60 protein-coding genes (2 of these 60 only partly in view) are annotated in these 54,577 nt (G+C 67.4%); 26 read left to right on the forward strand and 34 right to left on the reverse strand.

Annotation, left to right across the window (positions count from 1 at the left end):
* The 3 genes from AB0M15_RS10630 to AB0M15_RS10640 all read right to left on the reverse strand — a co-directional run.
* Nucleotides 1–693 carry the 5' portion of a GNAT family N-acetyltransferase gene (locus AB0M15_RS10630; protein ID WP_363816140.1) on the reverse strand. It extends 24 nt beyond the left edge of the window, so the window shows 693 of its 717 coding nt (coding positions 1–693); its start codon is at nt 691–693; its stop codon lies beyond the left edge, outside the window.
* A gap of 21 nt (nt 694–714) precedes the next feature.
* Nucleotides 715–1,671 (reverse strand): adenylate/guanylate cyclase domain-containing protein, encoded by a 957-nt coding sequence (locus AB0M15_RS10635; RefSeq protein ID WP_363816142.1) that lies wholly within the window; start codon nt 1,669–1,671, stop codon nt 715–717.
* Nucleotides 1,672–1,837: 166 nt separating this feature from the next.
* Entirely contained in the window at nt 1,838–2,242 is a 405-nt protein-coding gene (locus tag AB0M15_RS10640) for a cyclic nucleotide-binding domain-containing protein (protein WP_363816144.1), read from the reverse strand.
* A gap of 202 nt (nt 2,243–2,444) precedes the next feature.
* Between AB0M15_RS10640 and AB0M15_RS10645 the strand changes: the two genes are divergently transcribed.
* The gene (locus AB0M15_RS10645; RefSeq protein ID WP_363816146.1) at nt 2,445–3,692 is read left to right on the forward strand and encodes a glycosyltransferase; all 1,248 of its coding nucleotides are present in this window, start codon (nt 2,445–2,447) and stop codon (nt 3,690–3,692) included.
* Here AB0M15_RS10645 and AB0M15_RS10650 read toward each other — a convergent pair.
* From AB0M15_RS10650 to AB0M15_RS10665, 4 genes are read right to left on the reverse strand one after another with little or no spacing between them, the layout of a single operon-like run.
* Nucleotides 3,602–5,023 (reverse strand): FAD-dependent monooxygenase, encoded by a 1,422-nt coding sequence (locus tag AB0M15_RS10650; RefSeq protein WP_363816147.1) that lies wholly within the window; start codon nt 5,021–5,023, stop codon nt 3,602–3,604. The two genes, AB0M15_RS10645 and AB0M15_RS10650, sit on opposite strands and share 91 nt — an antisense overlap.
* Nucleotides 5,020–5,652, reverse strand: a complete 633-nt coding sequence (locus AB0M15_RS10655; RefSeq protein WP_363816149.1) for a VC0807 family protein — start codon at nt 5,650–5,652, stop codon at nt 5,020–5,022. The genes AB0M15_RS10650 and AB0M15_RS10655 overlap by 4 nt, the downstream gene beginning before the upstream one ends.
* 5 nt (nt 5,653–5,657) lie before the next feature.
* The gene (locus tag AB0M15_RS10660; RefSeq protein ID WP_363816151.1) at nt 5,658–6,245 is read right to left on the reverse strand and encodes a TetR/AcrR family transcriptional regulator; all 588 of its coding nucleotides are present in this window, start codon (nt 6,243–6,245) and stop codon (nt 5,658–5,660) included.
* Nucleotides 6,246–6,276: 31 nt separating this feature from the next.
* On the reverse strand, nt 6,277–6,792 hold the full coding sequence (locus AB0M15_RS10665) for a helix-turn-helix transcriptional regulator (RefSeq protein WP_363816153.1): 516 nt from the start codon (nt 6,790–6,792) through the stop codon (nt 6,277–6,279).
* Nucleotides 6,793–7,125: 333 nt separating this feature from the next.
* Between AB0M15_RS10665 and AB0M15_RS10670 the strand changes: the two genes are divergently transcribed.
* The gene (locus AB0M15_RS10670) at nt 7,126–8,091 is read left to right on the forward strand and encodes a zinc-binding dehydrogenase (RefSeq protein WP_363816155.1); all 966 of its coding nucleotides are present in this window, start codon (nt 7,126–7,128) and stop codon (nt 8,089–8,091) included.
* Here AB0M15_RS10670 and AB0M15_RS10675 read toward each other — a convergent pair.
* Complete coding sequence (locus tag AB0M15_RS10675; protein WP_363816157.1) at nt 8,088–9,713, reverse strand: threonine/serine exporter family protein; 1,626 nt, start codon at nt 9,711–9,713, stop codon at nt 8,088–8,090. The two genes, AB0M15_RS10670 and AB0M15_RS10675, sit on opposite strands and share 4 nt — an antisense overlap.
* A gap of 215 nt (nt 9,714–9,928) precedes the next feature.
* Between AB0M15_RS10675 and AB0M15_RS10680 the strand changes: the two genes are divergently transcribed.
* The 6 genes from AB0M15_RS10680 (at nt 9,929) to AB0M15_RS10705 (ending at nt 16,504) form a co-directional block, all read left to right on the forward strand.
* A complete protein-coding gene (locus AB0M15_RS10680) occupies nt 9,929–10,663 on the forward strand; it encodes a cupin domain-containing protein (RefSeq protein ID WP_363816159.1) in 735 nt (244 codons plus the stop codon).
* Nucleotides 10,664–10,774: 111 nt separating this feature from the next.
* Nucleotides 10,775–11,938, forward strand: a complete 1,164-nt coding sequence (locus AB0M15_RS10685; protein ID WP_363816161.1) for a Gfo/Idh/MocA family oxidoreductase — start codon at nt 10,775–10,777, stop codon at nt 11,936–11,938.
* Complete coding sequence (locus AB0M15_RS10690; protein WP_363816163.1) at nt 11,935–13,248, forward strand: dihydrodipicolinate synthase family protein; 1,314 nt, start codon at nt 11,935–11,937, stop codon at nt 13,246–13,248. The genes AB0M15_RS10685 and AB0M15_RS10690 overlap by 4 nt, the downstream gene beginning before the upstream one ends.
* A complete protein-coding gene (locus tag AB0M15_RS10695; protein WP_363816165.1) occupies nt 13,245–14,060 on the forward strand; it encodes a sugar phosphate isomerase/epimerase family protein in 816 nt (271 codons plus the stop codon). The genes AB0M15_RS10690 and AB0M15_RS10695 overlap by 4 nt, the downstream gene beginning before the upstream one ends.
* A gap of 27 nt (nt 14,061–14,087) precedes the next feature.
* Nucleotides 14,088–14,846: a sugar phosphate isomerase/epimerase gene (locus AB0M15_RS10700; RefSeq protein ID WP_363816167.1), complete on the forward strand. Its 759-nt coding sequence runs from the start codon at nt 14,088–14,090 to the stop codon at nt 14,844–14,846.
* A gap of 200 nt (nt 14,847–15,046) precedes the next feature.
* The gene (locus tag AB0M15_RS10705) at nt 15,047–16,504 is read left to right on the forward strand and encodes a diguanylate cyclase (protein ID WP_363816170.1); all 1,458 of its coding nucleotides are present in this window, start codon (nt 15,047–15,049) and stop codon (nt 16,502–16,504) included.
* 677 nt (nt 16,505–17,181) lie between these two features.
* On the opposite strand, the gene AB0M15_RS10710 is transcribed toward AB0M15_RS10705, so the two are convergent.
* Together AB0M15_RS10710 and AB0M15_RS10715 are read right to left on the reverse strand one after the other, a co-directional pair.
* The gene (locus tag AB0M15_RS10710) at nt 17,182–17,655 is read right to left on the reverse strand and encodes a PH domain-containing protein (RefSeq protein WP_363816172.1); all 474 of its coding nucleotides are present in this window, start codon (nt 17,653–17,655) and stop codon (nt 17,182–17,184) included.
* Between the two features lie 35 nt (nt 17,656–17,690).
* Nucleotides 17,691–18,179, reverse strand: a complete 489-nt coding sequence (locus AB0M15_RS10715; RefSeq protein WP_363816174.1) for a GNAT family N-acetyltransferase — start codon at nt 18,177–18,179, stop codon at nt 17,691–17,693.
* A 124-nt stretch (nt 18,180–18,303) separates the two neighbouring features.
* On the opposite strand from AB0M15_RS10715, the gene AB0M15_RS10720 reads away from it, so the two are divergent.
* From AB0M15_RS10720 to AB0M15_RS10730, 3 genes are all read left to right on the forward strand, one after another.
* Complete coding sequence (locus AB0M15_RS10720) at nt 18,304–19,887, forward strand: alkaline phosphatase D family protein (RefSeq protein WP_363816176.1); 1,584 nt, start codon at nt 18,304–18,306, stop codon at nt 19,885–19,887.
* Nucleotides 19,888–19,971: 84 nt separating this feature from the next.
* Complete coding sequence (locus AB0M15_RS10725; protein WP_363816178.1) at nt 19,972–20,841, forward strand: aldo/keto reductase; 870 nt, start codon at nt 19,972–19,974, stop codon at nt 20,839–20,841.
* A gap of 148 nt (nt 20,842–20,989) precedes the next feature.
* The gene (locus AB0M15_RS10730) at nt 20,990–21,346 is read left to right on the forward strand and encodes a tetratricopeptide repeat protein (protein WP_363816180.1); all 357 of its coding nucleotides are present in this window, start codon (nt 20,990–20,992) and stop codon (nt 21,344–21,346) included.
* Here AB0M15_RS10730 and AB0M15_RS10735 read toward each other — a convergent pair.
* The 6 genes from AB0M15_RS10735 to AB0M15_RS10760 form a co-directional block, all read right to left on the reverse strand.
* On the reverse strand, nt 21,343–23,019 hold the full coding sequence (locus AB0M15_RS10735) for a glycosyl hydrolase family 28-related protein (RefSeq protein WP_363816182.1): 1,677 nt from the start codon (nt 23,017–23,019) through the stop codon (nt 21,343–21,345). The genes AB0M15_RS10730 and AB0M15_RS10735 overlap by 4 nt on opposite strands.
* 96 nt (nt 23,020–23,115) lie before the next feature.
* Nucleotides 23,116–23,955: a carbohydrate ABC transporter permease gene (locus AB0M15_RS10740; RefSeq protein ID WP_363816184.1), complete on the reverse strand. Its 840-nt coding sequence runs from the start codon at nt 23,953–23,955 to the stop codon at nt 23,116–23,118.
* A complete protein-coding gene (locus AB0M15_RS10745; protein ID WP_363816186.1) occupies nt 23,945–24,835 on the reverse strand; it encodes a sugar ABC transporter permease in 891 nt (296 codons plus the stop codon). The genes AB0M15_RS10740 and AB0M15_RS10745 overlap by 11 nt, the downstream gene beginning before the upstream one ends.
* A complete protein-coding gene (locus AB0M15_RS10750; RefSeq protein ID WP_363816188.1) occupies nt 24,832–26,097 on the reverse strand; it encodes a sugar ABC transporter substrate-binding protein in 1,266 nt (421 codons plus the stop codon). Before AB0M15_RS10750 ends, AB0M15_RS10745 begins: the two co-directional genes overlap by 4 nt.
* A gap of 17 nt (nt 26,098–26,114) precedes the next feature.
* On the reverse strand, nt 26,115–27,698 hold the full coding sequence (locus AB0M15_RS10755; RefSeq protein WP_363816190.1) for an FAD-dependent oxidoreductase: 1,584 nt from the start codon (nt 27,696–27,698) through the stop codon (nt 26,115–26,117).
* Between the two features lie 26 nt (nt 27,699–27,724).
* A complete protein-coding gene (locus AB0M15_RS10760) occupies nt 27,725–28,768 on the reverse strand; it encodes a LacI family DNA-binding transcriptional regulator (protein ID WP_363816192.1) in 1,044 nt (347 codons plus the stop codon).
* A 167-nt stretch (nt 28,769–28,935) separates the two neighbouring features.
* On the opposite strand from AB0M15_RS10760, the gene AB0M15_RS10765 reads away from it, so the two are divergent.
* The 3 genes from AB0M15_RS10765 to AB0M15_RS10775 all read left to right on the forward strand — a co-directional run bounded on the left by AB0M15_RS10765 (nt 28,936) and on the right by AB0M15_RS10775 (nt 33,081).
* A complete protein-coding gene (locus AB0M15_RS10765; RefSeq protein WP_363816194.1) occupies nt 28,936–31,278 on the forward strand; it encodes a hypothetical protein in 2,343 nt (780 codons plus the stop codon).
* A gap of 79 nt (nt 31,279–31,357) precedes the next feature.
* Nucleotides 31,358–32,488 carry an LLM class flavin-dependent oxidoreductase gene (locus tag AB0M15_RS10770; protein WP_363816196.1) on the forward strand — a complete coding sequence of 377 codons (1,131 nt, stop codon included), beginning with the start codon at nt 31,358–31,360 and terminating at the stop codon, nt 32,486–32,488.
* Nucleotides 32,485–33,081, forward strand: coding sequence for an FMN reductase (locus AB0M15_RS10775; RefSeq protein ID WP_363816198.1), 597 nt, complete (start codon nt 32,485–32,487; stop codon nt 33,079–33,081). The genes AB0M15_RS10770 and AB0M15_RS10775 overlap by 4 nt, the downstream gene beginning before the upstream one ends.
* A gap of 392 nt (nt 33,082–33,473) precedes the next feature.
* Here AB0M15_RS10775 and AB0M15_RS10780 read toward each other — a convergent pair whose 3' ends face one another.
* Nucleotides 33,474–34,136, reverse strand: a complete 663-nt coding sequence (locus tag AB0M15_RS10780) for a hypothetical protein (protein ID WP_363816200.1) — start codon at nt 34,134–34,136, stop codon at nt 33,474–33,476.
* Nucleotides 34,137–34,333: 197 nt separating this feature from the next.
* Here AB0M15_RS10780 and AB0M15_RS10785 point away from each other — a divergent pair, with 197 nt between their 5' ends.
* Together AB0M15_RS10785 and AB0M15_RS10790 are read left to right on the forward strand one after the other, a co-directional pair.
* Entirely contained in the window at nt 34,334–34,858 is a 525-nt protein-coding gene (locus tag AB0M15_RS10785) for a DUF6879 family protein (protein WP_363816202.1), read from the forward strand.
* Between the two features lie 21 nt (nt 34,859–34,879).
* Complete coding sequence (locus tag AB0M15_RS10790; RefSeq protein ID WP_363816204.1) at nt 34,880–35,431, forward strand: DinB family protein; 552 nt, start codon at nt 34,880–34,882, stop codon at nt 35,429–35,431.
* A 248-nt stretch (nt 35,432–35,679) separates the two neighbouring features.
* Here AB0M15_RS10790 and AB0M15_RS10795 read toward each other — a convergent pair whose 3' ends face one another.
* Nucleotides 35,680–36,450, reverse strand: coding sequence for a TetR/AcrR family transcriptional regulator (locus AB0M15_RS10795; protein ID WP_363816206.1), 771 nt, complete (start codon nt 36,448–36,450; stop codon nt 35,680–35,682).
* Between the two features lie 99 nt (nt 36,451–36,549).
* On the opposite strand from AB0M15_RS10795, the gene AB0M15_RS10800 reads away from it, so the two are divergent.
* The 3 genes from AB0M15_RS10800 to AB0M15_RS10810 all read left to right on the forward strand — a co-directional run bounded on the left by AB0M15_RS10800 (nt 36,550) and on the right by AB0M15_RS10810 (nt 39,322).
* A complete protein-coding gene (locus AB0M15_RS10800; RefSeq protein ID WP_363816209.1) occupies nt 36,550–37,503 on the forward strand; it encodes an ATP-binding cassette domain-containing protein in 954 nt (317 codons plus the stop codon).
* The gene (locus AB0M15_RS10805; protein ID WP_363816211.1) at nt 37,500–38,294 is read left to right on the forward strand and encodes an ABC transporter permease; all 795 of its coding nucleotides are present in this window, start codon (nt 37,500–37,502) and stop codon (nt 38,292–38,294) included. Before AB0M15_RS10800 ends, AB0M15_RS10805 begins: the two co-directional genes overlap by 4 nt.
* Nucleotides 38,295–38,380: 86 nt before the next feature.
* Nucleotides 38,381–39,322, forward strand: a complete 942-nt coding sequence (locus tag AB0M15_RS10810) for an FkbM family methyltransferase (RefSeq protein WP_363816214.1) — start codon at nt 38,381–38,383, stop codon at nt 39,320–39,322.
* On the opposite strand, the gene AB0M15_RS10815 is transcribed toward AB0M15_RS10810, so the two are convergent.
* Nucleotides 39,323–40,090 carry an SDR family oxidoreductase gene (locus AB0M15_RS10815; RefSeq protein ID WP_363816216.1) on the reverse strand — a complete coding sequence of 256 codons (768 nt, stop codon included), beginning with the start codon at nt 40,088–40,090 and terminating at the stop codon, nt 39,323–39,325.
* 134 nt (nt 40,091–40,224) lie between these two features.
* On the opposite strand from AB0M15_RS10815, the gene AB0M15_RS10820 reads away from it, so the two are divergent.
* A complete protein-coding gene (locus AB0M15_RS10820; RefSeq protein ID WP_363816218.1) occupies nt 40,225–40,764 on the forward strand; it encodes a GNAT family protein in 540 nt (179 codons plus the stop codon).
* Here AB0M15_RS10820 and AB0M15_RS10825 read toward each other — a convergent pair.
* A complete protein-coding gene (locus AB0M15_RS10825; RefSeq protein ID WP_363816220.1) occupies nt 40,754–41,152 on the reverse strand; it encodes a VOC family protein in 399 nt (132 codons plus the stop codon). The genes AB0M15_RS10820 and AB0M15_RS10825 overlap by 11 nt on opposite strands.
* 72 nt (nt 41,153–41,224) lie before the next feature.
* On the opposite strand from AB0M15_RS10825, the gene AB0M15_RS10830 reads away from it, so the two are divergent.
* A complete protein-coding gene (locus AB0M15_RS10830) occupies nt 41,225–41,602 on the forward strand; it encodes a hypothetical protein (RefSeq protein ID WP_363816223.1) in 378 nt (125 codons plus the stop codon).
* Here AB0M15_RS10830 and AB0M15_RS10835 read toward each other — a convergent pair.
* From AB0M15_RS10835 to AB0M15_RS10850, 4 genes are all read right to left on the reverse strand, one after another.
* Nucleotides 41,599–42,198: a GNAT family N-acetyltransferase gene (locus AB0M15_RS10835; RefSeq protein WP_363816226.1), complete on the reverse strand. Its 600-nt coding sequence runs from the start codon at nt 42,196–42,198 to the stop codon at nt 41,599–41,601. The genes AB0M15_RS10830 and AB0M15_RS10835 overlap by 4 nt on opposite strands.
* Nucleotides 42,195–43,019 carry a DUF72 domain-containing protein gene (locus AB0M15_RS10840; RefSeq protein WP_363816228.1) on the reverse strand — a complete coding sequence of 275 codons (825 nt, stop codon included), beginning with the start codon at nt 43,017–43,019 and terminating at the stop codon, nt 42,195–42,197. Before AB0M15_RS10840 ends, AB0M15_RS10835 begins: the two co-directional genes overlap by 4 nt.
* 6 nt (nt 43,020–43,025) lie before the next feature.
* Nucleotides 43,026–44,030, reverse strand: a complete 1,005-nt coding sequence (gene fgd / locus AB0M15_RS10845) for a glucose-6-phosphate dehydrogenase (coenzyme-F420) (protein ID WP_363816595.1) — start codon at nt 44,028–44,030, stop codon at nt 43,026–43,028.
* A gap of 190 nt (nt 44,031–44,220) precedes the next feature.
* Nucleotides 44,221–44,820 carry a response regulator transcription factor gene (locus AB0M15_RS10850; protein ID WP_363816230.1) on the reverse strand — a complete coding sequence of 200 codons (600 nt, stop codon included), beginning with the start codon at nt 44,818–44,820 and terminating at the stop codon, nt 44,221–44,223.
* Nucleotides 44,821–44,954: 134 nt separating this feature from the next.
* Between AB0M15_RS10850 and AB0M15_RS10855 the strand changes: the two genes are divergently transcribed.
* A complete protein-coding gene (locus tag AB0M15_RS10855; RefSeq protein WP_363816232.1) occupies nt 44,955–45,791 on the forward strand; it encodes an alpha/beta hydrolase in 837 nt (278 codons plus the stop codon).
* Complete coding sequence (locus tag AB0M15_RS10860; protein ID WP_363816234.1) at nt 45,788–46,300, forward strand: GNAT family protein; 513 nt, start codon at nt 45,788–45,790, stop codon at nt 46,298–46,300. Before AB0M15_RS10855 ends, AB0M15_RS10860 begins: the two co-directional genes overlap by 4 nt.
* Here AB0M15_RS10860 and AB0M15_RS10865 read toward each other — a convergent pair.
* The 3 genes from AB0M15_RS10865 to AB0M15_RS10875 all read right to left on the reverse strand — a co-directional run bounded on the left by AB0M15_RS10865 (nt 46,297) and on the right by AB0M15_RS10875 (nt 47,372).
* A complete protein-coding gene (locus AB0M15_RS10865) occupies nt 46,297–46,779 on the reverse strand; it encodes a GNAT family N-acetyltransferase (RefSeq protein ID WP_363816237.1) in 483 nt (160 codons plus the stop codon). The genes AB0M15_RS10860 and AB0M15_RS10865 overlap by 4 nt on opposite strands.
* A 13-nt stretch (nt 46,780–46,792) precedes the next feature.
* The gene (locus tag AB0M15_RS10870) at nt 46,793–46,960 is read right to left on the reverse strand and encodes a hypothetical protein (protein WP_363816239.1); all 168 of its coding nucleotides are present in this window, start codon (nt 46,958–46,960) and stop codon (nt 46,793–46,795) included.
* A gap of 121 nt (nt 46,961–47,081) precedes the next feature.
* On the reverse strand, nt 47,082–47,372 hold the full coding sequence (locus AB0M15_RS10875) for a helix-turn-helix transcriptional regulator (protein WP_363816241.1): 291 nt from the start codon (nt 47,370–47,372) through the stop codon (nt 47,082–47,084).
* A 66-nt stretch (nt 47,373–47,438) separates the two neighbouring features.
* Here AB0M15_RS10875 and map point away from each other — a divergent pair, with 66 nt between their 5' ends.
* Entirely contained in the window at nt 47,439–48,209 is a 771-nt protein-coding gene (map, locus tag AB0M15_RS10880) for a type I methionyl aminopeptidase (RefSeq protein ID WP_363816243.1), read from the forward strand.
* A gap of 9 nt (nt 48,210–48,218) precedes the next feature.
* Here map and folK read toward each other — a convergent pair whose 3' ends face one another.
* Together folK and AB0M15_RS10890 are read right to left on the reverse strand one after the other, a co-directional pair.
* Complete coding sequence (folK, locus tag AB0M15_RS10885) at nt 48,219–48,725, reverse strand: 2-amino-4-hydroxy-6-hydroxymethyldihydropteridine diphosphokinase (RefSeq protein WP_363816245.1); 507 nt, start codon at nt 48,723–48,725, stop codon at nt 48,219–48,221.
* A gap of 41 nt (nt 48,726–48,766) precedes the next feature.
* The gene (locus AB0M15_RS10890; protein WP_363816247.1) at nt 48,767–49,669 is read right to left on the reverse strand and encodes an NADP-dependent oxidoreductase; all 903 of its coding nucleotides are present in this window, start codon (nt 49,667–49,669) and stop codon (nt 48,767–48,769) included.
* A gap of 177 nt (nt 49,670–49,846) precedes the next feature.
* Between AB0M15_RS10890 and AB0M15_RS10895 the strand changes: the two genes are divergently transcribed.
* Nucleotides 49,847–50,446: an HD domain-containing protein gene (locus AB0M15_RS10895; RefSeq protein WP_363816250.1), complete on the forward strand. Its 600-nt coding sequence runs from the start codon at nt 49,847–49,849 to the stop codon at nt 50,444–50,446.
* Between the two features lie 333 nt (nt 50,447–50,779).
* Here the strand turns inward: AB0M15_RS10895 and AB0M15_RS10900 are convergent, their stop codons facing one another.
* Both AB0M15_RS10900 and AB0M15_RS10905 read right to left on the reverse strand, forming a co-directional pair.
* On the reverse strand, nt 50,780–51,319 hold the full coding sequence (locus AB0M15_RS10900; protein WP_363816252.1) for a hypothetical protein: 540 nt from the start codon (nt 51,317–51,319) through the stop codon (nt 50,780–50,782).
* 307 nt (nt 51,320–51,626) lie between these two features.
* Nucleotides 51,627–52,028, reverse strand: coding sequence for a DUF4375 domain-containing protein (locus tag AB0M15_RS10905; RefSeq protein ID WP_363816254.1), 402 nt, complete (start codon nt 52,026–52,028; stop codon nt 51,627–51,629).
* A 49-nt stretch (nt 52,029–52,077) separates the two neighbouring features.
* Between AB0M15_RS10905 and AB0M15_RS10910 the strand changes: the two genes are divergently transcribed.
* On the forward strand, nt 52,078–52,476 hold the full coding sequence (locus AB0M15_RS10910) for a cytidine deaminase (protein WP_363816256.1): 399 nt from the start codon (nt 52,078–52,080) through the stop codon (nt 52,474–52,476).
* Between the two features lie 271 nt (nt 52,477–52,747).
* Here the strand turns inward: AB0M15_RS10910 and AB0M15_RS10915 are convergent, their stop codons facing one another.
* The 3 genes in view from AB0M15_RS10915 to AB0M15_RS10925 are tightly spaced (each overlapping or abutting the next) and all read right to left on the reverse strand, a layout consistent with a single transcriptional unit that may run on beyond the window.
* Nucleotides 52,748–53,149: an arsenate reductase ArsC gene (locus tag AB0M15_RS10915; RefSeq protein WP_363816258.1), complete on the reverse strand. Its 402-nt coding sequence runs from the start codon at nt 53,147–53,149 to the stop codon at nt 52,748–52,750.
* Nucleotides 53,146–53,895: an MIP/aquaporin family protein gene (locus AB0M15_RS10920; protein WP_363816260.1), complete on the reverse strand. Its 750-nt coding sequence runs from the start codon at nt 53,893–53,895 to the stop codon at nt 53,146–53,148. Before AB0M15_RS10920 ends, AB0M15_RS10915 begins: the two co-directional genes overlap by 4 nt.
* A protein-coding gene (locus AB0M15_RS10925; RefSeq protein WP_363816262.1) for a helix-turn-helix domain-containing protein crosses the window boundary here: on the reverse strand, nt 53,892–54,577 show its 3' portion. Its footprint extends 4 nt past the window's final position; the window shows 686 of its 690 coding nt (coding positions 5–690); its start codon lies beyond the right edge, outside the window; the stop codon is at nt 53,892–53,894. The genes AB0M15_RS10920 and AB0M15_RS10925 overlap by 4 nt, the downstream gene beginning before the upstream one ends.

Consider the following 54,577-nt stretch of genomic DNA (forward strand, 5'->3'; position numbering starts at 1 on the left):
GCGATACGTGTAGCCCAGTTTGCGATACACGGCGATCGCCGCCTCATTGTCCCCATGGACCATCAACCCGGTCCGCCCATGCCGCTTCACCAACTCAGCGGTCACGAACGCACAAACCTCCCGCGACAACCCCCGCCCCCGAGCATCCGGCCGAGTCGCCACGCCGGCCATGAACCCAACCCCCGGCGCACTCCACCCATCCGCCGCGATGCTCAACAACTCCCCAGCCTCATCCACGACACCAGCCCACCGCAGTACGCCGGCAGCCCCCGGCCACGCATAGGACTCCGGCGACGCCTCACTCAACAACGCCTCAACACCCTCGTCACCGTCCAGCCAGGCGGCCGTGGTCGGCTGGGACGGTGCGACCGCCGTCTCCATCCACCCGAAAGTCGCCCGCAGCGACAACACCGGCACCCGCGCGACCAACTCGCGAATCAGCGCTTCCTCACCAAACGGCCGATAAACCGTCCCGAGCTCGCCAAGCAGCGAGTCGACGAGCGGTACGAGATCCGAAAGCGGTCCCCGCACGACCAGCCGATCATGCTTCGACAGATCGGCGACGGCTACGGCAACCGCGTCACCGGCGTACCAGGCGCGGGCTCGATCGCCCAGACCCTGCCCACCCCACAGCACCAACGCGTCCCCATCGGCTCTCGCCGCCAACTCCCCAGCGGTTGCGATCTCATGCACACAACCATTGTCCCTGACGCGTCAGCCGGCCCCGGAGGAGGCACGTTGCAGCGCGTACGGCGTCAGATGGTGGTACCCACGCACCGACACCCGCCGCAACCGACGCAACCGGTACGCCGGATGGCCATCGAGCGCAGCAGCCAACTCCCGGTCGGCCAGTACTCGTCCGGGCTTCGCCTCCGAGGTCAGCCGCGACGCCAGATTGACGACCTCGCCGTACACGTCGCCGAGGCGGATCAGGATGCTCCCGTACGCGAGCCCGATCCGGAGCTCAGGCATGTCACCGGCCTCCATCACCTTGTCCTGCAAGGCCAACGCGAGCGCCGCACCCTGTGCGGGGGTATCGGTCACGAAGAGCACCTCGTCGCCGATCGACTTGATCACCCGCCCACCGTTCAGCGCGACGACATCGGCCGCCAGTCCTTCGAAGCGCTCGATCAGCTTGCCCAGTTCGACGATGGAAAGCCGCCTGGTCAACCTCGTGTAGCTGACGATATCGGCGAAGCCCACCACCCGGACGCCGCGCGACAGCTCGTCCGATCCGGCCACCGCACGCCCTGCCGCTGCGGCCAAATGCCGCCGCCAGACGTACGTCTGCAACCGCTCCATTGCCGGGAGCAACAACGTCGCGACCTCGATCGCATCGTCGGCGGACAGCTTGGCCCCCTCCAGCAGTTCCAGGAACATCGCAGACTGCCAGGACGCCAGCCGCGACTGCGTCTGGCCGAGCTTGCGGGCGAGCGACGACTCCACCGCGGGGTCGATGAAGCCGTCGTCCTCGAGTGCGGCGACCAGCCGGAGCGCCTCGACATCGCCGTCGGTGAAGGCGATCTCGTCGTCCGGTACGGTCGCGAAGCCGAGCGCGTGCCACATCTGTTCGGCCCGCTCGATCGAGATCCCGGCCCGCTCGGAGACCTGGATCCGGGTGAACTTCCGCTCCCCACCGAGCAACGCCTGCTCGAACTCCTGCTGCAACACCCCGAGATCCGGCTCCGGCGTCGACGCCGGGCTCCGCCCGGAATGCGGGGTCGGCCCGGAATGCGGGGTCGGCCCGGAAGGCGGGGTCGGCCCGGAAGGCGGAGCAGCCGCGGAGGCGGGCGGCGCTCCGGGAGGAGCCGCGGCGCCGGCGTCGGCTCCGTTCCGGTCAGTTCGCCTGGGGGCCACGGCGTTCGGTGATGGTGGCGTCGATGGCGTCGCGGAAGTTCGGCAGCCGGTCGGTCAGGTCGTCGAACTTCTCCCGGGTGAAGTGCAGCAGCTGCAGCCGCGACTTCGCCGTGACCGTTGCCGTCCGCAACCGGTTCTGCCGGACCGCGACCTCACCGGCGATGTCGCCGGGGCCGAGGACGGCGATCTCCTCGCCCTTGACCCGGACCGATGCCGTCCCGCTGAGGATCAGGTACGCCGCGTCGGGTGGCGTCTGCTCCAGGATCAGCGACCAGCCGGCCGGAACCGAGACCTCTTCGCCGGCCCGGAAGATGTCCTTGATCTCCCGGCCGGACAGGTCCGCGAACAACGGTAGGTCCCGCGGGGACGTCCTACCCAGTGCCACAACGATCCTCCGAGCCCGCCGGGCGGTGACCCAGCGATAGCAGGCCGATGTTTCCAGTCAGTAACTCTAACGGTTGATTTGTTCCGGGGTCACATCAGCACCGACCAGGGATTGGGCAGGAAGGCGACGTAATAGCGCTTCGCCGCTTAGCATCAGGGTCCGTACGCCGGTTCTGCGGCGTATCAAGCTCAGGGGTGGGCGCATGCGAGTAGCAATGGTGGGGATGGGGACCAGGGGGGACGCGCAACCGATGGCCGTCCTCGGGGCGGAACTGGCCGCGCGAGGTCACCAGATCACGCTCGGACTGTCGTCCGACCTGGTCTGGACGGGGGAAGCGCTCGGCCTGCGGACGATCGATCTGCGCACGAGCACCCGCGAGTTCCTCGAATCCGAACAGGGCCAGAAATGGCTGGCCGCCGGCGATTTCCAGTCCTATGTGCGGTGGCTGATGAACCACAAGAACCAGGTCGCCGACCAGCTCCAGGCCGACCTGATCGACCTCGCGTCCCAAGCCGATGTCCTGATCTCCGGTACTGCGACCGAGCTCGAATCCTTCATCATCGCCGAAGCGGCGGGCATCCCCTACGCGTCGGTCTACCACGCCCCGATCCGCAGCAACAGCGCGTTCCCGCACCTGCTCGTCTCCACCGATGTCTTCTCACCCGAGAAGAACCTGGAGACGTATGCCGAGATCGACAGGACCAACTGGCCTCTTTTCGAGCCGTTCGTCAACAAGCTCCGCGCCCGCGTCGGCCTCGCCCCGACCACGGAGACGACCGGCGCCCGGCTCGCCAGCTCGGGCGCCCTGGAGATCCAGGCCTACAGCCGCCACGTCGTACCGGAGCTGGCCGAGTGGGATGTCCGGCGACCGCTGACCGGCTTCCTCTCGCCGTCGGCCGAGCAGCGCAGATTGCTAGAGGAGCTGGTCGACCCCGACCTCGACGCCTGGCTTGACGACGGCGAACCGCCCGTGTACTTCGGCTTCGGCAGCATGCCTGTACTCGACCCCGACGCCGCATTGACCATGATCGAGAAGGTCGCCGACACCCTCGGCGTCCGCGCACTCGTCAACCTCAAAGCCAGTACTACGAACGACGACGCCGTCCGCGTCGTCGGAAACCTCAACCACGACGTCGTCCTGCCGCGCTGCCGGGCAGCCGTCCACCACGGCGGCGCCGGCACGTCGGCCACCTCATTGCGCGCCGGCCTACCGACGGTGGTCTGCGCCGTCTTCGCCGACCAGCCCTTCTGGGGCGCGCAACTCCAGCGGATGGGCGTCGGCAGCACCCTGCGTTTCACCGACCTCAGCGAACCGACCTTGTTCGCTGCCCTCGAACCGATGCTTGCCGACGGCCCCCGTCAGCGCGCAGCCGAACTCGCCATCCTGCTCCGCGAAGAGGACGCCATCGACCAGACCGCGGACGCGTTCGAGGAGTGGGTGTCCGGCTGACCGTCCGGATCATCGGTTGCCCATAGCACGTAACCGTCCGGTCGCACGAGGACTTGAGCAGCTCCTGCGATGCCCTTCAGGTGCAGCGGACGACCTGTAGTGAGCAGCTCGGCGACAGTTGCCCCATCGGCCAATTCGAGATCGGGCATCCGTTGGCCGATCAGCGGATGGTCGCCGGGCGCATAGGCGATTCCGAGGCCGGAGATGATGCCGGCCAGCCGATGATTTGCCTCGGGGATACGCAGCAGGTCGAGGAAGGTCTCGCGCAGGCAGGCGATGTCGTCGTCGGGGATCATCAGCACGCCTTGCGCCCGGGTGTTCGCCAGTACCGCGGCCGCTACCGGGTGACGCTCGTCGTGATAGCTGTCGAGCAACTCGTCCGGCGCTTCACCGTTGAGATGCGCCGCCAGCTTCCAACCGAGATTGAACGCGTCCTGCAGACCGAGGTTCATCCCCTGGCCGCCGGTGGGTGAGTGGATGTGCGCGGCGTCGCCGGCCAGGAAGACCCGTCCATCCCGATAGCGATCCGCCTGCCTCGCCGCATCGGTGAAGCGTGAGGCCCAGCGGATCTCGCGCAGGACCACGCCCGTGCCGTACCAGTTGCTCAAGGCATCCGATACCTCGTCGAAGCCGATCGGGTCCGACCTGGTCAGGAGTTGTTGCTCGGGGCCCGTGAACAGCACTCGGTGGACACCGTCGCCGAGCGGGACCAGCGTGAGGATGGCGCCGTCGCGCGGTACCAACGAAGGCAGTTCCCAACGACCATTGCTCTCGGCCCGGTTGTCCTCGAGGACGACATCGGCGACGACGGCCGACATCCTGCCGTCACGGCCGGTGAAGCCGATCCCGGTCAGTTTGCGGACCGCGCTGCGACCGCCATCACATCCGGCGAGCCAGCCGGCGCGCATCGAAGTACCGTCCGCGAACGACGCCTCAACTCCAGAACCATCCTGCGCCAGGCCGGTCAGCTCGAGACCACGCCGTACCGCGATGTCGCGGGCCGCCAGGTGGTTCTCGAGGTGCTGCTCGATCCGGGCCTGCGGAATCCGAAGCTGGTAAGGGAATCGCGTGTCCCAGCTGGAGTAGTCAAGGGTGACGGGCAGCCCGGCGAAGTGTCCGGCCGGCAACTGGTCGACGGCATCGTCAAGGAGAGGTTGCAGGAGTCCACGCGAGTGCAGGATCTCGACGGATCGCGGTTGAAGACTGAGCGCCCGGGACTGGCCGGAGCGCTCGGTCGCCTGATCGACAAGCATCACCGGGATCCCCGCGAGTTCCAGCTCTGCCGCAAGCAGCAGTCCGGTCGGCCCGGCGCCGACGATCAGTACGCTCATGCGAGCAGGTCGTTCTTGCGGGAGTAGAGCATCATGAACCCGTAGAGAAGGACGAACAGGACGATCCATTGCGCGGTCGTCACGCCGGGCACCGCGTCGAGCGGGAGCGCGTACGCGATCACCACCCGGACGACAGCGTCGAAAACCAGGCCGACGCCCCACACCGCCGTGATCAGGCGCAACCCATGCCGGAAGCGCGGCTCCGTCTCCCAGCGGCTCGCCCACACCTCGCCACCACCCTTGCCGCGCTTGGCCTCGGCGATTCCGCGACCGATCGACAGCAGCAACGGCTTGCCGGCGAAGAGAGTGCCGAGCATCCAGAGCCCACAGAGCGCGGTGATGACGCCGTCCTTGGCGAGCAGCATCCGTGGGCTGTGCAGGGCCAGCGAGGCGATCGTGCCGACCGCCAGCGCGCTGATCATGAAGACGGCCATCCAGTCGACCTTGCGGTCATGGACGAACGCGTAGGCCGTTCGGAGTACGGGGATGACGGAACCGGCCAGGGTTGCGCCGACGATGCCGACGCCCGACTGGCGCAGTACGTAGAAGATGAGCAGCGGCGCGACCAGGTCGATCAGCACCGGCGCGAGGACCGCGCCCCAGCGGGCCTTCGGTTTGGTTTCCGTCATCACAGTCACGACAACTCCGCTCGGGTCGCACGGTCGAAGATCTCGGTCAGTTCACGGGCGTAGGCCTTGGGATCCGCACCGGCGACGAGCCGGCCGGCAGCGACGTCGATCGCCCCGCGCAGCGTCACCGCCATCAGCAGCGAGTCGAAGGTCCGGAAGGCGCCTGCGCGCTGGCCCTCGTCGAACAGCGCGACCAGCCGCACGACGGCGCCGTCGGCTTCCTCCGACGGCATCGGCGCCGCGCCGAAGACGATCTGCTGAACGGCGCGGACGTGATCCGGCTGCTCGGCGATGAAGGCGATGTTCGAGGTGATGTACGCCGCGAGCAGCTCGGCCGGGCCGGTCGCCGCGTCGAGTGCCGGGCGCATGAACCTGGCCGCGTCCTCGGTCACCTGCCGGAGCACCTCGGCGAGCAGCTCTTCCTTGGTCTGGAAGTGGTACGAGATCAGCCGCTTGCTGCTCAGACCGGCCGCCTCGCAGATCGCGTCGAAGGACGTTCCCGCGTAGCCGCGCTCGGCGAGTACGCCGATGGTCGCGCCGACGATCTGCTCGCGCCGGGCCGCCGTACTCCCCGCTCTCCCGTTTATCCGCATGTGTAAAAATTACCCAGCTGGATAAAAGGTGTCAAGCGATCGTGGTACTCGAGGAGGTTCGGTAGCGGCCGGGGGTGGTGCCTACCAGGGCGCTGAAGGCGGTGATGAAGCTGCTGGGGTTGGACCAGCCGCAGGCGTGGGCGGTGTGGGTTGTGTCGTGGCCTTCGGCGAGTAGGACCAGGGCGTGGCAGATGCGGAGTTGGGTGCGCCATTCGTAGAAGGTCATGCCCAGCTCGTCGCGGAGCAGGCGGCTGAGGGTGCGGGCGCCGGCGCCGATCGTGCGGCCGAGTTCGGTCAATGGGGTGTTGTCGGCGGGTTCGTCGTACAGGAGCTGGGCGAGGGCACGTAGTCGGTCATCGTGGGGCTCGGGGAGTTGCAGGGGTTGCTCTTGAGCTTGGTCCAGTTCGTCGACCAAGACGCGCACGAGGCGAGACTGGGCGGCGGCGCTGTCGTGCGCGGCCGGGTCGTAGCTGCGGGGGCCGGTGAGGGTGAGCAGCACTTCGCGGGCGAGGTTGGAGACGGTGAAGACGGACGGACCAGCTGGCATGAGCCGGGTCTGGGCTGTTGTCAGGAACAGGATTCGCATGTCCGTATCGCCGTGAGCCCGGTGGTAATGCGTGAACCCGCCGGGCGTCCAGGCCACTCGATTCGCCGGAACTACCGAGGTGCCTTGTTCGGTATGGACCGACAGGACGCCGCGAGCCGCGTACACCAGATGGCCCCGCGGATGGGAGTGCGCCGTACTGATTCCGCCCGAAGGCCAGTGGTGCACCCCGCCGGATGGCCAGAGGTGCAACGTCTGCGGAGATTGGCGGCCAACGGGCATCGATTGGCAGTTTACCGGTGGCCCGCCACGCTAGTTCGCGGCAAGAGTTGAGGCATGCGAACGACGATGCGTGCGGCGGTCTGTGTCAGGGCGGGCGATCCCGAAGTACTGGAGCTCCGCGAGGTGCCGATGCCTGAGGTCCGGGAAGGCTGGAGTCTCGTGCAGGTGAAGGGCGCTGGGCTCAACCGGTCTGAGCTGCGGACCCGTCAGGGGCATTCGCCCAGTGTGAGCTTCCCGCGCGTGCTCGGGATCGAGTGCGTGGGGATCGTGGTTGCGTCGACGGATGCGCGGCTGCCGGAGGGCGCGACCGTGGCGGCGGTGATGGGCGAGATGGGCCGGGCGTTCGACGGCGGCTATGCGGAGTACGCGCTGTTGCCGAACTCGTTGCTGATGCCGATCACCAGCAAGCTGCCCTGGGAGGTCCTGGCGGCGCTTCCCGAGACGTACTTGACCGCGCAGGGCTCGTTGGACGCATTGGGGGTCGGCAGCTCGGGCCGGTTGCTCATTCGCGGCGGGACGTCGTCGGTAGGGATGGCAGCTGCGTCGATTGCCACCGGCCACGGCATCACGGTTGCCGCGACTACCCGGAGTACCGACAAGGCCAAGGCGCTCGATGTCGACCATGTCCTCATCGACGACGGTGAGTCCCTGGCCGCGGCGGTGCGGGCGATCTGGCCTGAAGGTCCCGACTACGTCCTCGACCTCGTCGGGGCGAGGACAGCCGTCGATTCACTGAGCTTGGTACGCCGCGGCGGCACGGTCTGCGTCTCCGGTTCGCTCAGCGGCTGGTCGATCCCTGACTTCGAGCCGATCGCGATGATCCCGTCCGGCACCCGGCTGACGACGTTTCACAGCAAGGACGCCGCGGGTACGACCACCTTGCAGCGCATCGTCGACGAGGTCGAGGCCGGCGTCTACCGCCCGAACCTCGACCGCGTCTTCACCCTCGACGAGATCGCCAAGGCCCATCACCACATGGAGAACGACCAGGCCACCGGCAAGCTCGTCGTCATTCCCTAGCTGCTGCGCCGAGTGCGCCGCGAGCGATGAGAACGCGAGCGCTCGGTACGCCGCCGTACCGGCCGCCGCGGACCCACCAGGCGAGGACCGGCCAGCCGGTCCTCCAGACGACGAGCCTCGCGCCGAATCGGTTGAGCGACGTACTCGCCGAGGATCACGCCCGAGGCAAGGGCCACGCCGATGGCGACCGCGGTCGCCAGGGAGACGATGCCGATGAGGTTGCCGAGGCTCATCAACTCGAGCAAACCCTTGTAGATGGTGAGTCCTGGCAGCAGCGGGACTGTGCCGGACACAACAACCACCAGGGGAGGGACGCCGGAGCGGCGGCCCAGCGAGTAGCCGGTGAGGCCGACGATGAAGGCGGCTGCCGCGGTCGACCAGGCCGGGCCGAATTCGGCGCGCGACATCAGGGTGAAGACGAGCGAACCGAGTCCGCCGACGACCGCGATCGGAAGCAGGGAACGCAGCGGCGAGTACGACGCGTAGGCGAACGCGACAGCCATCAGGGCTCCGGATCCGACCATGACGGGGAGGTTGCTGAGTTGGACCGTCTGGGCCTCGATGGCTACCGGGAGACCCAGCTTGATGCCGAGGCTGATGCCTAGCGATACGCCGGCGATGATGCCGCCGGTCAGCAACATCGCTTCGAGGCTTCGGGCGGCGGCTGTTACGTAGTACCCGGTGATCGCGTCCTGGACGGCACCTGTGAGGGCGATTCCGGCGAGCAACATGATGATGCCGGCGGCAACTACCAGGGATGGTTTCACTGGTGCGTGGACGGCGTACAGGATCAGGGCCACGGCCGTGGCGACGAAGGCGCCGGCGACCTGCTGGTAGAAGGCGGGGAGGCGCTGCCGGTTGAACCAGCGGTTGCTGAGCTCGATGAAGCAGGCGGTGACGACGGCGACGAGGGTGATCAGCCAGCCGCCACCGAGCAACAGGGTCGCGCCGCCGGCCATCACACCCCAGGCGACTACCGAGCTCCAGCGCGGGAACGGTGGGCCGGCCGAGACCATCCGGGCCAGCTCGCGGCTGGCTTCCTCGCGGGTGAGTTCGGCGCGGACGAAGCGGCGTACGAGCTGATCGACGTCTGTCAGGCGGGAGAAGTCCTGGCCGCGGTACCGGACGATGCGCATGTGCGTCTCGGGGGCGACGTCGGGCGCGGCCTGGTAGGAGATCGCGATCGAGGTGAAGGTGATGTCGACCTCGCAGCCACGCAGTCCGGCGGCCGCTGTCACGCTGAGGATGGTGGCGGTGGCGTCCGCGGTACCGGCGCCGCTGGAGAGCACGACCTCGCCGATCCGCAGAGCGAGATCGAGAGTGCGATAAAGCTCACGCTGCTCATCCCGCGCCCGCTCGTCCGCCGCCTGCAGCTCAGCCGACAACTCATCCACCGACAACTCACCGGTCGTCGGCTCAGACTCCCGCCGATCCCCCTCCCGCCGCTCACCCCGCCGCCGCTCCCCTTGCCGACGCTCAGCCTCATCCGTGGGGCGGCGCTTCTTCCAGATCGGGTTGGCGCGGCGGGTGTCGCCCAGCCGTAGGTCCTCCGTCAGGGTGACGTCCAGCGACGGCGGGCCCGTCTCGCCCCCGTCGGCTGCCGATTCGCCGCGCTTGGCCACCGTGCTCCTTTCGTCTCCTGAAACGACGCTAACGCCCAACGCCTCGCCGTACCCCATCCGCTGATCGGCACCCGGCTGTCCGGAATCGGCCTGCAATCGCTTTCCACCGACTTTCCCGACAGGTTGACTCGCCGTGACCGCCCACCTAAGGTTGCGGTCACGAGCCTTGGAAAGCCCTTTCCAAAGCTTCAGCAGCCCAACGCGAGGAGACGAGCATGTGCGAGTTCGGCCCGGCCGCGGCGCTGCCCGGCGGCATCGGTATCTCGCGGCTGACGGTGTACGACATCGAGGCGCCCGACGGTCTCGTCGGCGGCACCCCGCACGTCCACCTCGCCTGCTCCGAGGGGTACTACGTGATCGCCGGCTCCGGCGCGGTCCAGACCCTCAACCCGAAGAGCTTCACCGAGACCCCGCTGCAGGCCGGCACGGTCGTCTGGTTCGACCCCGGCACGATCCACCGGCTGATCAACGGCGGCGGCCTCCAGATCCTCACCCTGATGTCGAACTCCGGCCTCCCCGAGGCCGGCGACGCCGTCCTCACACTCCCACCCGAGCACCTCACCGACCGCGAGACGTACCTCGAGGCCACCACCCTCACCGGCGAAGGCGAGGCCCGTACCCCGTCCGCGATGGCCCGCCGCAACCTCGCCCTCGAAGGCTTCGCCGTACTACGAGACGCGTACGCCGCCGACGGCCCAACCGCCCTCGACGCCTTCTACGAATCGGCCATCCGCATCGTCCAGCCCCAACTAGCCGACTGGCGCAAACGCTGGGAAGCCGGCGCCCGCCGCCTGGCCGACGAAACGGGCGCCGCACTCGAAGCCCTCGAGTCCGGCAAGGCCCCCCACCTCCAAACAGCCGAACTCCACGAACTCCCGACCCCCACCGAGTACGCCCGCCACGGCATGTGCGGCCGCCTCGACGTCTACGACCTGAACCAGAACCCGTGAAACCGCCCCACACCCCGCGCAGAACGCGGCCCTCCCCCTCCTTCTTCCCTCTTTCCTTCCTTCCCTTGCCCCACACCCCGCGCAACTGCTGCGCCGAAGAGAGGTAGCACCGTGAACGATCGACGCGTCGGCATCGTGATGAACGGCGTCACCGGCCGAATGGGCCTGCGCCAGCACCTGGAGCGTTCCATCGTGGCGATCCGCGAGCAGGGCGGGATCCCGGCCGCCGACGAGACGATGATCATCCCCGAGCCGATCCTGGTCGGCCGCAACGAGCTCAAGCTGAAGAACATCGCCGACCAGTACGGCCTGAGCCGCTGGACCACCGACCTGTCCGAGGCGCTGGCCGAGCCCGACGTCGAGATCTACTTCGACTCCCAGCTCACCCAGCTCCGCGAGAAGGGCGTCCGCGCCGCCGTCGAAGCCGGCAAGGCGATCTACTGCGAGAAGCCGATCGCCGAAGGACTGGAAGCAGCCGTCGACCTGGCCCGCCTGGTCCGCGACTCCGGCCTGAAGAACGGCGTCGTCCAGGACAAGCTCAGCCTGCCCGGCCTGCGCAAGCTCAAGCGACTCGTCGACGGCGGCTTCTTCGGCGAGATCCTGTCGGTACGCGGCGAGTTCGGCTACTGGGTCTTCGAGGGTGACTGGCAAGAGGCACAGCGCCCTGCCTGGAACTACAAGACCGAGGAAGGCGGCGGCATCGTCGTCGACATGTTCTGCCACTGGCGGTACGTGCTCGACCAGATCTTCGCCCCGGTCAAGTCGGTCTACTGCCAGGGCGCGACCCACATCCCTACCCGGTACGACGAGCAGGGACAGGCGTACCAGGCCACCGCCGAGGACGCGGCGTACGGAGTCTTCGAACTGGAAGGCGGCATCATCGCCCAGCTCAACTCGTCCTGGACGACGCGAGTCTTCCGTGACGAGCTGGTCGAGTTCCAGGTCGACGGCACTGAGGGCAGCGCGGTCGCCGGCCTTCGCAACTGCCGCGCCCAGCACCGCTCCGCCACTCCCAAGCCCGTCTGGAACCCGGACCTCCCGGCCGCGTACTCGTTCCGCGACCAGTGGTCGGAGGTTCCCGACAACGAGGTCTTCGACAACGGCTTCAAGGTCCAGTGGGAGATGTTCCTCCGCCACATCGTCGACGATGCCCCCTTCACCTGGGACTTCGTCGAAGGCGCCAAGGGCGTCCAGCTGGCCGAGCTCGGCCTCCAGTCCTGGCGCGAAGGCCGCAAGCTGGAGGTCCCCGCCCTCGACATCGAGTCCCGCCCATGACCCTGTCTCTGCGCCTACCCCTCAACGGCCGCCTGGAGCCGTACCGCCTCACCGGCACCCCAGTTGCCGCCAGCAACTACGAGCCCTCCCACACCCGCCTGGCCTTCGCCGCAGCCCACGTCGTCTCAGACCCACTGGCAGACAACTCCCCGGGCGCCCCAGCGGTGATCGACTGGGACCACACGCTGGGCTTCCGCCGACACCTGTGGTCGCTGGGCTTGTCAGTAGCCGAAGCAATGGACACAGCCCAACGCGGCATGGGCCTCGACTGGCCAGCCACCCAAGAACTAATCCGCCGCTCAGCCGCCGAAGCACCGCGCCGCGCCGCTAACGCGGCGCGCGGCGCGGGTGATGCGCGGGGCGGCGCCAGCGCCGGTTCTGCAGGCGCCGAAGGCGCTGACTCTGCGCGTAGCGAGGCAGATGGCGCGCACCGCGCGGGCGCTTCGCGCGGCGCGGTCGAGAGTGCGGGGGGCTCGGAGAAACGGATCGCCGTTGGTGTGGGGACCGACCAGCTTCCTGCGGGGGTGCATCCGTTGGATGCGGTGATCGGGGCCTACGAGGAGCAACTGGCGTTGGCCGAGGAGGTCGGTGCCCAGCCGATCCTGATGGCCAGCCGGGCGCTCTGCGCCGCCGCCACCTCACCCGACGACTACCGCAAGGTCTACGACCGGCTGCTCGGCCAGTCGTCTCGGCCCGTGATCCTGCACTGGCTCGGCTCGATGTTCGACCCCGCCCTGGACGGCTACTGGGGCAGCGGTTCGCTCGACACCGCCGCCGACGTCGTCGTCGACCTGATCAACGAGAACTCCACCAAGGTGGACGGGATCAAGGTCTCGTTGCTGGACGCAAGTAAAGAGATTGCCTTGCGCAAGCGGTTGCCGGAGGGGGTTCGGCTCTACACGGGCGACGACTTCAACTATCCCGAGCTGATTCGTGGGGACGGCGAGCGCTACAGCGACGCGTTGCTCGGGATCTTCGCGGCGATCGCGCCGGCCGCCGCGGCCGCGTTGAAGGCGCTCGACGACGGTGAGCCGGCGAAGTACGAGGAGATTTTCGCGCCGACCGTCCCGCTGGCGCGGCAGATCTTCTCGGCTCCGACGTACTACTACAAGACCGGAATCGCCTTCCTGGCTTGGCTCAACGGGCATCAGCCGGGCTTCGGCATGGTCGGCGGACTGCAGACCGGCCGCTCGCTGCCACACCTGGCAGACACCTTCCGGCTGGCCGACGCGGCCGGCGTACTGACCTCCCCCGAGTTGGCGACCGACCGTTTCAAGCAGCTGCTGAGAGTCGGCGGGATCGACGCATGAACCGCTACAGCCTCAACCAGGCGACCACGAAGTACTGGCCACTGGAGGAAGTAGTCGCCGCCAGCGCCAAAGCGGAGCTGAGCTGGATCGGCCTGTGGCGCGAGCCGATCCAGGAGTACGGCGTCGAGCGCTCGGCCAAGCTCGTCGCCGACGCCGGCCTGCGCGTTTCCTCCTTGTGCAGAAGCGGTTTCTTCACCGCCACCGACGCCGCCGAACGCCAGGCGAAGATCGACGACAACCGCCGCGCGATCGACGAAGCGGCCACCCTCGGTACCGACGTACTGGTACTCGTCAGCGGCGGCCTCCCGCCCGGCTCCCGCGACCTCGACGGCGCCCGCGGCATGATCCGCGACGGCCTCGCCGAGCTAGCACCGTACGCCGGTGAGCGCGGTGTCCGTCTTGCCGTCGAGCCCCTCCACCCGATGTTCTGCTCCGACCGCTGCGTCGTCTCCTCGCTCAGCGGTGCCCTCGACCTGGCCGAGCAGTTCCCCGTCGAACAGGTCGGCGTGATCGTCGACGCCTACCATCTCTGGTGGGATGCCGACGTGTACCGCCAGATCGAACGCGCCGGCGACCGGATCTGCTCGTACCAAGTGAGCGACTGGACCACCCCGCTGCCCGCCGACAACCTGCTCGGCCGCGGCATGATGGGCGACGGCTCGATCGAGTTGCGCCGGCTCCGCGAGGCCTGCGACGCGGCCGGGTACGACGGCCCGGTCGAGGTCGAGATCTTCAACCAGCAACTGTGGGACGCACCCGGCAAGGAGGTCTTCGACCTCGCCCTGGCGCGCTATCTCGAGCACGTCGCCTAATCCAGAACCTCGAAGGAGCTACCTCCCATGAGCGACCGGACCATTCCTGCCGACGGCATCGGCATGCACCTCTACACGATGCGCGAAGCACTCGCCGCCGACTACCCCGGCACTCTCCAGCGCCTCGCCGAGATCGGCTACAAGACAGTCGGCGTGAGCGGCCGGTTCGGCCACTCGGCCGAGGAGATCCGCTCGTACGCCGATGCGGCCGGCCTCGAGATCGTGCTCGAGCACGTCGGCTATCCCCGGCTGACCGACAACTGGGAGGGCGCCCTGGCGGATGTCCAGACGCTCGGCGGCCAGTGGATCGTCATACCGTCGCTCCCGGAGGAACTGCGCACGCTGGAAGGTTTCCGGGAGGCTGCTCGCGCCTTCAACACCGCGGGACAGCTGGCGAAGAAGGAGGGGCTGAAGCTGCTCTTCCACAACCACGGCCACGACTTCGACGAGGTCGACGGCCAGGTGCTGTTCGACATCCTGGTCGACGAGGTCGATGCCGACCTGCTCGGCTTCGAGCTCGACCTGTACTGGGTGGTCAACGGCGGCAAGGACCCGATCGACTACTTCCGCAACCACCCCGGCCGGTTTCCCGCGTTGCACGTCAAGGACATGGCGACGGATGGTTCGTTCGCGGACGTCGGTACCGGCACGCTCGACTTCGCCGCGATCTTCGCCTTCGCGGAGTCGGGCGGCGTCCGGCAGTGGCTGGTGGAGCACGATGCCCCGACCGACGAGTGGGACTCGGCGCGTACGTCGTACCAGGCGCTCGCTTCGATTCGCTACTGATGGGTTCGTGACGGTACGTACCGGTAAGCGTATTGTCGTCACCGACAGCACACGGCTGGCTCCCGTCCGGCGTAACTGAGTTGGCCGTGCCGCGCTGGAGAGCGTCTTCCGGTGTGATCGGTCTGTCACCCTGTAAGAGGGCCCTCACCACGGCGGGGCCCCGTGAGGCCGCCGACGCCGTGACGCCGGAGAGATCGCACGTGCAGAACGAGCCCACCGTACGGATGACGGCAGTGCGCCGTCTGTACGAGGTGAGCGCCCGGATGGGCGCCGGGCGGAGCCTGGCCGAGACGCTGCAGGCGGTCGTCGACGGAGTCGTGAACGGCCTCGGTTTCGGGATCGCCGTGCTCAACCTGCGGCAGGCCGACGGCAAGTTCGAGGTGATCGCCGTGGCCGGCTCGCCGGAGGCCCGCGAGGCGCTGCTCGGCACGATCAGCGCGGCGGACATCTTCGACGCGGAGTTCGCGATCGCGGACAAGTGGGGTGGGCTGCGGTTCGTACCGCACGAGCGCCTGCCCGAGGGCGGCGAGATCGTCGGCTGGGTGCCCGAGATCCCTGTACCGACCGCAGCGGACGCCTGGCATCCGCTGGACGCGTTGTTCGCGCCGCTGCACTCGTCCGATGGCGAGCTGGTCGGGATGCTCTCGGTCGACCTGCCCGAGGATCAGCGGCGGCCGGGGCAGATCCATCGCGAACTGCTGGAGATCTTCGCGACGCAGGCCGGGATCGCGATCGACAAGGCCCGGCTGACCGATCAACTGCTCGCCGAGAAGGCCCGGCTGGAGGCGAGCGAGACGACCTTCCGCTTGGTCTTCGAGGGCGCCGGCAACGGGATGGCGACGATCGCTTTCGACGGTCCGGAGGCCGGGCGGATCCTGCGCGTCAACGATGCCTTCTGCCACATCACCGGGTACACGCCGGCCCAGCTGATCGGCACGACCTTCGTCGACTACCTGCGCGACGAGCAGACCGGCCAGACGAAGCGGGAGATCGAGCAGCTTGCCACCGGGCGCGGTCCGTACCGATTCGAGCGCACGTTCCGGCGTACCGACGGCAACGACATCTGGCTGGGCGGTACCGCCGCCATCGTCGACCAAGGTGTCGACCAACCGCGGATCATCCTCATCCAGATCGACGACGTCACCGCACGCAAGGACGAGGAACGCGAACTCCGCCACCACGCGGCCCACGACCCACTGACTGGCCTGCCGAACCGTCGCCTGCTCCAGCACCGGTTCAACGCTGCTCTGCAACGGTCGCGGCAGAGCGGCCGTCGTGGGGTGCTGCTGTTCTGCGACCTCAACCACTTCAAACAGGTCAACGACAAATACGGCCACGAGGCCGGCGACAAAGCCCTCCGCGAAATCGCCGACCGCTTGCTGACCGAGGTCCGCCACGGCGACACCGTGGCCCGCCTCGGCGGCGACGAATTCGCCATCCTCGCCGAAGACATCGACGGCGACGACCTAGACGTCCTGATGCGCCGAATCGACGAATCCATCAGCCGACCGCTGGACGGCATCGACGTACCGGTGACGGCGAGCATCGGTACCGCCATCGTCAGCCCGTACGCCGCCGACCTCGACGAACTCCTCCGCACCGCCGACGACGCCATGTACGAAGCCAAACGGAGCTATCGAGCGGGCCTCAACAACTAGCTGCCCGCGCTCGCACATCGGGCCCACCCGTACTCAACTTGCGGGCCGACGTCTTGAGCCCACCCGAACCAGCCCCGGCCCAGCCACCACGCGAAGACGACCCGCGCGACGCACCCGGGCAGACGCATCGGACCCACCCGTACCCGACTAGCCCGCCAACGTCTTGAGCCCACCCGAACCGCCTGAGGTGGAGCGTTGAAGGGCCTGCATCCCCCGACGCCAGGGGACGCAACTCTCTTCGCCGGCCGACCCGCCGGACCGCACCCGGCGTCGATGCGGATGGGACCTAGTGCGGCCAGTTCACCGACAGCGCCGGCCCGGGGCGGGCTCCAACGGGCCGCCGATGCGACGCGAATACAAGTGCGAGGTCGTGCAAGCGACAGCAGGCCAGCCCGGCGATCAGCCCTCAACACGAGCACCGGCGCAACGCCTTCGCATCGCGCGACGGAGGAGCGCCGACACGGGCGGGCGGGAGCGACCAGAGCCGCAGCGACGCAGGAGCGGAGCGGCGGACGCGTGGGGCTGACGACGGCCACCACTCAACACGAGCGCCGGCGCGACGCCTTCGCATCGCGCGACGCAGGAGCGCCGACACACGGGCGGGCGGGAGCGACCACAGCCGCAGCGACGCAGGAGCGAAGGCGGCGGACGCGTGGGGTCTGTTGAGCGCGGAGGAACTACTGAGCAGGCCGTTGTCTGCGGCGGCGTTGTTGGCGGCGGTCTGCTTTGGCGGGTTCCTGGGGTTCGGTGTGCCAGTGCTGGAGGAGGGCTATTGCCGCCTCGTTGTGGCGGTCGACCAAGGGCATGACCCGATGGATGTTGGTGAAGGCGAAGATCGGGGTCCAATGGGACTTGCCGTCGGACGACTTCCAGCGGACGGCGGGGAAGTCGGTGATCGACGTCACCGCATCCCGCGCGATCCGGCGATTGCGGAACAGGCCGTGGACCTCGATCCCGTCGTCGTCAGCGACCACCCCAAGACGCCAGCCGAACAGTCCGATGTAGGCGGCGACCGCCAGGCTCACCAACCCGACGCCGATCACCACGCCCAGATGCACGTCGCCGTACAGAGCAACGACCAGCACACCCGCCAGAACCGGCCAGATGAGCGCGCTGGAGATACGGGTGATCAGCAGGGGTTTCAGTTCCACCTGGCCATTCTCGCTCAGTCCGCACAGGCCTCGGGTTACTCGACCGATCCCAGCTTGGTGAGCGCCTCGTCGGTTAGGCGGTAGACGGTCCATTCGTCTTGGGGGGTGGCGCCTACGGACTTGTAGAAGTCGATGGCGGGTGTGTTCCAGTTGAGGACGGACCATTCGAGGCGTTCGTAGTTGTTGGCTACGCATTCTTGGGCCAGGGCGGTGAGGAGGGCCTTGCCTAGGCCGGAGCCGCGGTGGAGGGGGCTGACGAAGAGGTCTTCCAGGTAGATGCCGTGGACTCCTCGCCAGGTGGAGAAGCTGAGGAACCAGATGGCGCAGCCGACCACCTCGCCGTCGGCCAGGGCGACGTGGCAGAAGGCTGCGGGGGTCGGGCCGAAGAGTGCGGTCGAGAGCTGCGCGGCGGTCAGGTGGCACTCGTCAGGTGCCTTCTCGTACTCCGCGAGCGCGTAGACCAGCTCGACGATCGCCGGTACGTCGGAAGGCTGGGCGCGGCGGATTCGGTCGTCAATCTGCATGGACCCATCCTGCCCGGTTATCGATTCACCGAGATTGCGGCAGATGTGGGCAACTGTTTACCTAGCCGTCACCTCACGACAGAAGGCTGAGGGCAACCACCGACCGCTCACCGGAGGAACCCCCATGGCTGTTTCACGTCGTCGCTTCATCGGACTCGGAGGGACGGGTGCTGCCGGCGCCGTGCTGCTCGGTGCCGGCGCCTGGGACGCCTCGACCACGTACGCCGCTCCGGCCGGCGCAGGCAACCCCTTCACCCTTGGCGTGGCGTCCGGCGACCCGCAGTACAGCAGCGTCGTGCTCTGGACGCGCCTCGCGCTCGACCCGTTCGCCGTCGACGGCAAGGGCGGTATGCCGGCCAAGCCGGTCCGGGTGGAGTACGAGGTCGCCCGCGACGACCGCTTCCGGCACCTGGTACGCCGGTCCAGCGTCGTCGCGACTCCTGAGCTCGGCCACTCCGTTCACCCCGAGGTCAACGGGCTGCTGCCGGATCACGAGTACTACTACCGCTTCCGTACCGGCGGGGAGATCTCGACGGTCGGCCGCACCCGGACCACCCCGCATCCACTCAGCTCGCCGCGGGAGGTCCGATTCGCTTTCGCCTCGTGCAACGCCTGGCAGGACGGGTACTTCACCGCGTACCAGCACATGGCGGACGAGGATCTCGACCTGGTCGTCCATCTGGGCGACTACCTCTACGAGTCCGGCGTGAAGACCAATAAGCGTGGCGTGGTGACGGATCCCCGCTTCCACACCGAGACGTTCGACCTGGCGCGGTACCGGCTGCAGTACTCGCTCTACAAGGCCGAGGCGCCGCTGCAGGCAGCCCACGCGGCGCACCCGTGGATCCACACCTTCGACGACCACGAGGTGGAGAACAACTGGGCGGGTGACCTCTCCCAGGCCGACACCGAGCCGGACCAGGACCCGGTCATCTTCCGGCAGCGCCGGGCGCAGGCGTTCCAGGCGATGTACGAGAACCTCCCGCTCCGCCACCAGCAGATGCCGCAAGGTCCGGACATCCGGTACCACCGCCGCCTCCCGTACGGCCGGCTCGCCGACTTCACCATCCTGGACACCCGCCAGTACCGCTCGGACCAGCCGTGCGGCGACGGCGACTCGTCCACCTGCGACGACCGCTTCAACCCGGACAACACGATGCTCGGCGGGAAGCAGCGCAAGTGGCTGCTCGACGGCTTCCGCCAGTCCAACGCCCGCTGGCAGGTGATCGGCAACCAGACCCCGATGGGCCAGACCGACTGGACGCCCGGCCCGGAGACGCACGTCTGGCTCGACCCCTGGGACGGATATGTTGCCGAGCGCAACAAGGTGCTGGCGGCGGCGCAGGACAGCGGCGTACGGAACCTGGTCGTCATCACCGGCGACCGGCACCAGAACTACGCCCTCGAACTCAAGCGCGACTTCGCCGACCCGGACTCCCGCACGGTCGGCACCGAGTTCGTCGGCACGTCGATCACCAGCGGCGGCGACGGCGCGGACACCACTCCCCAGGGCGATCAGTTCCTGGCCGCCAACCCGCATCTCAAATTCTTCAACTCCCAGCGCGGCTACGTCCGCGTCACCGCCGACCAGCACCGCTGGCGCTCCGACTTCCGCGTCCTCCCCTACGTCAGCACCCCGGACGCCCCGATCAGCACCCGGGCCAGCTACGTCGTCGAGGACCACAATCCGCACGTGCACGCCTCCTGAACTGAGCGATTCAGTAGCTCAGCTGCTGACTCTCAGTGGTTATTGATGTTTGAAAGCTGAGTCGGCCTGCGGGAGGTTGGGGGTATGACTTCCTCCACCCGCAGGATCGGCGATGTCCAGGTCAGTGCGATCGGGCTGGGCGGTATGCCGATGTCGATCGAAGGACGGCCCGACGACGAGAGCCGGTCGATCGCGACCATCCACGCCGCGCTCGACGCGGGCATCACGCTGATCGACACCGCCGACGCCTACCACCTCGACTCCTCCGACATCGGCCACAACGAGACGCTGATCGCCAAGGCACTCAACTCGTACGGTGGTGACACCTCCGGCGTACTCGTCGCGACCAAGGGCGGCCACCTTCGCCCGGGCGGCGGCGCGTGGACGCAGGACGGTTCGCCCGAGCACCTGAAGCAGGCGGCCGAAGACTCGCTCAAGCGGCTCGGTGTCGACGCGATCGGGCTCTACCAGTTCCACCGGCCGGACCCGAAGACGCCGTACGAGGACTCCGTCGGCGCGATCCGCGACCTGCTCGACGCGGGCAAGATCCGGATGGCCGGCATCTCCAACGCCAACCCGGCCCAGATCCGGCAGGCGAACGAGATCCTCGGCGGCCGGCTCGTCTCGGTCCAGAACCAGTTCTCGCCGGCCTTCCGCTCCAGCGAACCCGAGCTCGAGCTCTGCGACGAACTCGGTATCGCCTTCCTGCCCTGGTCCCCGCTCGGCGGCATCTCCAACGCCTCCGACCTCGGCGACAAGCACCCCGCGTTCCACCAACTGGCCGCCGAGCTGAACGTCAGCCCGCAGAAACTCACCCTCGCCTGGATGCTCGCCAAGTCCCCGGTCGTCATCCCGATCCCCGGCTCCAGCCGGCCGGAGACCATCCGCGACTCCTACTCAGCCATCGACCTCACCCTCACCCCCGACCAGGTCGCCGCCCTCGACGCGTCCTGATCTGTTCCGCTCGACAGGAGGTAGTGCACGTACGGCGCGCAGCCGCCGCTCACCTGAGCATGGCGCGTGCCCGTAAACCCGACTATCTCCTGTCGAGCGGCACACATCCCTCGGAATACCGCTGGGGTCAGGCGGCGTTGAGGGGCGCATGGAGGACATGCGCGCGTTGAGTTACGGCCTTGGCCAGCAGTACTTCGACGAGCGGGACTATCGCGGCGCGATCCGTGCACTGCTCCCGGTCGTCGAGGAGACCCCGGAAGACGTGGGCACTCGTCTGTTGCTGGCGCGTGCCTACTTCCACAGTGCCTCGCTGAAGCCGGCCGAGGAGCACCTGCTGGTGATCCTCGACCGCGATCCGACCGAGGCGTACGCCCATCTACTGATGGCCCGTACGCTCGAACGCCTCAGCCGTGGCGACGAAGCCATCAAGCACCGCCGAATCGCCGCCGCCCTCACCGGCGACGATTCGCTCCTGGCCTCGCAGAGCTACAGCACCAAGAACTAGCTGCGGGCGCGCTGGGCGGCGTACAAGTCGGCGACCGAGGGACGCGACGCCAGTTGATAGGTGCCGTTTTCGAGGTCTCCGGCGAAGTCTCGCGGAAGGCCGCTGCCTGCGGCGGCCAACCCCTGCAGGCCGACGGTGATACTGCGGGGAGCCACGTCCGCCAGGTCAATCGCATAAGGAACCCCGCTGGTGATGCGGACGTTCCAATGCGCGATCCGAGCGCCGAAGAGCGGCCCCGACGCAGCCGAGCCGCCGACCCGGCCGTTGTTGGTCAGGGTGATGTCCGTTCGAGCGTTCTCGAACGGCATCGCCCGGTGGGTGTCGAAAGTGCCTTCGGCCATCGTGCCGCGACGCCAGACGTTCCCAGCGGACAGCCCCTCCAGGTTGAGCCCGTGATGCAACGAGCCACTCGGCAGCGGAACCGTGAACTGCTCGATCTCGAACCCATCGACCAGGTTGTCGTGCGACTGCATCCGGCAAGCAAAACTGTGATGCGCCGACCGCCCACCGACCACGACATCGGTCAACGTGACCGCCTTCGTGGTGGTGAACCCAAACCCCAGATCGCAGTTCTCCACCCGTACGTCGTCAGCCCAGCAATCATGAACCGCCTGAAAACAAAGGCCGTTCGACCCTGGATGCCGGTTGTGGATCGTCATCGGCCGCAGCTCGTTGCGGATCGTCAGCGACTCGACCCCGACGTCATGCAGCGTCGGCCCGATCTCCCGGAACCGCGACGGCCAACTCGGTCGCAGGTCGTAGCGCAACGGCTGGGCCAACCTCACCAGGCGGTCCCCCAGCACAGCCTCGACCCGCACCGGCCACTGCAGCGTCGCGTACTGGATGTACTGCCCACCAGACCCAGTCGTCAGCTGCGGCGCCTTCACCGGCCAGTCATAAGCACTGACTCCGGCGACATCCCCAGCCACATGACGCAGCACGCCTGCGTCGCCAGGATTGTCGGTTTCCAGTACGACGAGATCGCCCGCCGCAATCCGGCTCGTGTCCGACACGAGCAGCGTGCGCTGCCCTCGCGACGCCGACCCCACCGAAGCCAGCGTGTCGCCGAGCAACCACCCCTCGGACGTCGCGAAGTCCTCAGCCTCGGACTTGGCCTTCCGCTCGGGCGCGATCACCCAGATCTGGCCGCCCGTCCACGACCAGCGACTCTGCAAGCTCGGCTGCAGGTTGGGCCGGTACGACTCCTCGAGCGGCCGGGTGAAGTGCAGGACCGTGTCGTCGGGGCCGGAGCCCTTCAGGACCACGTTCGACCACTGGATCCAGAGCGGCGAGTCGAGGCGGTACGTCCCTCGCGGTACGACGACAGTGCCGCCGCCGTGCTCACCGGCGTACCGGACTGCCGCCGTGAAGGCGGCAGCGTCGTCGACTCCCGACCCAGGTCTGGCGCCGAAGTCGGTGACACGGGCGACGACCCGGGGCCGGCGCGGGCGCTCGCCGCCGCCGTAACCGGCGTGCGAGATGTCCGGGATGAGCGGATGCGTACCAGGCGCGTCCGCCCACTGATCGAGCAGCTCAGCCGAGACATCCTTCGGGCTGCGGGCCGCAGTTCCACTCGATGGAACTGCGGCCGCGGGCAGCGCGGCAGCGGCCGGCAGGGCGGCGGCAGTGCCTAGTAACAAACGGCGGGAGAACAGGGGACGGTCCGGTCGCATGATGGCGCTCCTCGGGCGGTGAGGTTTCGCATGGCGGGACCTAGTTTCACTGGACGGGATCGATCTGACAAGGCCTGGGAAAGCCTTATCCGACGACTAGCCCTTGAGCCCCGAGTGCGCGATCCCCTCCACGAACTGCCGCTGGGCCAGCACGAAGACGAGCAGCACCGGTACGACGGTCAGCGAGGCGCCGGCCAGCTGGACGTTCCACATGTTGCCGCCGTACGCGTCGGTGAACCGGGTGAGCGCCTGCGGCAGGGTGAAGAGCTCCGGCGTGGTGATGTACACGGTCGGCTCGAGGTACAGGTTCCACGACGACATGAAGGTGAGGATCGCGACCGCCGACGCGGCCGGCTTCGACAGCGGTACGCCGATCCGCCACCAGGTCGCCACCCGCCCGAGCCCGTCCAGCCGGGCCGCCTCCTCCAGTTCCAGCGGCAGCGCGATGAAGAACTGTCGCATGATGAACGTCGCCAGCACGCACGGTCCGGCGAACGAGGTGACCAGGATCAGCGGCCAGTGCGTGTTGATCATCCCGGCCCGCTTGAACATCTGGAACAGCGGCACGATCGTCGTCTCGCTCGGCACCAGCAGCCCGGTCAGGACGACGACGAACAAGACGTTCCGCCCCGGGAACCTGATCCGCGCGAAGGCATACCCGGCCAGGCTCGACACCAGCAACACGATCACCGTGACGACGACCGCGATGTAGACGCTGTTGAAGTACTGCCGCCCGAACGGCTGGAAATCAAAGGCTTCCGAGTACGCCCCGACGACCGGGTTCCTGGCGAACAACGTCGGTGGCGTCGCGAAGATCTCCCGCAACGGTTTGAACGAGGACGTCACCATCCACAGCGTCGGCACCACGAACGGTAGACACAACACAACCAGCGCCACGTACCAAACGGCCCGCCGGACCAGCCAATCACTCCTCATGGAAGACCCACTTCCGACGCAGCTGCCATTGCAGAATCGTCAACACCAGAACGAAAGACAGCAGCATCAAAGCCAGCGCCGACCCATACCCGATGTTGTTGAACTCGAACGCCTGCTGGAACACGTAGTACACGAGGACAGTCGTCGAAACACCCGGCCCGCCTTGAGTCAGTACTGCGATCTGCGCGAACGCCTGCAACGCCCCGACCACCGTGATGATCCCGGTCAGCAGCAACGTCGGCGAGATCATCGGCAGCGTGATCCCGAAGAAGACCTTGCGGCTGCTGGCTCCGTCCACCCGGGCCGCCTCGTAGAGCTCGCGCGGAACCCCTTGCAGAGCGGCCAGGAAGAGCACGACGTTGACCCCGACACTCCGTACGACCTGGGCGAAGATGACGCTGACCATGGCCGTCGGCCCCTGCTGAAGCCAGTTCGGTCCGTCGATCCCGACCACGGACAACACTCCATTGATTCCCCCGTTGTCCTGCAGCAAGAAACCCCAGACCAGCGTCCAAGCGACCACTGACACCACCACGGGCGAGAAGAAGATCGCCCGGAAGGCGGTGACGCCCGGGAACCGCCGGTTGAGCAGAACCGCCAGGAGCAGCCCGACCGTGAGATTCAGGACGACGACGCCACCCGAGAAGAACAGCGTGGCCAGCAACACCTTCGGCAACTGCGGGTCGTTCACCAGGTCCGAGTAGTTCGACCCGCCGTTGAAGGTCATCTCACCGGTGAAGACGTTCCACGTGTTGAAGCTGTAGAACACCGCGAGCCCGACCGGCAGCAGGACGAACAGCAGAACCCCCAGCACCTGCGGCGCGACGAACAGATACCCCGCCAAACTGTCCCGTCGCCTGCCGGTCCAGTAGCCACTCATTTCAGCAGCGGCTGCAATGCGTCGCAGGTCTTACCCAGCACGGACTTGATGTCCGCATCCTTTGCCCAGATCGCGTCCAGCGCAGCCTTCCCCTTCTGCGAGATCTCGGCCGGCTTGGTGTGGTTCGGCAACGTCACCGCGCCGTTCAGCTGGTCGATCACGGCAGTCTGCAGCTGCGCGGCCGACAGCTTCTTGTTGACCGCGGCCAGCTTGGGGCCGGTCAGCAGCGACTTGCGCGGCGGCGGGAAGTACTGGGCGAGCTTGGCCGCGTTGGCCGGATTCGTGAGGTAGGCAAGGAAATCCGTTGCCTGCGGCACATGCTTGCTGGACTTCAGTACGCCGACGCCGGCTTGCCCGATCACTGAGTACTTCCCGGACGGCCCAGTCGGCAACGGGTAGATCGAGTACTTGAACGCCCCGTCGAGCAACGTGGCCCGCGACACCTGAGCAATCGTGAACGCCGAGTCGCCCGCGAAGAAGTCAGCCTTCACCCCGGGACCAGGCATCGACTTGTCGACGTAGATCGCGTCGTGCAGGAACTGGAACGCCGAAACCATCTGGTCGCTGTTCATCCCGCACTGCGTACCGTCCTCGTTCCACGCGGATGCGCCCCAGCCCGGCCAGACGGTTCCGAGCATGTTCCAGCCCGAGTAGTCGAAGTCGCGGATGACGAAGCCCGCCTTGCCGGTCTTGGCGTTGACCGCGCCACCGATCTTGCTGACCTGCTCCCAGCTGAGCTCGCCCTTGCCGACCGTCTGACCGGCCTTGGCCAGCAGATCGTTGTTGACGTAGAGCGCGAAAGGCGAGTTGGAGAACGGGTACGCATAGAGCTCACCGTCCCGGCTGAACTCGGCGGTCACGCTGTCCACCAGATCGCCGTAGTCCCAGCCGGCCGTGCCCTTGAGCTTGCCGGTCAACGGCACCAGCGCCTTGGCGGCGATCAGGTCGTGCGAGATGTCGCCCATCCAGGCGAGATCAGGGGTGTTGCCGCCGGCGATCTGCGTCGTCAGCGTGCTGTTGTAGTCGGCGAACGGCAAGCTGCCGAAGGTGATCCGGCGTACGCCGGGATGCTCGGCCCGATACCCGTCCGCGATCGTGTTGAACAACGCCAACTGGTCCTTGTTGGACGTCCACACCGTCATCCGCAGATCGACGCCGTCCGGCGACTCGGCCGCCGGCGACGTTCCCCCACCGCACGCCACCAGCGCGAGCACCATGCTGCCGACGGCAGCCGTCCCGAACACTCTCCTCGTGATCTTCATCATCGGTCCCCTAAAAGCTAGTACCCGAGCACCTCGGGCCAATGGAGCTCGACGCCGGCCTCGACGAGGCGGGTCTGGAAGCGCCGGACGGCATCGGGGTCGGCCAGCACCTCTTGCGGCCGGACCGATTCCTCGAGACAGAACGCGGCGAGCTCCCCCGACGCCTCACCGATGTTCCACTCGACCGGATGGAGCCGGTAGGCCCCGTTGGAGATATGGGTGGTGCCGATGTTCTTTGCCGCTGGCAACAGGTTCTCGGTCCGGATCGGGACCAGCGCCCCGAGCGGGATCTCGAACGGCACCGACTCGACGTCGATGTAGTTGTCGCCACCGGTCGACGGATGCAGGTCGATCCGGTACATCCCGACGCCGACCGAGTCCTCGAACCGGACCGGCCGTGCGTCCCCCCGCAACGCCACCGACAGGTCCTGCTCGACGACGGTCCGGCAAGCGACGATGCGCCGGGACTCCCGGATGTAGGGCGCCTGCGCGAAGCCATCCGGCGTACCGGTGATGTCGCCGCGCAGTCGCAGTCCGGGCCAGCCATGGCCGCCGTCGGGGCGCGGTGCCTCGGTCTGCAGCCAGTAGAAGTACGACAGCGACAGCTCCTTGGCCGCCGCCAGGTGCCAATCGGCGTCCGGGGTGTCGATGATGGATCCGCCCAGGTAGTCGAGCATCGGCCAGTTGGCCAGCACGACGTCGCTCTCGTACGTCCCTGGTACGAAGTTCTTCCGGGCGATGATCCGCCGGAACTGCCACAGGTCCATGTCACCGGGATCGACCCGGGGATCGGCCTGCTGGTCCTCGGCGGGGTTCACCCGCAGCGTGCGCTCCTCGGGGGCGAGCGTCCGTGGATTCGGCGCGATGAACGAGAGCAGCGGCGCACCCCAGAAGTCCGGCTCGTACAGCCGCCACTTCCCGTAGCCGGCCGGCATCTCGATGGTGTGGTCACCCTCGACGTGATCGAACGCGAAGCACCACGAGATCGCCTGGACGTTCTGCGGATCCGCCTCGTCCGGCGCGCTCGGCTCACCCGTCTCGGCCCGCGACTCCGCGCCCACCCGGTACTCCGTGCCGACCAGCGGCAACAGGTCACCGGTCTCGGTCGCGTCGAGCACGAACGCCGCCTCGACGACAACCTCCCGGCCCTCGCCTAGCAGCGTCACGTTGCGGACCACATCGCCGTCGGCTTCGACGGCGATCGGCTCGTACGGTTGCAGGACCACCAGTTGCCCGCTCGATCGGTACGGCGCGAGCAGTTGCTCGATCACCGCAACGGCCACCCGGGGCTCGTGGCACAGCCGGCTCACTCGACCGAGGCCCGGATTGAGCTGCGGATCCTTCCGCGCGCTGTCGGTCAACGGGTAGTGATCCCGGTAGTACTGCCTGATCCCTTCACGCAGTTCCCGGTACGACGCGGTGACGCCGAACTGCTCGACCCACACGTGCTCGTCGGGTGGGACAGCCTGCGACGTCAACTGGCCACCGAGCCACGGGTTGGGGTCGGTCAGGAGAACCCGCAACCCGCGGCGCAGCGCGCCCAGGGCGCCGGCCACCCCGCCGACGCCACCGCCGATCACGGCGACATCCGCGCGCATCATCCGAGGCCCTCGTTCGGCACCCGGTGTCACCGTGACTCTTTCAGCTGGGCCAGCGTCGCGCCGGCCACGACCGATCCCTCGATCATGGTGCGCAGCTCGAGCTTGGCCCGGGCCTTGTCGTCGCGGACGATCAGCTCCTGCAGCAAGGCGAGCGCCTCGGCGGCTAGCTGTTCGCGCGGCAACTGGAAGCCGGTCATCACCCGTCCGCCCAGCGAGTGGCCTTCGACATCACCGAGGACCGCCAGCGACAAGTCCTCCGGGATCGCCTTGCCGTGCTCGGCCAGCTCGACCGCGAGCGCCTCGGCCATGAACACGTCCTCGGTGATGACGACGGTGTCGGTCCCGTTCGCGATCACCGCGGCCGCTTCGGACAAGTCGACATCGGCGGTGCTCAGCAACGTCGTCTCGACCTGCATGGTCTCGGCGGCGAGCGCCAGCCCGGCAAGACGGTCGGCCGCGGCCGGCGTACTGCGGCCGTAGTGCACGTACGTGATCCGGCGGTGGCCGAGGGCAACTGCTTGCTCGACGATGTCACCGGTCAGCGTGAGGTAGTCGATTCCGACGTACGGGACGTCGGGCTCGTCGCGGCGGCCGACGGCGACGAAGGGGAAGCCCTCTTCGACCAGTCTGGTCAGTTCCGCGCTGTCCATCTGCTGCCCGAGCAGGATGCAGCCGTCGGTGAGGCGCAGCCGGGTCTGCTTGTGGAACAGCTTGCGGGTGCCGTCCTCGACGGGCGACGAGGTGAAGAACAGCAGGTCGCAGCCGAGACGCTCGGCCTCCTGCTCGATCCCGTGCAGCAGCGGGCCGTAGAAGTCGAGGCTCTCGCGGGACAGCGCGGCCTCGTACGTGAAGACCCCGAGGATCTTGTTGTCCAGACCGGCGAGCCGGCGGGCCGCGGGATCGGGCACGTAGGTGGTCTGCTCGATCGCGCGGCGAACCCGCTCGCGGGTGGCGGCGGGGATCCGGACGTTCGAGTACTCCCGGTCGTTCAGGACCATCGACACGGTGGCCTGGCTGACGCCCGCGATCCGGGCGATCTCCCGCTGCGTGACCTTGGGTGGCTTCTCCATGCACGCACCTGTTTCGGTTTGATGATGCGAATTATCAGGACGCTAACACGCGGTTCCGGCGAACCGCAACGGCCTCTTGACAGTCGGGCTCGCGCCGATGAAAGTTGGTGACCGATGTTGATAATCCGAATTATCATCACCGCTATCAACCCGTGAGGACGGTCATCGTGAGGGAAGCACCGAGATCCGAGTCGCCATTCTCCCCGTCCCGCCGCCAGGTCCTGGCCGCGGGCTTCGCCGCCGGTGTGCTGACCTGGTTGAAGCCCACTGAGGTCCACGCCGGCACCAACGCCGCCGGCGATCCGACTCTCACCGCCGAGGGCGTCACCGTCACCGGAGCGCCGGGCGGGATGATCACGGTCCGGGACGCGAGCGGCGCGATCCGCCTGCAGGGCTCGAAGTTCCAGCTCAAGGACACGGTCGCCGGGACCTTGGTCTCCACCGGCGGTACGCCGAGCATCGTCCCCCTGGCGGACGGCACCCAAGCGCTCAAGATGGTCTACGTAACGCCGGCCGCCGCCGGGTCGATCACTGTCACCGGCCTGGTGACGGTGACGACCAACGCTGTCCACTACGAGTGGACCGTTGCGGGGTCGACGACCTTGACGCTCGACGGATTCATGTTCAGCCGCGCGATTATCGGTGGCGTCGGTTCCGACGTATGGCTTCCGATCAACCAGTGGAACCGGGCGCCCGACGGCGGCATCCCGTTCGAGTCCGCGGCCGGAGTTGCCTACGCGTCGACCTGGGCGGGCCTGCACGGACTGCTCATCCTCAAGAAGTCCAAGAAGGCGTGGACCAACACGACGTGGGTGCACGCGCCCGGGACCGCGACCGGCCCCGACAGTGCGGTCACGGGCGCCGACTTCATCTTCAGCGAGCAGCGGCCGAACGCTGCTGCCGCGGCCGGCCAGGGGCGTGACCTCGCGATCGAGCTGTGGACCGATCAGCCGTTCAACCTGTGGAGCGGGCCGGGAGTGCAGATGCCGGTCAAGGTGCAGGTAGCCAACGCTTTGCCGCAGAGCAGGTCTGCTTTGCTCACCTTTTGGGCCCGGGACTTCAACGGCACGATCCTCGGGTCCAGTACGGCTACGGTGACGGTTCCCGCTCTTGGGACGGTGGACCATACATTCGGTTTGAGCTCACCGGCGTACGGGTCGATCGTTACCGAGGTCAGCGTGCAGGCGGGTACCGATTCGGCCTTCGCCCGGACCAATCTGACCGTGCTGCCTGATTTCGCTTACCAGGCAGACGATTCGAGCATCTTCGGGATCGCCAACTACCCGTGGCTTCAGGTGCCGTCGGCGACCGCGCTGCTGGATCTGTGGCAGAAGGTCGGGATCAAGTGGGTGCGGATCGCGTACGACGGCGGGCCGGGTCTGCCGCCCGCGGACTACGACCAGCGCGGGATGGCGCACAACATCGAGCTGCAGCCGTCACTGACCGCCACCCCTGAGCAGGCCTTGGCGTGGGCCGCGGCGAACACCGATGTCGCGATCAGCGCGGGCGCCCGGTACTTCGAGGTCGGCAACGAGCTGAATCGGCCATGGAACAAGCCGGGTGGGACCGCGGCGGTCTACATCGAGAAGGCGCTCCGGCCGGTCTACGAGCACGTGCAGCTGCGGGGCGCGACACTGAAGCTGCTGACGAACGGCATAGCTGGGATGGACAAGCCCTGGCTCGAGGAGTTCCACGCAGCCGGCGGTTGGGATCTGATCGACGGGGTCGCATTCCACCCGGGCAGGGGCAACTTCGCGCCGGACTACATCCCGCCAGGCCCGGCCGAGGACTGGGATCCGGGCGCCGCCGGTACGTACTGGAACTTCCTCGGTGGGCTCCGGCAGCTCAAGGCGCTGATCACGCGGTTCGGGCCGAAGGAGATCTGGATGACCGAGGCCTATGCGTGCACCCAGCCGAACGCCTGGTGGCACGACTCGTACCGGCATGCGGCGGAGAACGTGCTGCTGACGCTCGCACTGGCCAAGGCCGAGGGGGTTCGGTGCGTGAACTGGTACCAGTTCCACGACAGCGTGCTCGGGAACGAGCAGCTGGCCAACGAAGCGAACGGCGAGTACCACTACGGGCTGATGAATCGGGACACGAGCGCCAAGCCGTCGCTGCTGGCTTATGCGACGGCTGCTCGGGCGCTGGACGGCGCGACCTTCGTACGGTGGTTGCAGCTGCCTGGCGCTTCGAAGGGACTGCTGTTCAATACGCCGCGCGGGCAGGCCGCGGTGCTGTGGAACAGAGCCGATGGGTACATCCTCAACACGGCTGGGCCGCGGGATGACTGGCGGTTCCCGGAGCCCGAGGTGTGGGTCGACACCTGGGCGACCAAGACCGATCTGACCGTCTGCGCCCGGACGGCCACGGTCAAGCAGGTCGACTGCATCGGGCAGGAGTCGACGCTGCCCCGATCCGCTGGGAAGGTGACGGTGCGGCTGGACGGCGCGGCGCGGATCTTCTACGGATTGGACTTCGATCACCCCCTGCCGCGCGGTCACCGATGATGGAATGACTAGCCGCCGGTTGGCGTTCTTGGTGGCAAGGTAGTTAAATTGTGAACTACCCTGAGACCGAGGAGTGCAGATGCAGTTCGGTGTGTTCACCGTCGGAGACGTGACGAAGGACCCGGTCAGCGGCAAGACGCTGACCGAGGGCGAGCGGATCCAGCAGATGGTGACGGTCGCCCTGAAGGCCGAGGAGATCGGTCTGGACGTGTTCGCGACCGGCGAGCACCACAACCCGCCGTTCGTGCCGTCGTCGCCGACCACGCTGCTCGGTTTCATCGCCGCCAAGACGTCGAAGATCCTGCTGTCGACCTCGACGACGCTGATCACCACCAACGACCCGGTGAAGATCGCCGAGGACTACGCGATGCTGCAGCACCTGGCCGAGGGCCGGGTCGACCTGATGATGGGCCGCGGCAACACCGGCCCGGTCTACCCGTGGTTCGGCCAGGACATCCGCAACGGCATCCACCTGGCGATCGAGAACTACGCCCTGCTGCGCCGGTTGTGGCGCGAGGACGTGGTCAGCTGGGAAGGCAAGTTCCGCACCCCACTGGAGGGCTTCACCTCGACGCCGCGTCCGCTGGACGGCGTACCGCCGTTCGTCTGGCACGGTTCGATCCGCAGCCCGGAGATCGCCGAGCAGGCCGCGTACTACGGCGACGGCTTCTTCCACAACAACATCTTCTGGCCGGCCGACCACACCGCCCGGCTCATCCAGCACTACCGCTCGCGATTCGAGCACTACGGCCACGGGGCTGCTGACCAGGCCATCGTCGGACTGGGCGGCCAGGTGTTCATGCGCAAGAACTCGCAGGACGCGCGTTCGGAGTACCGGCCGTACTTCGACCACTCGCCGATCTACGGTGGCGGGCCGTCGATGGAGGAGACGATGGAGCAGACGCCGCTCGCGGTCGGGAGTCCGCAGGAGATCATCGACCGGACGATGACGTTCCGGGAGAAGTTCGGCGACTACCAGCGGCAGTTGTTCATCGCGGACCACGCTGGTCTGCCTTTGAAGACTGTGCTGGAGCAGATGGACATCCTTGGCTCTGAGGTTGTTCCGGTGCTGCGCAAGGAGTTTGACGCTTTGCGGCCGGCGCACGTGCCGGAGGCGCCGACGCACGAGTCACTGAAGGCTGCTGCTGAGCGGGCCGCTTCTTTTGAGTCCGTGAGCCCGGAGGTTGTCGGGCTGGAGGGAACGCGATGATCTCTATTGCTGTGGTGACGGCTGGGTTGACGACGCCTTCGTCGACCCGGCTCCTCGCCGACCGCCTCTCCGCGGCCGTCCGAGACCAGCTGGACGGGCGCGGTACGGAGTACAAGATCGAGGTGATCGAACTGCGCGACCTGGCGCACGACCTCACCAACAACCTCCTGACCGGCTTCCCGTCCGCCTCGCTCGGCAAGGTGCTCGAGACGGTTGTTGCCGCGGATGGTTTGATCGCGGTGACACCGACCTTCAGCGCGTCGTACAACGGCCTCTTCAAAATGTTCTTCGACGTCCTCGACGACCAGGCCCTGGCCGGCAAGCCAGTCCTCATCGCCGCTACCGGCGGCACCGAACGCCACTCGTTGGTCCTGGACTTCGCATTGCGCCCGCTCTTCTCCTACCTGAAGGCGATCGTCATGCCGACTGGCGTCTACGCCGCTTCCTCAGACTGGGGCACCGGAGCCACCAAACTCCACGCCCGAATCGAACGAGCAGCCGCCGAACTAGTCGACGCCATGAGCAACGAACGCGTGGCCGCGGTAGACCCATACGCCAACCCCACCTCCTTCGAAGACCTCCTCAACAGCTAACCCACCCAACTCCCCACGCGACTTCCGACGCCCGCTCCTGCGTCGCTGGCACGTTCGGCCGCTCCCACGCACCCGGTGTTTGCGCCCCTCCGTCGCGCGGTGCGACCACTTGGGGTGGCCGGCCGGAATCGGTGGGGGCGGAGGTGGTGGAGTTGATCCCATGCGGCTTACCCGAATCGGTGGGGCAGGCGTGGTGGGGCGGGTCGGGTGGCGGGCCACTGCGACTTGCGGCGGGCCTCTCCTTGCGTCGGCGCTCAGGCGTCCGGCGAGCGGTAGGCATGTACGGACGGACAGGAAGTAGTCCTGCTCAACCCGACCATCTGAGCCTGACACGGCCGGGGCCGAGCCCCCGTGGAGGACTACTTCCTGTCCTTCCGCACATCCCACCCCCACTAGTGGTGGCCGGACCCATCGTCCGACGACTTACCCGAGCCGGAACCCGAGTGGCCGGAGCCCGAACCGGACGAACCTGAGCCAGACGACCCCGAGCCTGAATGCCCTGAACCCGACTTGCCGGAGCCCGACGACCCAGAGCCGCTGTCGCCGCCCCTGCCATCACCGGGTTCCGCGTGCCGACGCAGCCCGCCTTTGTCATCACCCGGCTCGACGTGACGGCGTAGACCACCCTTGTCATCCCCTGGCTCGACGTGCCGACGCAAGCCGCCCTTGTCGTCGCCGGCCTCCGCTGTCCTGCGGGTGGTCGGGGTGCGCAAACCGCCCTTGTCATCCCCGGGCTCAGCCGTGGTGCGAGCAGTCGTCGGGCGCAGGCCGCCCTTGTCGTCGCCCGGCTCGACAGTTGCGCGAGTGCTCGGCGTACGGAGCCCACCCTTGTCATCCCCGACCTGCGTGGTCTGCGTGCTAGGAGTGCGGTGGTCGCCACCCTTGTCATCACCGGTCGTCACAGCCGACCAGGCAAGCGTCCCGCCGGCCACCACACCCGTCACGGCAACCACGGCAATCGCACCGCTGCCGGCCCAAGCGAAGTACCGCCGCGACTTCCGCCGAACCACAATCGGCTGCTGTCCCATGCCTTCGTTCTGCTCATCAGTTTTCATACTCCGATGCTCACCCGCCACCACGGGCAACAGCCATCGGACCTTGGTCGTAGTACCTACGACCCACGCCCTCACCTACGCTGTTCGCGACCGACCCTCATCGAGATTCCGGAGGACGTGCTGAAGATGTACGCGCCCCGCTATCTGGATCTGAAGGAGAACAGCTGACCGCGCAGGCCGGCCCGACGCTCTGGGAGATGCTCAACTCCTTCGAGCACACGGCGTTTCGGCTAGAAGTACGTGATCGGTATGCCGAGCCGGCCGAAGCCGAACCCCTGAGGCAGTATCTCGCGGGCGAGCCGGTCGACCTCGCCTGGCTGGAGAACTGGTTCGACCTGGTCAGCGGGGCAACGACCAAAGGCCGACGCATCTCCAGGGTCCGAGTCGTGACCGTACCGCTGACCGACTACAGCCGTCTCGGCGTGTACTGCGCGCAGTTCAACAACGAGGCCGGTGAAGACATCCGATACTTGCCCCGCACCCTCGCCGATGATGCCGGCCTACCCGACCCTGACTATTGGCTATTCGACTCAAAAATCCTGCTCCGGATGAACTTCGGCGACAACGACATATTCATGGGCACCGAGATGATCGACGACCCAGACCAGGTCGTGCAGCACAACTACTGGCGAGACGCCCCGATGCATCACGCCGTACGACGGGACGAGTTTGCCGGCCAACAGCACCGCGAGCGAAGGCACGGATCTGCCGATGAGCTGTAGTCGCCCGTACGATGCGCAGCTGTGAGCGGAGCACAGGAATTTGACGTCGACGCGCGAACCGAAGCACCACTGCACGGCAGCGAAGTCGCGGTATTGCGTGGGGTGCTGGCGTACCAGCGCGACACGCTCCGGTGGAAGTGCTCCGGCCTGACCCAGGAGCAGTTGGCGCAGCAATGCCCGCCGACCGACATGACGCTGGGCGGCTTGATGAAGCATCTGGCGCTCGTTGAGTCCCAATGGTTCGATCACTGGTTCCGCAACGCGGGGTTCGCGCCGCCATTTGACGGTATCGACTGGGCTGTTACCGAGGACGACTGGGAATTCGAATCGGCTCGCGACGATACCCCGGAGGAGTTGCGGACCCTGTTCGACGAGGCCGTCTGCCGTTCGGACGCAGTCGTCGACGAAGCGCTCAGTCGCGGTGGCCTCGACGTGGAGTCGGCACTCAAGAGCCCGAAAACCGGCGAGACCTTCACCTTGCGGTGGATCCTGGTCCACATGATCGAGGAGTACGCCCGCCACAACGGCCACGCCGACTTGATCAGACAGTCGATCGACGGCCAGACCGGCTAAACGGGAAGGACGCCCGGACGGCGATCGGACTACGCGGAGATTGAGCAACCGTGTGAGGACCACCAAGATGCCTTAGGCAACTAGATCGGGCCGGCCAGGTCATCACCCGGCCCATCCACATCCTGCCTACCAAACTCGGCTAGCCACCATCGTGGTCGCATCGCGCGACGCAGGAGCGTAAAAAACACGGGTGGGAGCGGCCGAACGTGCGGGCGACGTAGGGGCGCGCGTCGGAGGCAGCGTGGGAGTTACTGGCGTTCGGCGATTAGGAGGGCTGTGCCGTCGAGGATTCTGGTTAGGCCGAAGGTTAGGGCGTGGGCTGGGTCGACGGTGGCTTGGTATTGCTCGCCGGCTGAGGTGCCTACCCGGCCAGCGGTTGGGAAGCGGTCGGCTAGGGAGGCCATGTAGCGCTCTAGGACTGGGGCGGTGTTGAGCCACCACTCCTGGTCGGAGAGGCCGGATTCTTGTTGGGTGCGGATTTGCTCGGCGCCGGCCCGTGCAGTGCCCAGTACGTGGGTGAGGACGAGGGCGAGGGTCGAGTCCATCTCGACGTCTGTTAGGCCGAGGTTGTCCAGGGGGCGGAGTTCGGCTTCGTATTTGAGGGTGATGTTCGGCCCGAGGGCCATCCGGCCGGCGGGGATGTCGTGGAGCCAGGGATGGCTAGTCAGTACGTCCCAGTTGCGGCGGGCGATGAACTCGAGCGCGCCCCGCCACCCGCCCGGCTGCCGACTCGGCTCGTCGACATCCAAGTACAGGTCGGCGTAGACGGTGTCGAACATCAGGTCGGTCAGCTCGCCCTTGCCCGGTACGTGCGTGTAGAGCGACATCGTGCCGACCTTCAACTGCTCGGCGACGAGCCGCATCGACACGGCGTCCAGGCCGCGGGCGTCGGCCAGTTCGATCGCCGCGTCGATGATCGCGCGCACGGTCAGCCCGGATCGGCCCGGCTTCGTGTGACTGCCCCAGAGCAGCGCCAAACTGCGCGCGGGGTCGGGGGGCGCGATCTTTTTTCCAGTCACGAGGAACAAACTCCAGCCGGTCGTCGTTGACCCGATCGTACCTGAGCCGTACGCTGTACGGTACAGTCTACGGTTCGCAGACCGGACGAGAGGTGGCACGTGACGACTGAGCGCATGATCGAGGCGTTCGACGTACGCAAGAACTACGCCGGAGGCACGGAGGGGGCGGGGCTGAACGGGTTCGACCTGGAGGTGAGCGCCGGCACGGTGACCGGCTTGCTGGGGCCGAACGGAGCGGGCAAGACGACGGCGGTGCGGATCCTGGCCACGTTGCTCAGGATGGATTCCGGTGAGGCGCGGATCGCCGGGTACGACGTGAGCCGGCAAGGCGCGGAGGTCAGGCGGACGATCGGCCTGGTCGGCCAGTACGCCGCTGTCGACGAAGTCCTCACCGGGAAGCAGAACCTGGTGATGTTCGGCCGGCTCAACCATCTCGGCCGCACCAAAGCAAGTAGCCGGGCCGACGAATTGCTCGAGCGGTTCGGGCTGGCCGAGTCGGCCGACTTGCCGGCTTCGAAGTACTCAGGCGGGATGCGCCGGCGGCTCGACCTGGCCGCGAGCCTCATCGTCGCGCCGAAGGTGTTGTTCGTCGACGAGCCGACGACCGGGCTCGACCCGGCCGGGCGGGCCGAGGTGTGGTCGGCGGTGCGGGAGCTGGTCAGGCAAGGAACGACAGTGCTGCTGACCACGCAGTACCTGGACGAGGCCGATCAACTGGCCGACCGGATCTCGATGCTCAAGGCGGGCAAGGTCGTCGCCGAGGGGACGCCGGATGCGCTGAAGGCGCAACTGGGCGCGGACTGGCTCGACTTGGTGCTCACAGCAACAGATCAGGTACCGCTGATCCTGCAGCTGACCGAGCGGCTGGCCGACGGCGACATCCAGGTCGACGATCTGAAGGTGAGTATCCCGGTCAAGGACCGGACGAGGGCCCTCGTCGAGGTCGCCACAATGTTGCAGGAGGCAAAGATCGAACCAGCGGACATCACCTTGCGCAGACCGACTCTCGACGAGGTCTTCCTGCACCTGACCGGAGCGGGGGTGCCGGCATGACGGCGCGATTGGGCTGGGCCCTGGCGGACGGCTGGACGATCGCGCGCCGCGCCTTGCTGCATTGGCGGATGCAGCCGGTGCCGGTGATCTTCGGCTGGCTCTTCCCGGTGCTGATGATGCTGATGTTCGGCGCGCTGCTCGGCGGCGCGATCGAGATGCCGTCCGGAGATTCGTACTACGAGTTGCTGGTGCCCGGCATCTTCGCGCTGGCGATGTTGTTCGGGCTCGAGTCGACGATGACGGCGGTCACTACCGACGTCGACAAGGGGATCACCGATCGGTTCCGCTCCCTGCCGATGAGTTCGGCCGCGGTCGTCCTCGGCCGGTGCATCGCGGATCTGCTCGACTCGGCCGTCACGTTGGTCGTCCTGAGCGGCGCCGGACTCGCGCTCGGCTGGCGGTGGCACGGCAGCGTGGTCGAGGCGGTGGCGGCATTCGGGCTGCTGCTTCTGCTGCGGTTCGCGTTGCTCTGGATCGGGATCTTCATCGGGCTGATGGTGAAGAACGCGCAGAGCATCATGGCGGTACAGATCATCGTCTGGCCGATCGGATTCCTGTCCAGCGCGTTCGTCGCCACCTCGACGATGCCCGGCTGGCTCGGCACGATCGCCCAGTGGAACCCGCTCTCGGCGACGGCGACCGCGGCCAGATCGCTGTTCGGCAATCCCGATCCGTCGGCGGCGTCCTGGATCGGGGATCACGCTCTGGAGGCGGCGATCATCGGTCCGTTGTTGCTGACGGCGATCTTCTTGCCGCTGTCAGCAATCCGGTTCCGTCGATTGTCGCGCTGAGCAACCTCAGGCCACGCTACGGATCTTGAACTGATCCTTACCCGGATAAGTGCGTATTTTTGCCCGCTAACGGGTAACGATGAGGGATGGAGTATCGCGATGGCGTGGTCCGCCGGGTGGCGTGGGAGGTTCCCCACGCCGCCGGGCGGTCGCTCGGCGTCGATGCGGCACGGCGGCTCGCTCGGGTGATGGGGTCCGCCGAAGGCCTGACCGAGGCGGGCGTCACCCGGATCGCCAATCGCATCTCGCCGCGGGTCGCCGACCAGAATCCGCGGCTCGTGAAGATCGCGCCCGAGTGGGCGGCGACGGACATCGCAGTACGCCGGCAAGGTCTGCGCTGGCGACTCGACCTGCGGGACAACCTGCAGGCGGTCCTGTACTACGCCGGCCGCTACGAGCCCGCCGTGACGCGCTTCCTGCGAGCCGAACTGAAGCCGGACGACGTCGTACTCGACATCGGGGCGAACATCGGGCTGCACAGTCTCGGTGCGGCCAGGCAACTGCGTGAGCTCGGCGGCGGCAAGGTGATCGCCTTCGAGCCCGCCGCGGACTCCATGGACAAGCTACGGGCGGCGGCGGAGCTCAACGGGCTGGCCGATCTCATCACGCTGGTGCCCGTGGCGCTCGGCGAACGGAAGTACAAGGCGGCACTGCACGCGGACTCCCGGTATGACCCGGCCGACTCCGGCGTGCGGTCGCTGCAGGCGGATGGCGAGGTTGTGCAGGACGTACCGGTGATCCGGCTGGACGACTGGGCCCGCGAGCAGGCGCTGGACCGGGTGGACGTGGTCAAGCTGGACGTCGAGGGCTCCGAGGCTGCTGCGCTGGCCGGGGCGACCAGGACGCTCGTACGGTTCCAGCCGCGCGCAGTACTGGTCGAAGACAAGAACCCTGATCTCAGACGCCGCCTGCACAGGGCCCTGGACGAACTCGGCTACCGCTCGACGGGCGTCACCTTCGACCACAACACCCTCTTCCGGCCCGACCGGCGAGACACCGAAGTCCTCCGCCGCCACTCCGTGCGCTGACTACGGCATCAGCTGGCCGCCGTTGACCTCGATGATCTGGCCGGTGACGTAGCCGGACATGCGGTCGGAGGCCAGGTAGAGGATGGTGCCGACGCATTCGTGCGGGGTGCCGGTGCGGCCCATCGGGATGGTGGTGAGCATGGCTTTCATCTGCTCTTCGCCGGTGTGGCGATCGTGGAACGGCGTGCGGATGACGCCGGGTGAGATCGCGTTGACCCGGATGCCGTCCGGCCCGAGTTCCTTGGCGAGGCCGCGGGTGAAGGTGCTGACGGCGCCCTTGCTGGTCGCGTAGACGACCGAGCCGCCGCCTCCGCCGTGCCGGCCGGCGATGGAGGTGACGTTGACGATCGAGCCGCCGCCCTGCGCACGGAGTACCGGGATGACGCGGCGGCTCATCGCGAAGACCGAGGTCAGGTTGACGTCCATGATCCGGTGGAACTCGTCGTCCGGTACGTCCACCACCGGCGCCCGCTTGACCAGGTCCCCGGCGTTGTTGACCAGTACGTCGATCCGCCCGTGCTTCGCCAGCACCTCATCGACCAGCGCGGCGGCCGAGTCGGTGGCAGCCAGGTCCGCCTGGTGCACTGTCGCAGCACCGCCCGCGGTACTGACCGCAGCGGCCGTGTGCCGCGCCCCCTCCTCGTTCGAGTGGTAGTGCAACGCGACCGTCGCCCCGGCCTCCGCGAACCCGACCGCGGCGGCAGCCCCGATCCCGCTGCTGGCGCCGGTGACGAGCACGACCTGATCCCTGAAATCAAGAAAACCCATACCCCAACCCTAGGGTGAGCCTCATGCGCGCTGGTCGACGCGGCGGGGATCGGGCTGGCTGTGACCGGTTAGAGGGTTGTGAGTACGCGCCGTACGAACGTTTGCGGGGCCGACGGCGGCGGTAGCCTCGATGGATGGGCTATGAAGTGTCGAAGCTGGATCTGCGACGGTGGCGGGTGGCTGATGCGTTGCGGTTGACCGACGCCCATCGGGAGCCGGACATGGCCAACCAGGGAGGCATCCGCGACACCGCGAGTGCCGTCGACTGGATCGGCCGGGTGGCCGACCTCGACAACGGGCACGTGTACGCCGTTGCGGATGCGGACGACCACCCCGTGGGCTGCGTCGCGGTGACCAACATCGACCGTCATCAGGTCGGCTGGACCTGGTACTGGACGATCGCCGAGGTCCGCGGCCAGGGAATCGCCCGGGACGCCCTCCGCGCCCTCGTCGACTGGGCCCACCACGAGGCCGGCCTGTACCGCCTGGAGCTCGGCCACCGCACCAACAACCCGGCCTCCTGCGGAGTAGCTGCCAGCGCAGGCTTCCTCTACGAAGGCCTGGAACGCCAACGCCTCACCTACGACGGCACCCGCTACGACGTAGAACGCCACGCCCGTCTGGCCGCCGACCCCCTAAATCCCCCCAACCGCCCCGTCACCATCACGATGTAGGCACCTGCAACACGCAGAACTCGTTCCCATCGAGGTCCCCGAGCACGTGCCATCGCCAGCCGTCCTCGACGATCGGCTCACCAGTCAGAACCGTCGCCCCGAGCGCGACCACGCGAGCGACCTCCGCCTCGAGATCGGCTGTCCGCAGATCGAGGTGCAGCCGGTTCTTCTCGCGCTTGACGTCGTCGACCCGCTGCAGCAGCAGTTCACAGCCGACCCCGTCGGCCGGGATCAGGCTCAGGTACTTCCCGGACGAGCCCGTTCTCCGGTACCCGAGCACCTGACTCCAGAAGTCCGCCGCCCGCTCGAGGTCAGCCGCATCGAGCACGATGACGAGCTCGCCGCGCGCGTAGGACTGCGGCGTACGGGCCGTCGACCTAGCCGTCATGACGGGAGCGTACGCGACACCCCGGTCCGGGTTTCGCGAGAACTGTCGCGGCAGACGCTCTAGGGTGACGACGTGGCGAAAAGTAGTAAGGGCGAGACGTTCCTGTCGGTGGTGATCGGTGGGGCGGCCGGATTCGGGCTGCTCGTGCTGACCCGGCGGGCCTGGGACGTCTGCCATGTCGACCTGACCGGCCCGGTCGGCAACGGGCCGACGCTGTTCTTCGTCGGCATACCGGTCTCCCTCGTGGTCAACATCGGGCTGTTCAATATCGTCTTCCGCTTCATGCGCCGCGGCAAAGGCGGCAAGTGGACGATGCCGCTACTGGCCGCCCTGATCGCCATCGCGATCGCCGACCTCGCCCTCTTCTCCTGGGCCGGTACGCCGGCCACACTCCCCGGCATCTGCCCCGCGAACGTCCCGCCGTGGTGGCCGAAAAGCATCCCGACCTAGACCAGCCCGGCCTCGGTGGCAGGTGCTGGGGCGTAGCTTCGCCAGCGTTCTTCGATGACATAGCCGAGGGCGAGGTTCGCGCCGAGGCTGGCCTCGTTGAGCGCCGCACCACCGGTCCCGAACACCCGTACGCCGTCCGCCCACAGCGCGAGAATCGACGCCGCCTTCACGGCCTGCCCGATCCCTCGCCCGCGATACCCGTCGAGCACCGAGGTGAACCCGGTCTCGCCCCTCGGCGGATCGCATTGGAGGCTGATGTAGGTAGCCCCGACCAGCCGCTCCCCGTCGAAGGCCCCGAACACTCGCCCGGTCGACCACAGCTCAGCCAGCTCGTCGACCGGCTGAACCACCCGATGGGTCGCCGGCGTGTACGGGTAGTCCTTCTCGTTCGCCGACTCCAGCTCGTGCCACGCGGAGGCGTACGACCGGTCCAGCTCACGGACGGTCACGTCGGCTGCTCGGAGTACGACCTGCTGAAGGATCGCCGGGTCGGGGTCACGCAGCCGAGCCGCCCAGGACTCGCCGACGACCCGATACCCCGCCGCCTCCAGCTCCGCGCAGCGCGGGTCGTCGTCCCGTACAACCTCGACCGTCAACCGATCCCCAATCGTCCAGCCAGCGCCTCGGCATCGAACGGCGCCCGCACCTTCACGTCGTTGTCGAAGTACACGTAGGTGTCTCGCTCCCAAGCCTGGATCTTCGCGGCCCAGGCGTCGAGCGCTTTATCGTCGTAGCCGCTCACATAGAGCTCCTCGGCGCCATGCAACCGGACATAACCGAAGTCGGCGGTGGTGGAGGCCAGCATCGGCCACTTGCCCGCGCTGTCCGCACAGACGACGGCGATGTCGTACTCGCGCAACAACTCGAGGAACTCTTCGTTCTCGTACGACGGATGCCGGATCTCCAGCGCGTGCCGGAGGGGCTGATCGACCGCGCTCGTCAACAGGCTCCGGCCTTCCATCCGCTCATCGTGGCCCTTGGCAACTTTCGCGGCAGCTTTCGTTGATCTAGGCAACAACTCGAAGAATGCCGCCAGCCGGTCGCGTTCGTAGCCGAGCGTCGGGGGTAGCTGCCACAGCACCGGACCGAGCTTGTCGGCGAGCGCGAGCACACCCGAGGCGAAGAAGTTGGCCAGCGGCGCCTCGACGTCGGCCAGCTTCTTCAGGTGCGTGACGAAGCGCGGGCCCTTGACCGAGAAGACGAACCCGGGCGGCGTTTCGTCGTACCAGCGTTGGTACGACGTCGGCCGTTGCAGCGAGTAGAAGGAACCGTTGAGTTCGATCGAGTTGAGTCGGCGGGAGGCGTACTCCAGCTCGGCCCGCTGCGGCAGGCCGTCCGGGTAGAAGACCTTGCGCCAAGGCGGATAGCGCCAACCGGAGATACCTACCCGGTACGGCGTATCCGCCCAGCGATCCATCTGTTGTCAGAGCTTGCGGAGCAGGGGCAGGACGTCCGACGTGAACTGGGTGAGGAAGCGCTCCTGGTCGTGGCCGGGACCGTGCATCACCAGGTGGTTGAAGCCGGCGTCGAGGTACGGCTGGAGTTGGCGGACGACCTCTTCGGGGTCCGAAGCGACGATCCAGCGCTGGGCGACCTGCTCGATCGGCAGCTCGTCGGCGAGGCGTTCCATCTCGGTCGCGCTCTGGACGCTGTGCTTCTGCTCCGGGGTGAGCGACAGCGGCGCCCAGAACCGGGTGTTCTCCAGCGCGAGCGCGGGGTCGCGGTCGTACGAGATCTTCACCTCGAGCATCCGGTCCACGTCGTCGAAGGAGCGCTCGCCCTTCTCCGCGCCCTCAATGACGGCCGGGATGAGCTTCTCGGTGTAGAGGTCCATACCCTTGCCCGAGGTGGCGATGAAGCCGTCGGCGGTACGACCGGCGTACCGGGCGACGACGGGGCCGCCGGCCGCGACGTACACCTTGACCGGGGTCTCCGGGCGGTCGTAGATCACGGCGTCGACGAGCTTGTAGAACGGTCCGTCCGAGCTGACGCCCTCGTCCTGCGTCCACAGGTTGCGGATCAGCTCGACCGCCTCCCGCAGCCGCGCGAACCGCTCCTTGAACTCCGGCCACTCGCGGCCGGAGACGGCGATCTCGTTCAGCGCCTCACCGGTACCGACGCCGAGCATGATCCGGCCCGGGTAGAGCAGCCCCATCGTCGCGAACGCCTGCGCGATCACGGCCGGGTTGTACCGGAAGGTCGGCGTCAGCACCGAGGTGCCGATCAGCACCCGATTCGTCCGCTCACCGACCGCCGCCATCCACGCCAGCGCGAACGGAGCGTGCCCGCCTTCATGCCGCCACGGCAGGAAATGATCAGAAACCGTCACACTGTCGAGCCCGAGTTCCTCGGCCCGCACCGCGTACTCCACCAGATCCCGCGGCCCGAACTGCTCGGCAGACGCCTTGTACCCGACCCGAATACTCACCATTGCTCCCGTCTCGTCACCCATACCTACCCCCACTCTCCCACCAACCCAGCCCACCCCTGAGATGTTCCACCCCGGACAGCCGACGACTCACCCGGGAGGCGTTTTGCGTTGTGAGGCGGATGGGGGCATCGTGGGAAACACGCGGAGCACCGAGGCTTCCTTGGATTCGTCGCCTCGGTGCTCCGCTTCAGCCCTTTACCGCGTTGACCTTTTGACGACGGGTCAGCCGGCCGCGACTCTGCGGATGCCCGCTTCGCGGGCGAGGGTGATGGCTTCGGCGCGGGTGGTGACCTGGAGTTTGCCGCTCGCGGGCGGTCAGGTCGGGGAGCTCGGTTCGTACCGTCGGTACGGGTAGCAGTAGCTCAGCGAGGCGGGCGGCGAAGGGCGGGCCGAGTACTAAGTCGCCTGCCGCGACTCCGCAGATCGCGCGGGCGATCTGCTCGGGGGACGCGTCCTTGCGGATGTAGCCGCCGGCGCCGGCCTGCAGGGCGGAGATGATCGCGGCATCCTCGTCGGCCATCGTGAAGACCAGGACGCGCGCGCCGCAACGACGGATCTCGGCGATCGCGGCCACGCCACCCAGGTCGAGGTCGATGACCACGACGTCGGGGCGATGCACTGTCACGGCCCGGACGGTGTCGCGGGCGTTGTCGGCGTCGCCCAGGACCCGGTAGCGCGTCTGGGCGCTGAGCATCGCACGCAGGCCGCCGCGGATCACCGGGTGTCCGTCCGCGACGACAACCGAGACGGGCGACTCTGCCGGGTCTTCGTCTACCGAGAGTTCCACCACTGTTCCAGTGAACCTTTCGGGGTGGTGTCTGCCGCCTTCCCGGCGGACACCTATGAGGGACGGGGTGCTGCCTGATCGGGTACGGCGTAATCCGGTTGCCCGCCGCGGAGGCGGCTGACAGGGTCGGTGGCATGCCTACGTTTGCTGCACCTGACGGGACCAAGCTGGCCTATCACGTGAGCGGCGACGGGGCGCCGGTCGTTTGCTTGCCGGGTGGGCCTATGCAGTCGTCGGAGTATCTCGGCGAGCTTGGTGGGCTTGGGGAGCACCGGACTTTGGTGATGCTGGATTTGCGGGGGTCGGGGGCTTCCGAAGTACCGGCGGATACGACGACGTACCGGTGTGATCGGCAGGTTGAGGACGTCGAGGCGTTGCGTCGGGAGCTTGGGCTGGAGCAGCTGGATTTGCTGGCGCACTCGGCCGGGGCGAACTTGGCCGTGCTGTATGCGACCCGCTATCCGTCGCGGGTCGGCAAGCTCGTGCTGATCACGCCCAGCGTGTATGCGGTCGGCCTCACGATCAGCAGCGAGACGCGGCTTGCACAGGCTCGATTGCGGGAGGGTGAGGCGTGGTTCGATACGGCGTACCGGGCGTTGGAGGCGATCAGCGCTGGGGATCATGCGGCGGAGAACTGGGCGGCGCTGGCGCCTTTCTCCTACGGACGTTGGGATGCGGCTGCTCAGGCGCATCATGCTGCTGAAGATGCCCAGCGCAACGATTCGGCGGCTGCCATCTACGGGATCGAGGGTGCGTACACACCGCACTCCACCCGCGCCGCTCTCGCAACCTTCCCAGCGCCTGTACTTCTGACCGCCGGCCAATACGACCTAGGGGCGCCGCCCGCAACTGTTGCCTCATTCGCCGCCCTGTTTGCCGACGCCACCTTCATCGAACACCCAGCCGCCGGCCACTTTCCCTGGCTGGACGACCGCACTGCTTTCACTGCTGCCTTGAGGGACTTCCTGTGAAGTGGCCCGTACTGACCGGCCAGCGGGTGACTCTGCGAGTGCTCACCATGGACGACGTCGACGCGTGGCTCTCCGGGGACGACGAGGAACAGCAGCGGTGGTTCGAGGCTCCCGGCCCGGCGCCGCGCGAGAACGTCGTGCGTCTCGTCGAGGAGTCGCGCAATGCCTGGGCGACCTCAGGACCCAAGCGGCATTGGGCAATCTGGATGGGCGATGTACTTGCCGGCGGCATCGACATTGCGGATCGCGGCCAAGGTAGTGCCTACCTGTCTTACGTAGTCTTCCCAGCCGCTCGCCGGCAGGGCGTAGCCGCCGAGGCGATCCTGCTGGTAACCACTTGGGCCTTCGCCACTTGGCCGATCACCCGGGCCGTCGCCGTCATCGACGAACTCAACACGGCCTCCCGCTCCACCGCCGAACGCGCCGGCTTCCACTTCGAAGCCGTGGCCGACCCATCGGAGTACGGCGAGTCCGGCAAGATGCTCCGATACGTCCTGCCTCGCCCTTAGCGCAGCTGCTTCCGCAGTTGGGTGCAGAGGGTTTCGTACCGGACGATCGAACCGTCCGGCGCCTGCTGATCCCACGCCTCGAGCCGCTCGTCGTACGCGACATAGCCGAGGCGCTCGTACAGTTTCCGGGCCCGCGGATTGCTCAGCTCGACACCGATCTCGGCCCGATCCAGCCCTCGGTCCTTGATCCGCTGCTCGGCCGCGCCGATGAGAACGGTGCCGATCCCGCAAGACTGCAGCGCCGGGTGAACGCCAAACTGCCAGAGCGATCCCGCGTCGGGATGGGGCACGTAGTCGACCCCTCCGATGGCGAGCGGCAGGTCCGCCTTCGCGCAGACCGCGAGGTAGTCGACCTCACCCCGCCGAGCCCGCTCGAGCTCCTTGGCAACCTGCTCCAGATGCAGCGCACTACCGGCAAAGCCGCAGTCCACGAGATCCGCGTCAACAAGATCCCGCACCCTCAACTCGAGCTGCACCACGGCTAGGTCCCCCTCAGTCTTCGATCGGCTTGGCGACCTTTCCGCCGGCACGCCAGTCGAGGTCGGCGACGATGCGGTCCACTGTCTCTTCGAGGGTGCTCGCGGCGCCAATGGTTTTCTCGTCCGCTACGCCGAGAAAGTCGTCCGGCTGGTACCACGTGATAACCGCTGTCCAGCGCATGCCGCGCAGCCAGGTCGATCAGGCCGAACGTTCGGGGGCGCCGTCCCAGGGGTGCTCGCGCAGTAGCGTCCGCCGCAGGTGCTCTACCCAGGCCACTCCAGTACCGACGAAAAGCGCCAGGCTAGGAGGCGATGCGTTCGCGGGTGGGGGTTGGGTCGGCGTGGGGCTTGGGTGGGTTGATTTCGGCCCAGACGGCGTCGAGGGAGAGGCCCAGGACGTCGGCGATCGCGGCGATCGTCGGGAAGGCGGGGGTGGCCACCCGGCCGGTCTCGATTTTGCGGAGGGTTTCGGGGGAGACGTGGGCGTCGAGGGCAGTCTCTAGGATCGAGCGCGCACCCCGGGCGCGACGCAGCAGAGCGCCGAGGCGTTGTCCGCGTTCGACCTCTCCGGGGGTGAGCGGCAGTCTGACCATGATCCAATGATAGTACCGGGATACTATTACCGGGATAGTTATTGGTTGCGTGATGAAGGGCGCCACATGATCGAGATCCTGACCCCCAGCGAACTGACCCGAGCCAAGGACACCGGCGCCCTGGTCGCCACCATCCTGCAGACGGCGAAGAGCCGGACAACGGTCGGGACCAACCTGCTGGACATCGACCAGTGGACCAAGACCATGATCGCCGACGCCGGCGCACAGTCCTGCTACGTCGATTATGAGCCGTCGTTCGGCCGCGGACCGTTCGGCCACTACATCTGTACTTCCGTCAACGACGCCGTCCTCCACGGACTGCCGTTCGACTACTCCGTCGCCGACGGCGACCTGGTCACCCTCGACCTCGCCGTCCTGCTCGGCGGCGTCGCCGCGGACTCCGCCATCAGCTTCATCGTCGGCGAGTCGAAGCCTGCCGAGAGCGTCGCACTGATCGACGCGACCGAGCGGGCGTTGGCCGCCGGCATCGCCGCGGCCAAGCCCGGCGCACGCATTGGCGACCTCTCCCACGCCATTGGTACGGTCCTCAGCGCAGCCGGATACCCGATCAACACCGAGTTCGGCGGCCATGGCATCGGCTCGACGATGCATCAGGACCCACACATCTCCAACACCGGCCGCCCGGGCCGCGGCTACAAACTCCGCCCCGGCCTGCTCCTCGCCCTAGAGCCGTGGGTCATGGTCGACACCGACGAGCTGGTGACCGACGACGACGGCTGGACCCTCCGCAGCGCAACCGGCTCCCGCACAGCCCACAGCGAACACACCATCGCCATCACCCCCGACGGAGCCGAAATCCTCACCTTGGCCAGGTGATGGAAGCGGTTATCGGAGCGGCGGGCCTGGTCGTACGGTTGGTACGTCTGCAGCGACCTCGGTGGTTTTCAGCAGGTCGGTGATCGGGCCGTGGCCGGCCAGGGTGACGTCGGGGGCGATCTCGGCTAGCGGCACCAGGACGAAGGCGCGTAGGTGGGCGCGAGGGTGCGGGAGGGTTAGTACCGGATCGTCCTGGGTTAGTTGCTCATCGCCGTCCCACACCGCGATGACGTCGACGTCCAGGGTCCGCGGGCCGAAGCGGCGTGCGGGATCGCGGACCCGGCCGCCGGCTTGCTCGAGTTCGTGTGCCAGCTCGAGCCAGCCGTCAGCGCTCACATCGCCGTCGACCAGAGCCACCGCGTTCAGGTACTCGGGCTGATCCGGATCGCCCCACGGCGGAGTCCAGTAGCTACCGGAGACCTTCACCAAATGGTCGCCCAGCCCGTCGAGCGCCTTGCGCAGGTTGGCTTCCTGGTCGCCCAGATTGGAGCCCAAGGCAAGTACCGCACGCGTCATCCCATCGCCTCCACCACTCACCGGATCGTCCGGCAAGTGTCTCAGCCTTCGACGACCTGGATGATCGTCCGGCCGCGAGCGGTGAACGCGTCGGGGGTTTCCTCGAGGGGACGGACGTTGTTGACGAGCGGTGTCACGCGGCCGTCGCGAAGCCGGTTGGCCAGTTGGGTCAGCTGATCGCGGTTCGGCTCGACGACGAAGTACAGGGCACGGCCGCCGGTCGGTTGGACGGTTGGCGGTTCGGCGATCGTGACGAGGGTGCCACCGGGTCGTACCAGCGCGGTGGAACGGGTGAGGATCTCGCCGCCGATCACGTCCAGTACGACGTCGACCTGCCCGGCCTTCTCCAGTTCCTCGACGGTGACGAACCGGTGGACGCCCAACTGCTTGGCACGGTCCTCGTCAGCAGCGCGGCCGGTACCGATGATCTCGGCGCCGATCTCGCGGGCCAGCTGTACGGCGAGGGAGCCGACAGCGCCGCCGACCCCGTTGATAAGAACGGTCTGGCCGGTCTTCAGCTGAGCGTGGTCGTACAACGCCTGCCAGGCCGTCAGCCCGGAGATCACCAGCGCGGCAGCGTCGACGTGCTCGACGCCGGCTGGGAGCGGGGCCAGGTTTCGGGCCTCGACCGCCGTGTACTCCGCGAGCGAACCGTTGCGGGTCCAGTCGGCCAGCCCGAAGACCCGCTGCCCCACGGTAAGACCGGTGGTACCGACTGGGACCTCGGCCACCACGCCTGAGAGTTCGTGGCCGGGGACGCTCGGGGTGCGGTCGCGGCCGGCGCGGTCGGTCCACGTACCCGGCCAGTCGAGCTCGCCTCGGGTGAAGGCGGCGGCGTGGACTTGCACGATGACGTCGTTCTCAGCGGTGTGCGGATAGGGCAGCTCGGTCAGGGACAGCCCGGCGACACCGGCCTCGCGATCCCGGACAGTGATGGGACGCATGATGGTCCTCGCAGTAGTCGTTTTCCGCTTCTGCCTTCGACGGTACTCACTGATGGCCCACCGTCGGTGGTCCACTTGCCGACTGCTGCGCTGGGCCAATTCTCGCGGCGAATGGCCCATCGAGCCAGCGACGGAATGGACCAGTCGGGCAGGCCCTCGCGGTCGTACCGTCGAAGCATGATCGTTTTGGATGACCTCGTGATCCCCTCCACGACCGCCTCGGCGGCGGCTCTGGAGCTGGCATCGGCGTACCAGTCGCCCTCCTTGCAGAGCCACTCGCGCCGAGTCTTCGTCTGGGCGGCGGCCTACGCCCGGGAACACGACATCGCGTACGACGCGGAGCTGCTGTTCGTCGCCGCGATGCTCCACGACATCGGCCTGGTACCGGAGTTCGACAACCACACCCTCTCCTTCGAGGAAGCCGCCGCCCACATCGCCCGCGCCTTCGCCACCGGCGCCGGCTGGCCGGTTGCCCGCCGCAACCGCCTCGCCGAGGTCATCGTCCGCCACATGTGGCCCGAGGTCGACGTCGCCACCGACCCCGAAGGCCACCTCATCTCCCGAGCCGCCGCCCTCGACATAGCCGGCAAAAACACCGACGACTTGACCCCTGCCTTCCGCGCCGAAGTCCTGGCCCAACACCCCCGCCTGGACCTCGTCGACGAATTCCTAACCTGCTTCAAATCCCAAGCCACCAGAAAGCCCACCAGCACCCCCGCCCGCGCCATGAACTCCAACCTCACCACCCGAATGACCACCAACCCTCTAGACGCCTAACTACGACTCCCCACGCGCCCCGCTCCGCCCCCTCCTCCGTCGCGAGCTACGCCAGGCGCTCCCACCCACCCCAGAAGCGCGTGCTGCGCCCGTTTGTCTGACAGCACCCTCGACGCCCCCAACCGGCGATCGCTGAGCAGCCCCCGCCCCGGGTAACTCCGCTGCCGCAGCACTGAACTCCAGAGGCCCGGAACTCGCAGGGGGTGTTACTCCCGAGGCCCGGAGCTCGCCGGAATGCACCCCTTGGGCAGAACACCGGGCTGACGCTGAACCGCCCCCGGTTGCGGCGACTGGTGCGCGCGACCGGGGGCGGCTGGAGCAACTGCTGTTAGATCAGGGTGCGGTCCAGCTGACGGCGTCCAGGTAGACGGCGCCGGTCCAGCCCGGGTTGTCCACCTCCACGCCGATGCCCTCGATGCTGGTGACGGCCGGAATGGTCAGCGTGAACGTGTTCCAGGCGCCCGGAGTGAGCACGATGTGCTGGCCGAAACGCTCGATGAACGAGCCGTTGTTGCCGTCGGTGACGTAGCCCTTGGCCTCGATCGGGTGGTTCGCGCTGGCCGGGAGGTACATCTTGAAGGTCACCACCGAGCCGACCCCGATCCCGGTCAGGTCGGAACCCGAACGGTAGCCCGCGTACTGCTCGCCGGTCTGCGGAAGCTTCAGCGAACGGGTACCGGCGAACTTGTACGTGGTCGACGACGAGATCGACGTACCGTCCCAGTCGACCGCCCACCCCTGGACGCCACCGCTCTCCCAGCCGAACCCGGAGTACGCCGCCCAGGCCTGCCCACTACCCGCAGCTACCAGACCCAGCGACAATCCAGCCGCCGCGACAGCTCCGACAATCCGACGTGATCGAAAAATGCGCATGCCAATTTCCCCCCTCGTTGGATACAACCCCCGTGAGCTTCAGATCGCTCACCGTGCACGATTTTGCTTGCTCAGCACCGCCCTGGCAAGACCCAACCAAAGGATGAAACGCTTGAATAACAAGCCTTTCGAAGGCAACTCGGCCGCCAAAACACCAGTAACCTCGCCCGTCGAGGCCCACAACAGGACAAGCGACGGAACCGGATCACTGCCCGTTGAGGCAATCCCGTACGCCGTCTGGAAGGCCGCCGCCGCGGGGTCAGTTGCCGCGAGGTCGATTCGGACTGGTAGCGGCCAGGTCGTTGCCTCAGGCCCGGTTTGCGCCGATGGCTTCCGCGAGTCGTGCATCCGCGCCGGTAGAGGCCTCCAGCTTGCGGAAACGTAGATCGAGTTCGCCCAGCGTCGCGTTCAGCGACTGGCTGTCGATCTTCTCGGCCCGCTCGTCAGCATCCAGCGAATAAGGCACGCCGAACAGCCCGACCGCCTCGCCGAGAAGATCAGCCCACGCAACCCCGAGCAGCCGCGAAAGCCCGGCCGCGGCGGTCAACGCGGTATCCCCACCCCAGTACCGGAAATACGAATCGAACCCGCCCGAGTTCACTTCCTGACGAAAATCGCAGATCGCCAGCACCTGCCGATCCCGCTCATTCAGCGAAGACCGGTCCTCTTCCGCGTACTGCTCATAAAACTCCCAAACATCAGTTCCCATACCCGGAACCTACTCCCCCCAGCCGGGCAAGGTTGCCAAGTTCCCGACCATGACCGTCAAGAGCAACGACGACCTGATCGGCGCAGCCGCCGCGGTCCTGCACCCGCACCATGTCGACGGCCGAACCTTCGGCGACGTCGCATCCGCCCTGATCACCGAGGCAGGCAACCTGTACGTCGGCGTCTGCGTCGACACTCCGTGCGGCACGGGCTACTGCGCCGAAACCGCCGCCATCACCACCATGGTCACCGCCCGCGAATACAAAATCACCAAAATAGTCGCCGTCTCCCAAGGGCACGAAGGCGTCGTTGCCGTACCCCCGTGCGGCCGTTGCCGAGAATTCATCCGCCAAATAGACCCCGCAAACCTGGACACCGACGTAGTCCTCGGCCCGGACCGAACCACCCCTCTCCGCGACCTCCTACCCTCCAACGAATGGCCGATCTGACCCAGATTTGCCTTCGATACCCAGGTACAGGTTTACCGTCGAGCGCCGCTCGCCAACCGAGCTGGTACTCACCCTCGACGCCGCCACAGAAGCAACCGCACGCGCCCTGACCGCCCGCGAAACGAACTGCTGCTCCTTCTTCGAGTTCACCTTCCTACCGGAGTCGGACCAGACATTCCGGCTCCAGGTGACCGTCCCACCGGCGCACACCGACATACTGGACGCACTCACAGGCCTCCGACATGAGTGACCCTCCGATACTACGAACGCGTCAGCTGAGCGGAAGTTCGCCGATCAGCTTTTCGACTCGGCTGCGGATGTCGTCGCGGACCTGACGTACGACCTCGATCGGCTGTCCGGCCGGGTCGGTGAGATCCCAGTCCTCGTACCGCTTGCGGGGGAAGATCGGGCAGGCGTCGCCGCAGCCCATGGTGATGACCACATCGCTCCCGCGCACTGCTTCGGTTTCGAGCAGTTGCGGCACAGCCCCAGTGATGTCGATACCGACCTCGCGCATCGCCTCGACAGCAACGGGGTTGATCTGATCGCGCGGCTCGGACCCCGCCGACCGCACCTCGACACGATCCCCCGCCAGATACCGAAGCCACCCAGCCGCCATCTGGGATCGCCCGGCGTTGTGGACGCAAACGAACAGAACAACGGGCTTGCTCACGTGGTCACTCCAGTGGTTGAGGTGTCGGTGTGCGGGGTGACGATCTCGTCTGCGGCCTGACCGGCGTCTGGGTAGAGGATGGCCAGCAAGCCGACTCCAACCACAGCGCCGAAGAGTTGCGCAACGATGAACCCCGGCAGGGATCTGGGAGCGATCCCAGCGAAGGTGTCGCTGAAGGCGCGGCCAATACTCACGGCGGGGTTGGCGAACGAGGTTGACGACGTGAACCAGTACGCCGCTCCGATGTAGGCGCCAACAGCAGCCGGTGCGACTGCCGCGCGTCCGGACCAGCCGAGCGCGAAGATGAGCACAACGAGTCCGGCGGTGGCGACGATCTCGCCCAACCACAGATGACCGGTACTACGGTCGGTGGTCGACCACGAAACGGCTGCCTTGGCGTACATCAGGTTCGCCAGCACTGCTCCGGCGACAGCACCGACGACCTGAGCGGGAACATAAGCGGCCAGCTCGCGCGGAGTCAGGCCGGTACCGGTCCGGCGCCCGAGCCACCAGTCAACACCCGAAACGACGGGGTTGAAGTGCGCTCCCGACACGGGCCCGAGCATCAGGATCAGTACCGCGAGACCGAGCGCCGTCGCGAACGAGTTCTCCAGCAACTGCAACCCGATGTCGCCAGGAGACAAGGCAGATGCCGCGATGCCCGACCCGACCACCACGGTCACCAATAGCCCGGTACCAACTGCCTCGGCGACCGCCCGTCGCCACAACGGCGCAGCGCTGCTCACGGCCGTACCTCGGTGGGCGAGAGAACGGACGCCAACCGGTCGATGCGGTCTGCGATCTCGGTGTACGCGGCCTCGAACGCCGCGTCGGTGTCGACGGCTGCGGGATCCGGGACAGCCCAATGCAGTCGCGGCCGAGCGTCGGCGGGAAGGTGCTCGTAGGCGATGTCACACACGGCGATGACCAGATCGTCGGACTCGACCACGTCACTCACGTGGGCGGTGCGCCAGGCATCGGGGGTCAATCCGTGCCTGCGGGCAATCCGCACGGCTCGCGGATGCGGCTTGGCTGCGGGCTGAGTGCCGGCCGACACCGCTGGGATGTGGCTGCGCCGCGACCAGATGGAGGCGGCCAACTGCGAACGGGCCGAGTTCTGCGTACACACGAACAGCACACGCGGAACCGCCGTCAGCGTCGGCGTCACCACCGACTCCAGAACCTCGGTCACCAGCCGCACATAGGTACGGCGGCGGTCCCCCTCGGATCGGGCCCGCACGACCAGGCCGGCCTCCTCCAGCACCTTGAGGTGATGAGCGATGAGGTTCGTCGGCATCTGCAGTACGCCGCTCAGCTCGCCCGGAGCGGCGTCACCGGCAACCAGGGCGTCGACGATCGCCAGACGTGCCGGATCACCGAGCGCCGCATGGATCCGGGCTCGTTCAGTCAACGACGATTGCTCAGTAT

It is taken from the genome of Kribbella sp. NPDC051718 (assembly GCF_040681515.1).
Lineage (GTDB): Bacteria > Actinomycetota > Actinomycetes > Propionibacteriales > Kribbellaceae > Kribbella.

Coding starts and splice junctions, on each gene's coding strand:
- AB0M15_RS10645 (WP_363816146.1), top strand. CDS start 2,445: ATGCGAGTAGCAATGGTGGGGATGGGGACCAGGGGGGACGCGCAACCG.
- AB0M15_RS10650 (WP_363816147.1), bottom strand. CDS start 5,023: ATGAGCGTACTGATCGTCGGCGCCGGGCCGACCGGACTGCTGCTTGCG.
- AB0M15_RS10655 (WP_363816149.1), bottom strand. CDS start 5,652: ATGACGGAAACCAAACCGAAGGCCCGCTGGGGCGCGGTCCTCGCGCCG.
- AB0M15_RS10660 (WP_363816151.1), bottom strand. CDS start 6,245: ATGCGGATAAACGGGAGAGCGGGGAGTACGGCGGCCCGGCGCGAGCAG.
- AB0M15_RS10665 (WP_363816153.1), bottom strand. CDS start 6,792: ATGCCAGCTGGTCCGTCCGTCTTCACCGTCTCCAACCTCGCCCGCGAA.
- AB0M15_RS10670 (WP_363816155.1), top strand. CDS start 7,126: ATGCGAACGACGATGCGTGCGGCGGTCTGTGTCAGGGCGGGCGATCCC.
- AB0M15_RS10680 (WP_363816159.1), top strand. CDS start 9,929: ATGTGCGAGTTCGGCCCGGCCGCGGCGCTGCCCGGCGGCATCGGTATC.
- AB0M15_RS10690 (WP_363816163.1), top strand. CDS start 11,935: ATGACCCTGTCTCTGCGCCTACCCCTCAACGGCCGCCTGGAGCCGTAC.
- AB0M15_RS10695 (WP_363816165.1), top strand. CDS start 13,245: ATGAACCGCTACAGCCTCAACCAGGCGACCACGAAGTACTGGCCACTG.
- AB0M15_RS10700 (WP_363816167.1), top strand. CDS start 14,088: ATGAGCGACCGGACCATTCCTGCCGACGGCATCGGCATGCACCTCTAC.
- AB0M15_RS10715 (WP_363816174.1), bottom strand. CDS start 18,179: ATGCAGATTGACGACCGAATCCGCCGCGCCCAGCCTTCCGACGTACCG.
- AB0M15_RS10720 (WP_363816176.1), top strand. CDS start 18,304: ATGGCTGTTTCACGTCGTCGCTTCATCGGACTCGGAGGGACGGGTGCT.
- AB0M15_RS10725 (WP_363816178.1), top strand. CDS start 19,972: ATGACTTCCTCCACCCGCAGGATCGGCGATGTCCAGGTCAGTGCGATC.
- AB0M15_RS10730 (WP_363816180.1), top strand. CDS start 20,990: ATGGAGGACATGCGCGCGTTGAGTTACGGCCTTGGCCAGCAGTACTTC.
- AB0M15_RS10735 (WP_363816182.1), bottom strand. CDS start 23,019: ATGCGACCGGACCGTCCCCTGTTCTCCCGCCGTTTGTTACTAGGCACT.
- AB0M15_RS10740 (WP_363816184.1), bottom strand. CDS start 23,955: ATGAGGAGTGATTGGCTGGTCCGGCGGGCCGTTTGGTACGTGGCGCTG.
- AB0M15_RS10745 (WP_363816186.1), bottom strand. CDS start 24,835: ATGAGTGGCTACTGGACCGGCAGGCGACGGGACAGTTTGGCGGGGTAT.
- AB0M15_RS10750 (WP_363816188.1), bottom strand. CDS start 26,097: ATGAAGATCACGAGGAGAGTGTTCGGGACGGCTGCCGTCGGCAGCATG.
- AB0M15_RS10755 (WP_363816190.1), bottom strand. CDS start 27,698: ATGATGCGCGCGGATGTCGCCGTGATCGGCGGTGGCGTCGGCGGGGTG.
- AB0M15_RS10760 (WP_363816192.1), bottom strand. CDS start 28,768: ATGGAGAAGCCACCCAAGGTCACGCAGCGGGAGATCGCCCGGATCGCG.
- AB0M15_RS10770 (WP_363816196.1), top strand. CDS start 31,358: ATGCAGTTCGGTGTGTTCACCGTCGGAGACGTGACGAAGGACCCGGTC.
- AB0M15_RS10775 (WP_363816198.1), top strand. CDS start 32,485: ATGATCTCTATTGCTGTGGTGACGGCTGGGTTGACGACGCCTTCGTCG.
- AB0M15_RS10780 (WP_363816200.1), bottom strand. CDS start 34,136: ATGAAAACTGATGAGCAGAACGAAGGCATGGGACAGCAGCCGATTGTG.
- AB0M15_RS10785 (WP_363816202.1), top strand. CDS start 34,334: ATGCTCAACTCCTTCGAGCACACGGCGTTTCGGCTAGAAGTACGTGAT.
- AB0M15_RS10805 (WP_363816211.1), top strand. CDS start 37,500: ATGACGGCGCGATTGGGCTGGGCCCTGGCGGACGGCTGGACGATCGCG.
- AB0M15_RS10810 (WP_363816214.1), top strand. CDS start 38,381: ATGGAGTATCGCGATGGCGTGGTCCGCCGGGTGGCGTGGGAGGTTCCC.
- AB0M15_RS10815 (WP_363816216.1), bottom strand. CDS start 40,090: ATGGGTTTTCTTGATTTCAGGGATCAGGTCGTGCTCGTCACCGGCGCC.
- AB0M15_RS10820 (WP_363816218.1), top strand. CDS start 40,225: ATGGGCTATGAAGTGTCGAAGCTGGATCTGCGACGGTGGCGGGTGGCT.
- AB0M15_RS10825 (WP_363816220.1), bottom strand. CDS start 41,152: ATGACGGCTAGGTCGACGGCCCGTACGCCGCAGTCCTACGCGCGCGGC.
- AB0M15_RS10840 (WP_363816228.1), bottom strand. CDS start 43,019: ATGGATCGCTGGGCGGATACGCCGTACCGGGTAGGTATCTCCGGTTGG.
- AB0M15_RS10855 (WP_363816232.1), top strand. CDS start 44,955: ATGCCTACGTTTGCTGCACCTGACGGGACCAAGCTGGCCTATCACGTG.
- AB0M15_RS10870 (WP_363816239.1), bottom strand. CDS start 46,960: ATGCGCTGGACAGCGGTTATCACGTGGTACCAGCCGGACGACTTTCTC.
- AB0M15_RS10875 (WP_363816241.1), bottom strand. CDS start 47,372: ATGGTCAGACTGCCGCTCACCCCCGGAGAGGTCGAACGCGGACAACGC.
- map (WP_363816243.1), top strand. CDS start 47,439: ATGATCGAGATCCTGACCCCCAGCGAACTGACCCGAGCCAAGGACACC.
- folK (WP_363816245.1), bottom strand. CDS start 48,725: ATGACGCGTGCGGTACTTGCCTTGGGCTCCAATCTGGGCGACCAGGAA.
- AB0M15_RS10890 (WP_363816247.1), bottom strand. CDS start 49,669: ATGCGTCCCATCACTGTCCGGGATCGCGAGGCCGGTGTCGCCGGGCTG.
- AB0M15_RS10895 (WP_363816250.1), top strand. CDS start 49,847: ATGATCGTTTTGGATGACCTCGTGATCCCCTCCACGACCGCCTCGGCG.
- AB0M15_RS10900 (WP_363816252.1), bottom strand. CDS start 51,319: ATGCGCATTTTTCGATCACGTCGGATTGTCGGAGCTGTCGCGGCGGCT.
- AB0M15_RS10905 (WP_363816254.1), bottom strand. CDS start 52,028: ATGGGAACTGATGTTTGGGAGTTTTATGAGCAGTACGCGGAAGAGGAC.
- AB0M15_RS10910 (WP_363816256.1), top strand. CDS start 52,078: ATGACCGTCAAGAGCAACGACGACCTGATCGGCGCAGCCGCCGCGGTC.